Raw genomic sequence first — 49,549 nt, forward strand, 5'->3', positions numbered from 1 at the left:
CTTTGGGTCTTAATGTCGGCGGCGGCCGTCAATTTGGGCAACTGCGAGTCGGATTGACAGAGGATTTCAACCCCCAAAAGGGAAGTTCCTCCGACCGCAATGTATTTTATGCTGGAGCCGATCTGGCTGTCTACCTATCTGCACTCACAGGATACGGTTTAAAATATCATTACCGCAGCATGCTGGGTGGAGATATCCGACAAAACTATATCGGCCCTATGATCTCTTTCCGTTTCTGGGATGATAAGCGGAGAAATCACTGGATTTTGCATTGTTCTGTCGGTTATGGAAGGATGGTACACAATAATGCCATGATTAAAATAGGAACAAAAGAACCTGAACCTATTAAACTGACTGCCAATTCGCTTGCGGGTGACATTGCTATGGGTTATAATCTGAAACTTTCCCAAAATTTTTCCACGCAATTCAAATTATCCTTAACGATAGCTTATCCTGATTATGTAAGGATATATGACTATGCCCGAATAAATCCGGGAGGTGCAAATCCGGCTCCTGATATTAGTGGATATTGTCAGAATATGAATAGCGTTAACCTTTCAGTAGGATTCGGATTTCATTAACATTCACGCGTATAATATTTCTTATATGGAATTATGAATATGATTATGTAAAAAAATGGTTATTTCTACTCTTTGTTGTTATTGCATTTGCAGGATGTAAAGAAGATGAATCTATGCAAACAATGAGCAATACGAAGAGGAAAAACCTCCTTAAAAGACTGGGTACTTTTGGCCGAATATTGCGACAAATCGATGTTGCGTTCTACTTATGCTTTCGAGTTGTCAAAATTAATGGATTTACCTTGGACTCCGCGCGGCTATCATGTGGAAGTTTTTCTGAACGGTTCGTACAACGGCATTTATTTTCTCGGCGAACATGTAAAGGTGTCTTCAAACAGAGTCAATATTGCCGTTGATGGCTACCTGATAGAAAACGACAACAACTGGGATAAGGAACCTGTATGGTTTACAACTAATCGGGGATTGCATTTTACGTTCAAACATCCGGATACCGATGGTATGGTTGAAGGCGACGAGAATTACAGTTTCATTCTGAATTATATGAATGAATTTGAAACGGTTTTATATTCCGATTATTTTGACGATCCCAATACCGGATACAGGAAGTATATTGATGTCGAAAGTTTTGCTAAATGGTATCTCTTGCAGGAAACATTGGGTAATGCTGAGCCCAATCCTTATTATGTACTTCAATCGCGAACAGGAAAATTGGAAATGTATCCTGTTTGGGATTTAGAATGGAGTCTGGGGCTAGCTTACATGGAGAACAACAGATGGGTTTTACCACCCGCAACCTCGCCTGTTGCTCATTTATATCACAGGAATACATATTTCAGCAGATTATTGCAGGACCCTTATTTCGTTGATATTGCAAAACAGGAGTGGATTAAAGTAAAAGGTCATTTGCCCACATTGACCAATATCATAAGCGAAAAGACTGAAAATATCAGATATGCACAAAACAAAAATTTTTCACGCTGGCCGATACTTGGTAAATACATCAGCGTGGGGCTTGTTAAGTTCGACACATGGGAAGAAGAAGTTAATTATGCAAAAGAATTTTTAGACGCTCGGGTACAATGGTTGGATTTTGAAATTTCAAATTGGTAGCAAAATCCTATTTAACTTAATTCTACTTTGGTAGCTGTCAATTTCTGTTACAACAGGGTCGTACTGTGGCCGACATGCTCTACCTTATCCCCGAAGGTGCACCACATGTATTCAGCGCCCCTGCCTCCGCGATTGCGGGAGAGCTTCCCGAATTGCCGGATCACAAAGAGTACAATTTCGATGTTTGACCGACAACCCTCCTATATACTGCAACAGTGGGGGACAATTGTATTGTTTTCCCCGGTGGAGCATACTACGCCCCTCCGGATTGGCAGGATCGGTTGTCATTAAGCTATATGATATTGATATTAAAAAATAACCAGCCGAATTTCAAAAAGGCTATAACTATTTACTTATCAACAAAATAATTATATTTCTTAGGGTAAATATCTGCAAGTTTTCGTAAATTTGGGCTATCAATCCTGCAGAAAAATATGTTGGCAGAACAGCAAGACAGATTGCCAATTTTTCAATCGTTATCTGTTACCTGTTCACCTATATGTCTGTTCCGTTGTCGTGTGGAAAAAACCGGCTTACCGGTAAGTATATTCCTTTTTCGGTCTCAGGAAAACAAGCAAAACAACCATAGCTGCCAATACGATAACCGCCAGTTTGCTGAAATCGACGCCTAAATGACCCGCATCCATGGAACTTCCCAGGATACGGGTAATGGCATATCCTCCGAAGACGCCCGCCATGTTCATGATCCCGTATGCCGTTGCCCTGTATTTAGGTGAGATGATCTGACAAAGGATAGGCATATTATTGGCATCGAACATACCGAAACCGATACCGAAAAGCAATGCCGCGCCGATAAGGCTGGCATAGCTATGCCCGAATCCCAGCAGGATCAGCGACGGGATGGTTAACCCCAGCCCGATCACACTGGTATATACCCGTCCCCGGATATTTTTCTGCACCCATCGGTCCGACATCGGTCCGCCGATCATCACCCCGATAAACGATGCAACGGCAATGGAAATAGTGGCAATGGGGCCGGCCTGTGCCATAGGAACACCCAGGTTGGCCGTAAACAACGTCGGCAACCAGTTTTTGGTAGCCCATCCCGGTAAACTCGGTGCCATGAAATAGAACAGCATCACCCAGAAAGAAGCCGTGGCAAATAATACCGCGAATCCCTTCCATACAGGTTCTTTTTTTGTTTTTATGCCGGGCTCCGCTTCCGGAAGAACAATAGCCTCTCCGTGGCCTTTCTTTTCGTGCAGGAAAAAGACCAACAGCACAGCATAGCCGATGCCGATAATTCCGAACCAGTGAAAAACGGTATGCCATGAATAGGTGGCGGCAATGGTCGCCCCGAACCCGCCAAGGGCCTGGCCGGCATATAATCCGGTCATATGGATACCCACGGCAAGCGATCGTGTTTTATCGGTATGGTAATCGGCAATCATGGCCAATCCGGCAGGAATATACAGCGCTTCGCTTACTCCCATGAAAGCACGTAACCAGTATACCTGTTCAAATGTCTGGGCTATACCCATTCCATATGTTACCCCCGACCAGGTAAAAAGACTTCCCACGATCAACCATTTCCGGTTGATCCGGTCGGCAACGGCTCCCGCAAACGGGCTTACCAGCCCATAAATAAGCAGGAAAATACCCATCAACCTTCCGAAATTCTCGGCCACCGCCAATTCCTGTATATCCATCTGCATGGAAGATTGCAGCGTCGAGAGCATTTGCCTATCAAGGTAATTCAGTAACGCCACCATCCATAATAATCCCACTACGATCCAGGGATACCCTTTACTATTTTGAATTTTTCTCATCACGCAACCGATTTTTTAATAGTATAAGTTGTTTCATATCACTTTAGAGATCGGGGACTTGTTCCGCATTTTCCTTCGGAATGAATTTTTTCAAATTTTCAATGATCGTATCATTTTTTCCATCTCCGGCAACATTCCGCCATTCATAAGGATCGTTTGTATGGTCGTACAACTCTTCTGAGCCATCAGCATATTGAATATAATGCCATCTTTCAGTACGAACCGCGTGATTTCCTTTCATGTAGGTCATCAACGCAGGAGGAACGCTTACAGTTTCATCTTTTAACAAAGGTACCAAGCTAAAACCGTCAGCTTGATCCGGAATTTCTAATCCGCAAAGTTCGCACAAAGTCGGGTAGATAGTAGTCATATCCACCGGTTTACTAACAATAGTATGTGGTTTTGTCGCTCCCGGAGCGATGATAATAAACGGTATGTGCGTGGTTTTTTCCCAGAGCATAAATTTTTCAAAATGTTGTTTTTCTCCTAAATGAAAACCGTGATCGGACCACAGAACGATTATCGTATTGTTTCTGTAAGAGCTTTTGTCCAGGGCATCAATAATCTTTCCGACCATTGCATCAGCAAACGAAGCACAAGCCTTATAAGCCTGAACATAGTTCTTATAAGCATCCGCATCTTGTTTTTGCGCTTTTATCATCCCTTCCCAGAACCAGTCGGAAGAGGCCATCAATTTTTTTGCCCCTTCCGGCAAATCATCCAAATCGTTGCCAGGAATTTCAGGCATCGTACTATCTTTCGAAGGATATTTATCGAAAAATTCCTGTGGGGCAAAGAAAGGGGAATGAGGTTTGTAAATTCCAACATTCAGGAAAAAAGGCTGATCGAACTTCTTATGCAGTTCTCGAATGGTATATTCCACGGTCCTGTAATCAGCTGTTTTGGTAATATCTTCAGGCCAGACTCCCCAATCGGTATTCCGGGAACCATACCAGTCTAGACCATTTAGCTTTTTATCCGGGTAAGGTTCGTTGATGTCCATCATCAAGAATTCATGAAAAGAAGCATTATCGTGAAAAGACCAGTCATTGTGGTGATGGAAGACTTTTCCAGATCCGCAAACGAAATATCCATTTTCCTTAAAATAGCGCTGAATGGTTTTTATTTGAGGAAGTGCTCCTCTCCAGTCCGAACTATTCCCGTAAATACCAGTTTTGTGAGGGCGTGTTCCAGTCATTACCGATGCACGGGAAGGATTAGATGCGGGTGAAGAGCAGTAGGCTTTGGAAAAAAAGGCTCCCCGTGCGGCCAGTCTCTCAATGTTCGGGGTTTTTACCGGATTGTTTTTGTCGAAAACCGTTGTCCAGTCATTCATATCGTCAATCGTAATGAAGAGGACATTGGGCTTTTCCATAGATTGACACGAAGCCCGGGAAGAAACGGTACTCAGAGTTAAACAAGCTGTAAAGATCAAATTTGATTTCATTATTATTTTCCAATCAATTCATTTAATGCAATTTGTTGAAAAACCATATCGGCCTGGCTGCTTTCATAAAGGATACCTATGGTATTTTCGTCCACCGACGTAATACAGGAATATCCCCGTCCGCTGTATTCATCGAGCAGTATCCAGTATTCTTCCGGCCAGGTTCGGCCATCATCGAAACTTACCTTTAAGGTAATATGATCGCGCTTGGAAGTTGAATTGGGGTTGACGAAAAGCAGTATACTCTTTTCCGTCCCGCCATCGTTATACACATGCTTATGCAGGCTTGCCATACAGGTAGGTTCTATCAACGCTTTCCGGGAAGTGGAATGTTCCGTCCATGTTTCTCCCAGATCGGTCGTCGTGGCGATGTTCCGTCCGTTTATTTCCTCATTTCCCCGGTTACGGTTGTCCCGCATATTCAGCATAATCGACCTGTCGGATAATTCCACCGCCATGCATTCGGTTGTTCCGCTGGAAGCAAGTTTGGATACGTTCCATGTTTTTCCGCCGTCTTTGCTCCAGGTGATATTGGAGAACGGTTTGCCCATCTCGTCCCGGCCTTGTGTCGGGAATACCAGTGTACCGTCCGACAGGGTGATCCCGTGCCCCGGCGCAGGGGCAAACAACCACCACTCTTTTTTCTTGATAGGGGTGATATTCACCGGTTCGCTCCAGGTCAATCCGTCGTCAGTACTTTTCGTGATCAGGAATTGGGATGTTTCTTTTACACCGAATCCGGGCTGGGAACCTTTCGCCTGCCACTGATGTATCCACCGCGTACTGTCTCCGGTCATCCCTTCCACCCATTTACCGGTTTCACGATCGAGCACTCCGTGCATCCAAAGTCCTGCTATATAGATGTCGCCGTTATTATCATCTACCAGAATACAGGCATCACTTACTCCGTTATATTTCTCCGGCAATCCACCCCATTTATTCATATCCAGTACGATCTGTATCGGCTCCCAGGTACGGCCTTCGTCGAGACTCCGGTTCAACCCGATATCTATATGTCCCTGCAGATCCCGTGCACTTTCATAGCGGGCATCATAGATCGCCAATAAGGTGCCCTTTTTAGAAGTGGCTAGTCCCGGAATACGAGAAGTATGCACTCCGTCCTGCATGTGCCGGCGTACTGCCACGCCGACCCTGAGGCTTTGTATATCCGCGGCAGGAACACGGATCTTCCCGATATCGGTAGAGATACTTTTACATTGCACCTTGATCCTGTGCGTAAGATCGATGTTTTCTTTTAATGTAACGGATACCCAGAATGTAAGCGTATCTTCGGTAACGTTGAAATTATCCCTGAATGTAACGACGGAAGCAGGCGGTTGCGCTTCCCCTATAAGAGTACCGGTAGCGAAATTTCCTTTACTGTCGGATTTCAAAAGTGATATCCGCTCGATATCGTTCAGATCGGTCGTTCCTTCCAGCGAAACAACGATCTTTTGCAACGAATAATCAATCAGCTGTTGCCGGATCATTTCAACTTTCAATACGGGATTGGCATCTTTTCCCGTTAACACCGGGAGAACGGGACTTTCTATCCTTATAGAAATTTCATCTGTATAATTTGCACAAGATAATACCAGCACAAAAAGAAGAACAGGTAATATTTTTTTCGTCGGTTTCATCGCATTGCATTATTTATTGAAGCTGTTCAAAAGAAATAATTGTAAAACCTATTTTTTCATACGGATTCTGCGTACCATATTCATATAATAGTCCGATATTTCCGTCAAAGAGATTTACCAAATCTGAATAGGCTGTTGGTCCCGGATGAACCAAATAGGAGTACGGCCATGTTTTCCCGTTATCTTTGCTCAGTCTAACCGTCATTTTTTCCCTTTTATCGTTCGATGCCGGATTTGAAAAAAGGAGATTATTACTGATCGTTCCGTTTTTATTATAATTCAATGTGCTTCCCTGACAAACAGGTTCAACCAATTCCGGTAAGTATTTCATTTCCGACCAGGTTTCTCCTCCATCGGAACTGATAGCAAATGAACGGGTTTTGCTTTCTTCCCGGTTATAATTTCGCATATTCAGCATCAAATCACCATTTTCCAATTCCACTACACTACTTTCATTTCCTCCAGGCTCATTAACTATACCTCCGAGATTCCAGGTTTCTCCTCTATCGTCAGAATAGATAATATGGGAATGGTATGTTTTTGTACCGGCAACCATGTGATTAGCCGGAACGACAAGGCGTCCTTCATATTGCTTGTTTTGTAACTGAATACCATGACAGGGACCGGTTGCGTACCAAGTCCAATCCGGACGTTTGACTGTCGACGTTATTTCTTTCGGTTGTGACCATGTTTTTCCATCATCGTCCGAATAAAGTACAAAAACTCTACGGGTATCTTTACTGGTCTGATCTATAATTTCTTTTTCATGATCTTCCCCTGAATTCCAACAAGATATCAATAGGATACGCCCGGTAGTTTGATCTATTATGGGGGCCGGATTACCACAAACGTTCTCCCTATCGTCCCATACCGTAATCATTTTACTCCAGGTTTTACCTCCATCTTCGGAACGTTTTAAAACCAGATCTATATCACCTGTATCGGAACAACTGTTTTTGCGGGCTTCGGCAAAGGCCAGCAAAGCACCTGTTTTACCCTGAACAATAGCAGGAATACGAAAACAGGTATATCCATCCTGACTCTTTTGGAAAACATTCGTCACCGTGGGAATATTTCCCTGTGCGTACATACAAATACTTATTTGTATTAGTAAACCAAAACACATTGATATTATTTTCTTCATATGACAACATTTTATCATCATTTCAAAATTCAATACGGCCTCTTTACTTTATATAAAACATTTTTATATCGAGATCTGAGGGTTCATATAACACAACACAATATAGGAAAGGAATACTGGCAGAGTGACGTTTCTCTGCCAGCAATTCATGAATGTCTTTTCCGTTTTGAGTATAAAATTTTCTTGCTGTTATTCATTTCTTTTATTTATCGTAGCCCGGGGTCTGCGTGAGATTGGGATTTCTGTTGATAGACGCCTGAGCTATCGGCCATAACAACACATTTAATTCATTCTCCCGTCCTTTCAGATATGGATTTTTTTCAAAAGCTACACCGAAACGAATATAATCCCACCAAAGCTTTCCTTCTGCGGCAAATTCTTTCAATCGTTCATTTAATATAGCCTCTTCAATTGCAGGAGAAGATAATCCGGAAGCATAAAAATCTTGTATCCCATATGCCCTTTCCGCAATCTTATTCAGAGCAACACGTGCACCGGCTATATCCTGCTTCGCTAATTTTATTTCGGCATCAAACAACAAAGCATCGGCATAACGATAAACAATTACATCCGAATCAAATATCCGGGTTCCATTTGTCCACTCACCGGCAAATTTGTTGATCCACTGAAATGTTGCATTCTTCGGTTCATCGAAATATGTATCAAAACTTACTTTTGTCCTTTGATCCCTCTCATCTTCCGAAAGGATGGCTTTATATTCTTCCGTATAGAAACACCATTGCTGATGACTTCCTACTTTTACAGGATTTTCGATAGCTTCCTCCGAGACATACTGGGAAGGAACAAGATAGTCGGCAGGATAACCACCTGTATATTCATCTTTGATATAACTCCAGGCGAAAATAATCTCTTTCCCCATCTCATTTTCAAAAACAGCAGAGAAATTTTCTTCCAGACCGTAGAAAGAATTACCCAATACAGCGGTAACGGCTATGGCTGCTGCATCCAGGTTAGCCTGTCCTCCGTTTCTTACTTTATACATCCACAGGTTATAATCGGCTTTCAGCATATTGATGGAACCCACAGAAGCAAGATTCCGGTCTGTTGTGTTCGATGGTATCAACGACAATGCTTCTTCTATATCATCGTTTACCTGTTGAAACACTTTGTCTGCCGGATCCCGTACCGGGAAAAGTCCATCCTGTTTATCGGACTCAAAACCTTCCAGCAATACCGGAGCATCTCCCCATATACGACCGATCCAGAAATAACAGAAAGCCCTTACATAATAGGCATTCGCCAATACCCTATTTTTAGCTTCTTCACTGTTAAAAGCAATATCCGGCGTATATTTGAGGATCAGGTTTGCCTGATTGATCGTAGTGTATAGATCTTCCCAGTTTGCATATCCGTGGTTGGTAGGCAGCTGGTTTTGATACACCTGATCTCGGCTGGTTTGTCCGGTTAACCCATCACTCCACAATCCTGTCCGGTATTCTCCCCAATAAATGTAGCCGATACTAAAGCCTGATCTAAAACTGTTATATAAACCATACATGGCCGATTTAGCATCTCCTTCATCCTGCCACATTGAATTCGCAGACACTTCACTTTTTTGTTGAATATCCAGATCGGCATGGCAAGCAGTCAGTACCGCAAAAATCGTCAATAATATTATTGTTTTAAGTCTCATAATTTTAGATTTTTATTATTTGAGGTTTAGAATGTAACTTTTACACCTACCGCATATTTCCGAATAGGAGGATAGTTATAATAACTGGCATTATAGGTAGTAGATGCTCCTACTTCGGGAGATACTCCTTCTACTTGTGTAAAATAATGTAAGTTATTACCCGACAGCGTGATCGCTAAATTCTGAATTCCAAATTTCGTTAGTTTGGTAGGCGGGATGTTGTATTGCAAGCTAACTTCGCGGATACACAGATAATCCCCTTTATAGTTGAATATATTGGATGTGCGGCTGAAGTTAGCATTTCCGTCGTCCGGATCATTTGCCGTAAACCGGGCATATTTCGTATTATCTCCCGGTTGTTTCCAGGTCTCTTTTACTTTATCTATTAAGGTATAATTATTTGCAAACGTATTCATAAAATAGCGCATTTCTGAATTATTGTTGATAGAGTGTCCTAAGGCCCAATCCAGAAAAATATTCAGAGACACATTCTTATACGTGAAGCTATTGTTTAGCCCTCCTGTAGAATGAGGAACAGTATATCCCAGGAAAAACTGATCCTGGCTATCGATATAATCTTTCCCATCTCTGGTCAAACTGCCCGGACGGTTCTTCCATTCATAATCTCCGATCTCTTTCCGCCCGGCAACTCTTTTGCCGTCAGAATGACGATATCCTTTCGCAGAATTATCATACATGGCATTATCGGCCTGTGCTGGTGTCTCTATAATATAATCCACTACATATCCGTAGTACCGGTAAAGCGACTCTCCTTCGGCAGTTCCTCCGAAAGCGGTTCCGTCGGCCAATGTAATACCACCGATACGATTACGGTCACGCCCGTTATCAGGTAGTTTCAATACCTTATTTTTCACAAAGCTCCATGTAACCTTTGAAGACCATTCGAAATCTTTCGTCCGGATATTAGTCGAACCGATCTCTACATCGAATCCATAAAATTTCACTTCTCCGATATTGGTTTGCACATTGGCAAAACCGGTCGTATTAGGGAGTTCTTTACTAAAAAGGAGATTTTCTGTTCTTTTATCAAAATAGTCCGTACTCACCGTCAGCCGGTTATTGAATAATGATAAGTCAAAACCCAAATCCAATTGAGTGGAGGTTTCCCACGTCAGATCTAGATTTGGCATAGTCGAGGGAATAATACCCGCAATGCCGTCGTATTTTGCATTCGTCGAATATCTTCCATATGCATCATATAATCCGATCGCATTATTACCGGTTTGTCCATAACTAACTCTTAATTTCAGATCATCCAGATTCCTGATTCCTTCCATGAAATTCTCATCGGAAATAATCCAACCAGCAGATACGCCCGGGAAAAAGCCCCATTGCTTACCCGGCGCAAAACGGGAAGATGCATCCTCACGAAATGTCGCAGAAAAAAGATATTTCTTTTTAAAATCGTAAGATAAACGCCCAAAGTATCCGATCGTCACATCTTCCGTATAATTGCTGGTGGCATTCTTCTTATTCGGCCCGGCTGTCAGGGTTGGAACCTTATCAGAACTTGCACCGTCTACTTCTGCTGCCAACGCCTGATTAATATCTTTCTGATAAGAATATCCACCCATCACAGAAAAGGAATGATTATCAATTCCTTTATTATAGGTTGTATACACCTCTAACTTATCCCGCCTGAGTTCACCAAACGAAGATTTGGCCGGACGCAAGCCATTAAATTCATTCGCTTTCTGGAAACTATCATTTTTATAATGATGATTGTAGGTCGATAATTGAGCCTCCGCCTTAAGGCCGTCTATGATTCGATAAGTCAGTTTACCAAATGCCGACAGACGTTTGTCTTCCTGGCTCTGGTCATTATAATAGGCATACCATAGCGGATTAGGAGAGGTTGCATTGTATCCTTTCGTGGGGGTCCCGTCTTCATTATATTTCTTTTGTGTAGGAGGAGTTGCCAAACCCCGTGAGATAACATTCATTTGGTTTTCATATTCCTGCGATTCTGTACGGGAATAATCAAATCCTCCCATAAACGACAAGAATTTATTAATATTCACATCAATATTGCTCCGCAGATTTAAACGTGAATAATTGGTTGCAATTGCCACACCGGCATCATCCGTATATCCCAGACTTACATTATACCGGACACCTTCATTTCCTCCGTCAAGCCCCACATAATAATTCTGCCACAGGGCTTGTTTATAAATCTCATCCTGAAAATTGTTATTCTGAAAGATCAGGGTCTTCGTCGGATCCAACGGATCCGGCATGGACTGATAACCAGCCGGCACAGATTCTCCCTCGCCCAGATAACGGGTTGAATAAATTGAAGAAGCCGTATTACCGGAACTGGCGGAATACCCGTCCATCCAATTAAACCGTGCATTCGGGCCTACTGCAACGGCCGGACGCACAATACTCAAATAATCGGCTGCATTCATGAATTTATATAAAGTTTCTGCTTCCTGTAAGGCCACATTGGCTTCAAAAGTAATGTTAGGCGCCTTATTTATAGACCCTTTTTTCGTTGTTATCAATACCACACCGTTTGAAGCTCTGGATCCGTAGATAGCTGTTGAAGCAGCATCCTTTAATACTTCTATAGATTCGATATCATTCGGATTAATTCCGCTGAAGGCTCTTTCTACTCCATCTACCAGAATAAGAGGCTCATTGCTTTTATTTATAGAGGATCCTCCCCGGATGCGGATGGTCGCATCGGCACCGGGAGTATTATTGTTGGAATATATCCGGGCACCCGCTATTTTTCCTTTCAATCCTTCACCCACAGTGCTGATCGGAATATTCTGCAACGCTTCCCCTCCTACTTTTGTAATAGCGGAAGTTACCGTACGCCGGGATTGGGTTCCATACCCCACAACAACGACTTCATCCAGCCCTACGGTCGAGACATTCAGCACCACGTTGAGACGTTCCTGATTCGTTATCCTTATCTCCTGAGGTTGAAATCCTACATAAGAAAATTCCAAAGTTGCTCCCTGAGGCACTTTTATTTCAAAATTACCCTCTATATCCGTGACTGTTCCGTGAGTAGTGCCTTTCACTACTACAGAAACACCCGGCAACGTTTCTCCTTCATTATCATGGACTACCCCGGTAACGGTTATTTCCTGTGCCATAAGGAAAGACAATGAAGTAAACAAGAAAATAAAAAAGGCTAAAAATCGACAATTTTTTCCCATCTTTGTAATGATTTTAAGATATCTGTGTTTTAAAATTATTGTAGAAAGGGGTACTATTTGCAGGATGTACCTCTTTCTCTATTTTCCCCAAAAACCGATTGCCTCCAGGTCTTTTCTGAGAGAATCGTATTCTTCTTTTTCAAACGGAGCAATGGGTAAACGACATTCTCCGCATGCGATCCCGATCAAATTCATAATAGCTTTTCCGCCTCTTACACCTCCCCCGTGTTGAATGATTACTTTTACAATTTCAATGGATTGCATCTGAAACGCCCGGGCTGCCTCAAGATCGCCTTCCTCCATCGCTTTCATGATATTCAAATACACCGAAGGCAGGTAATTGTACGTGCTTCCTACACCTGCTACCACGCCCAATGCCAACCCGCAAATAAGCACTTCATCGTACCCGTGCAATACTTCGAATGCCCCGCCATCAAGATGGATACAGTCCCCCATTTCCATCAGGTTGTTATGAGTGAATTTCACACCGGCCAGATTGGGAATCTCTTGTCTCCCCTCTTGCAGAAATTGGGCAACAGGTAAGCTAACCCCTGTCATCGAAGGCATGTTGTAATAATAGAAGGGCAGCTCGGAAGCGGCGGCTGCAACCGGTTTGAAAAAATCGACCAGGTCGCGTACCGACGCCGGCTTGAAAAAACCGGGAGCAATGGATCCGATTCCCCAGGCTCCTGCCTCCGCTGCATGGCGGGCAAGTTCCACCGACTCCCGTTGGCTATTGCTGCCCACGTGGGCAATTACCCTAACGTCTCCCTTGGAAGCCCTTATCCAATGTTCAAGGATCTGTTTTCTCTCCCCCGCGGTCAATGATGTAAATTCGCCGGTGGTTCCACACACGAACACTCCCGATATACCCGAATCGACAATATGCCGCGCGTATTGATCTATAACCGAATAATTAATATCGCCATTCGAATGCATGGGAGTAAAGGTTGCGGCAACCAACCCTTTTAGTCTCTGATAATTTTTCATTTTGATTTATTGATAATTAGTGTTTTATTAAGCGCTATCGCGAGATAGGCGGTGAGTTATTTCTCTAATGGTACAATCTGTCCTTCATATACGGAGGCTATTCTCATTCCGGGCTTTATTTCCCCGCTTGTAATGTAGAACCTGTTTTCACGCTTCGCGATATTGGTCGTGACCGGAACGGCAAAAGGCAAGATTTCCTCGTGAATGAACATGTGTAATACCCGATCATACACCCGGAGGATATTTTCAAATCCCGGGTGTTCGCAGGATCCGGGAAGTATTTTTGTTACACCTCCGAAAAAAATAATATCCTCTTTCCAAACAAGTGCCGTCCCTGCCATTACCGGAAATGTTCCTTGCAGCCGCGTCCATTCATTACGGCAAGGATCGTATCTATGCCCGTCCGTGAGTATCTCCAGATAACCGGACGAATTATAATTCCTTCCGCTGAACAGGTAAAAACCCCCGCCTTCTCCATTACCACCGGCAACACTCACTGCATAGCCCCGGGCACCGCCATCCCACGAAGGCAGTCTAATCCATCCTTTATCTTTATGATTCAGGTCCAGCATGAAAAAATGATTCGTCGCGTTTTCTTCGATCATTTTCTCCTGGCCCCCCGCAATATATATTCTGTTATTCAGCAACGCGCCCGTGGCATTCGCTAACGGCACAGGAAGTGATGGCCAATCGTGAGAAATCTTGAATGTCCCTCTCTCCTTGTAAATAAGAAACACGTCATCAAAACATTGTTGGGCATCGCATCCTCCTATACATAATACCCCTTCGGGCAATTGCACGGAAACGCCATAAGCAACAGCCCCCGGTAAGAAGTCGTTGATTATTCCCCATTGAAAATCCGGGCTCCCTGTATTCGCGTAATAGAGGCTCCGCTCCCAGTTCTTCCGTCCCCCTTCCCAGGGCATTTTTTGGGGAAAGTTAGCTCCGCCTGTAATGATTAGTTCATCACCTGCGAACCCGGAAAAAGCACCCGCAACACCGATATTTTTTTCAGTATGAGGGAACGCCGGAAGGGAATTCGCCGTATTCCACGCTATCTGCCATTTTAACCGCGGCGGCAATGACGTCTTACCGGTTGTATTTATAATGGATACACTGCTCATGGCAACCAGGAAAAATATTATTTTTTTATCGCCCATTTTTTTTGATCAATAGCATCATTTTTTTGTCGAATGAAAATCTTATAGACCTCGAAGTGCTGTGCAAGGGCTTTTCTATATCCTTCCTCATCATGGTTCTTCAAGTATTTCAATAAATCCTGATGAGTCACGATACGCCCTTCCTCGTTCAGTCGAATGTTTATCGGCGCTAAATACTCTTTAAATTTGTCCTTCACGAAGGTCATAACAGGATGAACAATGCTCTGGAATTCGGCAATTGTTTTATTCCCGGTTATCTGGTATAGTTTCGTGTGGAAAGTAAATTCACTGAAAGGAGCATATTCGTTGTTCTCGTACATGATACCCACCTTCACTATTTCCTCGAGGTCTTCTATATCCTCTGGTGTAATGTTTCTGAAAATATCATTGACAATTCCCAATTCCAAGGCGATTCTGAAACCCAAAATATCAAACAACGCGTCCTCGCTTAAAATACGAGGATCCACTACCCGCTTCATCCCTCCCAGGATAGACGGCTCCGAAAGAATCATCCCCCGCCGGGTGCGGGTTTCAATCATCCCCATCATTTTTAGCCGGCTCAATGCTTCCCGCAACACGCTCCTGGCTACCCCCAAGGCAGCGGACAGTTCCATCTCGTTCGGGATGTGATCTCCCTGTTGGAGATCTTTTTCTTTGAAATAGTTCAAGAGCTTCTCTTCTACCTGATCCACCAACGTAACCGAATTATTCTGGATTTTCAATTTTTCCATGTCCACGCTCTTTTATTTTATGGTATGTATTAATTATATGATTTGTCTGACAAATATACAGCGAATATTTTTTAATAAACAAAAAATAATTTGCATTTTAACTATTAAAGGCTATATTTTAACTTTAATTTGTGTATTTGGCTTTTCCAGGGATAATTCTTTAACTTTTGTGGTTAATGGGGAAGTCTGTCAGGGATTTCTCTCCCGCTCATCTCTTTCATGTATGATTGAATCATCAACCCTTCTTCACAAAACAGCTCCTGATTTACATTCAAGTCTGATTAAAAACCTATTTCTTCAGATATATTCTCTTGCTATATCAAATCTCTTAGTCCTTATATCATTTTGCCTGATTTATAAAATGGAAATAATGTTTTATTTTTGTAGAATAGAGTTGAAGGGCCGGAAAAATCATTAAAAACTGATCCTATCATCAACGTTTTCATTAAACTGAATGAGCAGAAGCAAGCCTGGTTGAACTATTCACGGGCGAGAACTATTCCAATAAGCGAGTACAGAGGCAAAACTTGTTTTGACTATGTTGAGCATAGAAATAGTGCAGCAATAATTGAAAACAATCAAATATATTGAACCGTCTAAAACAACAATATGGCTTTATCAGAGTGTCTAAGCATAACCTTACACAAGTTGCAGAAACCGGGAATAACAATTCTCTTATCCGTGTTCATGATCTGCACGCACAATGCCTGTGGTATCACCCGATCGGATAGATTAAAGATCGTAAAAACCACCTGCGGGTATCAACATAACCCGCTGTTGGTTGCCACAGCAACGCCTCATTTCGCATGGCAGATTCAATTGGGTAAAAAGAATCAGGCAACGCTCCAATCGGCCTACACCATTGAGATCTATACCCGTGTAAACGGGGAAGAGGTGAAGGTATGGAATTCAGGGAAAGTACAGTCTATCCAAAGTCAACGTGTTGAATATAACGGCACTGAAGCGCTTCTGGCAGAAAAAGAGTACCTATGGAGAGTGAGGATCTGGGACAGCAACGATACCCCCTCGCCATGGAGCGAACTCAACAGCTTCAGAATCTCGCCCGCAGACCTTAACACCGAGGCCAAATGGATCGGGGCGATCGACAAAAAAGATGCCAACATCCCTGAGGGAAGAATTTACCACGGGTTGGCTATCTCTTCGAAAGAAGGGAAGAGGTGGCAGCAAACCCACCCGCTCTCCAAAAGAAGCATCTACCTGAGAAAAGATTTTTCCATTGATAAGAAAATCGAGGATGCGATCATCTATGTCAGTGGTTTGGGGCACTACCAACTGACACTGAACGGGGAGAAGCTGGGAGATGCTCAGTTCGACCCGATGTGGAGCGATTACGACAAAACGATCTATTACAATGCGTACAACGTGACCGACCAGTTGGAAAACAATAACGCGATCGGCGTCCTGCTCGGGAATGGTTTTTTTAATCAACAGGGAGGGCGGTACGTGAAAATGCAGGTGAGTTTCGGCCCTCCCACCCTCCTGTTTAAAATGGCTATCACCTACGAAGATGGCACCTATGAGGAAATCTTCTCGGACGAGAGCTGGAAGTATTCCCCCAGCCCGCTTGTTTTCAACGACATGTACGGAGGGGAAGATTACGATGCACGGCTGGAACAGGAGGGGTGGGACAGGTACGGATTCGACGACTCCGCCTGGCAACCGGTAGTAGTACAGACGGCCCCCAATGGACAATTGAAACCCCAAACGACCGCTTCCGTCAAAATCATGGAGACCTACCCTGCCCAATCCGCAAGAAAAGTAGGCGACGCGTACGTGTTCGACATGGGACAGAATTTATCAGGGTATCCCCTTATAAAAATAAGGGGAAAAGCTGGCGATAAAATCCGGTTGACGGTGGGAGAAAATATCCACGAAGACGGGTCGGTGAACCAATCTCAATCGGGATCACCCTATTATTACGAGTATATCCTGAAGGGAGGAACCGAAGAGGTGTGGCACCCCCGGTTCACGTACTACGGTTACCGGTACATCCAGATAGAGGGGGCCAAGCCGGAAAAGGGAGCCGGTCTCCAACCCGGTAACTCCAACAATGACGAAGAGTCGCGACTCATCAGCCATCCTGATGATCCACGGGATATACCTCTGCTAACAGCAATACAATCCTGTTTTGTCTATAATTCCACCCCTCAAACAGGCCGTTTTCATTGTTCGAACGAAATATTCAATAACGCCTACCAGCTCATCATCAACGCGATAAAAAGCAATATGCACGCGGTGTTTACCGATTGTCCCCATCGTGAGAAGCTCGGTTGGCTGGAACAAGTGCACCTCAACGGCCCGGGATTATTCTACAATTTCGATCTTACCACGTTCGCGCCGAAGATCATGCAGGACATTCGCGATGCACAACAACCAAACGGGTTGGTACCCGATATCGCGCCCGAGTACGTGGTTTTCGAAGGGGGATTCAGGGACTCGCCCGAGTGGGGAAGCACGGCCGTGATCCTGCCCTTCATGTATTATCAATTCTACGGCGATAACTCCCTGATCACGAAATACTACGATGTAATGAAAAGATACGTCGATTACCTTTCTTCCACCGCTACCGACCATATCGTGTCGCACGGGCTGGGTGACTGGTGCGACTACCGGGAGGACAAGCCTTATGGGGTATCGCATAACACGCCCGTACCATTATCCGCATCCGCCCACTATTACATGGTAGTCGATTACCTGGCACAAGCCGCGAAGATAGTGGGAAACCCCGAAGATCATGCCCGGTATACCGCGTTAAGGGAGAAGGTGAAGGCCGCATTCAACCGGAAGTTCTTCGATGAACAAACCAATCGGTACGGGAGTGGGAGCCAGGCTTCAAACGCTATGCCATTATTTGCAGGAATTGTGGAGCCCCGGCACAAACAAGCCGTTCTGGATAATTTAATAAAGGATATAAAAGAGAAAGGATACCGGCTCTCCACAGGTGACGTCGGAAACAGATACCTGTTCCAAACGTTGGCCGATAACGGGTTAAATGAGATCATGTACAAAATGCATAATCACAGGGAAGTGCCGGGGTACGGGTTTCAATTGCAATTCGGGGCCACCACCCTCACCGAACTGTGGGATCCGAGAGCAGGTGCCTCATGGAATCATTTCATGATGGGGCAGATCGTGGAGTGGTTCTATAAATCGCTGGCAGGAATAACGACAGATGATCACAGCGGTTTCCGTAACATCGTCATCGCACCGAAGCCGGTCGGAGACCTGAAATTTGTGGAAGCATCCTACGATACATTGTATGGAACGATCTCCGTCAATTGGAGAATCAATGGCGACCAGTTCAAAATGGACCTGTCTGTTCCGCACAATTGCACAGCCAAAGTGTATCTTCCGCAGAAAAATAGTTATCAGACCGTTGGGAGCGGACATCATTCGTTTACCACAACATTGACAATGAATTAATATGATAAGATGAAGGTGTATATGATTTGTGGATGTGATGATGTGTTGATGTGTTGATGTGTTGATTTATTAGCCTCATTCAAGCTGGGTCAATCTTCTTCAATCTGAATCAGTAAATCTACAAATCGATAAATCGTCTTGGTTCTTTATTCTAAAACAGTCTTTTTATTATGGGAAAATTGTACAGATTCATCATCCTACTTATACTCCTCATGTTCAGCTATTTTCTGAAAGGTGAATCATCTTCCTTGCCGGTCGATCTGAAAACCGACCATCTGGAAAATCCCCTCGGCATAGATAACCCTAACCCCAGATTGGCATGGAGGATTGAGGACAACAGGCAGGGAGCACGGCAGTCCGCCTACAGGGTCATTGTCGGTACCGATTCCCTGAAAGTACTTAACGGGGAAGGCGATATATGGGATTCCGGAAGGATGGACTCAGACCGGCAACTCATTACCTATGAGGGAAACAGCCTCGCACCTTTCACAAGATATTACTGGAAGGTGATGATATGGGATGCAGGACAGAATGAAAGCGTCTCCGGTATCCAATCCTTCGAAACCGGAATAATGAAAATCAGCCACTGGCAGGGTGACTGGATCAGTGACGGGAGGGATATCCATTATGCACCCGCTCCCTGGTTCCGTAAAAAATTCCAAACCGGCAAAGAGATCGCATCGGCCCGTGTATATATCGCCGTCGCCGGATTGTATGAACTCTATATCAACGGCGAAAAGATAGGCAACCAGCGCCTCGATCCGATGTACACCCGCTTTGACAGAAGAAATCTTTACGTCACCCACGACGTGACCGCTCAGCTGCAGAAGGGAGAAAATGCCATTGGGGTGATCCTCGGCAACGGTTGGTATAACCATCAGTCAATGGCCGTATGGGATTTTCACCGGGCCCCCTGGCGTAACCGCCCCGCTTTCTGTCTCGACCTGCGAATCACCTATGCCGATGGCACTGTGGAGACCATCCCCACTAACCTGAGCTGGAAAAAATCGGACAGCCCGGTGATCTTTAACAGCATCTACACAGGGGAGCATTACGACGCACGGTTAGAACAAGAGGGATGGAGCGAACCGGGGTTCGATGATTCACAATGGCAGGGAGTGGGATTACGCTCCACCCCCTCGCAAAACATTACTGCGCAACAGTTAAGACCGATCCGGAATGTGTTGACAATCCCTGCTAAATCCCTCAACAAGATAGATGAAAAGACCTATGTGTACGACTTCGGGCAAAATATGTCGGGAGTAACCAGGATAAAGGTCGCCGGTGAAGAAGGCACGGAACTGCGGATAAAGCATGGAGAACGCCTGAATGACAACGGACGGATCGATATGTCCAACATCGATGTGTATTACCGGGGAGACCGGGAAAAAGATCCTTTCCAGACCGATATATTGATATTGAGCGGAAAGGGAGAGGATGAGTTTATGGCTCGCTTCAACTACAAAGGATTCCGTTATGTGGAAGTGACCAGCAGTAAACCGATCAGGCTGGATAAAAATAACCTGACTGCTTATTTTATGCACAGTGATGTTCCACCAATCGGGAAAATTGAAACTTCAAGTGACCTTATCAACAAATTATGGTGGGCAACGAATAATGCCTATCTGTCGAACCTGATGGGTTATCCCACCGATTGCCCGCAACGCGAAAAGAACGGTTGGACCGGTGATGGTCATTTTGCGGTCGAAACGGCATTGTACAATTTCGATGGTATCACCGTATATGAGAAATGGCTGGCCGACCACCGGGACGAGCAACAACCCAATGGAGTATTACCCGACATTATTCCCACAGGAGGATGGGGATATGGTACCCACAACGGATTGGACTGGACCAGTACAATTGCCATTATTCCCTGGGAAATATATAAATTTTACGGCGACGCCAAACTATTGGCAGACTGCTATGATAATATCAAACGGTATGTGGATTACGTGGATCGTACAAGCCCTGAAGGTCTCACCTCCTGGGGACGGGGTGATTGGGTGCCGGTGAAATCACGCTCCAACCTGGAGTTGACTTCCTCCGTCTATTTCTATGTAGATACGAAAATCATGGCTGAAGCTGCGAAACTATTCGGAAAAGGAACGGATCATCAGTATTACTCCGCATTGGCAGAGAAAATCAAAAATGCGATCAACAAGAAATACCTGGATCGCGAAGCCGGCATTTACGCCAGTGGAACCCAAACCGAATTAAGTGTGCCGTTGCAATGGAAAGTGGTACCGGAAGACATGATACCTCAAGTTGCACGAAATCTTGCAAAGAAAGTGGAAGAAGCCGGTTTCCACCTGGATGTGGGGGTATTGGGAGCCAAAGCTATTTTAAATGCATTAAGTGAAAACGGCTATCCCGAGGTGGCCTATAAGGTAGCTGTGCAGGACACTTATCCCTCCTGGGGCTGGTGGATCGTGAACGGGGCCACCACCCTGCTCGAGAACTGGGATCTGGATGCCGGGCGGGATATCTCCGACAATCACATGATGTTCGGTGAGATCGGCGCATGGTTCTTCAAAGGCCTGGGCGGTATCTTTCCCGATGTCGCACAACCCGGATTCAAACATATTATCCTGCGTCCTAATTTCATGAAGGATCTGGAACAGTTCGAAGCTCAATTCAATTCTCCGTACGGATTAATCCTTTCCCGATGGAAATGGGAAAAAGGAAAGATAAATTATCGGGCTGTAGTACCTGCCAACAGCAGTGCCACCTTGTATCTCCCCGATGATGTGGAAGGGAACAAATTATTGGAGCTGGATGCGGGAACGCATCACTTTACATTTACCATAAAATGACTAATGTGCCAATGTGAAGAATGTAAATAATAATTTCATAATTTAATGGTTGGAAGATTTAGTGGTTAAATAATGAATTACAATTTGATGTAATCAAACCCAAAATAAAATAATTTTTCAATTATCTTTATTCTTTGTTCTTTACTCTTTATTCTAAACAAATGAAACGAATAATCTTTTTTCTGACCTTTCTGACTCTTAGCGTTATAACCGTTTTGGGAAACAAACAATCATCGGTGATACCCGTCAATCTCACCTGCGAATACCTGACGAACCCGACCGGTCTGGATGTAGCATATCCACGTTTCAGTTGGATACTGCAGCCAACGGACAAATCCGCTTACGGACAGCGACAAACGGCGTACCGTATTCTCGTGAGTAATTCCATAAAGACACTGGCTAAGAACCAAGGTGACATATGGAATTCGGGCTGGGTGCAGTCGGATGATATGCAACTGGTCGAATACAACGGCAAACCGCTACGATCTGATGAGAAGTATTTCTGGAAAGTAGCCGTAAAGGATGAAAAGGGCATTGAATCGGGTTACAGCAAGGTAGCCGGGTGGAGTACAGGATTGTTCTCACAGGAAGAATGGACAGCGAAGTGGATCGGCACGAACGAAGCATACAATCCGATGCAAGGGCCCAATAAGATGTACGATCCATGGTTCCGGAAAACTTTCAGTTTAAAGGAAAAGCCGTCTAAAGCGACACTGTTTGTCGCATCGGTAGGATATCATGAAGTATATGTCAACGGAAAAAAAATAGACGATCACGTACTTGCACCGGCAGTAACGGATCACACCAAAAGGGCCCGTTACATTGCCTACGATATTGCCACCGCACTCACACCCGGCACAAACGTCATTGCTCTATGGCTGGGAACCTCCTGGTCTATTTTCGGACCTTATGCAACATCCGATAAACCCCGCGCTCCCCTCGTGATCGCCCAGACAGACATCTACGGTAAAAACAACCAAAAACCAGTGAGGATCATTACCGATGAGTCATGGAAAACGCACCCCAGTCCCAATAAGCTGATCGGAAACTGGGGGTTCGGAGTAGGCGGATACGGAGGCGAGATCTGGGATGCCGGCAAAGAGGTGAAAGGGTGGAACCTGGCAACCTTGAATGACCGCGACTGGAAAAATGCCAGCGTGTACACCCCGGCGCTGAACCTATCGGCGCAGAGAGTAGAGACCAATAACCTGATCGATGAGATTCACCCCGTCGCTGTCAAATCCCGCCCTGATGGCACTTATCGGGTAGATTTGGGTGTGAATTTTGCGGGATGGACACATATTCCCGTAGAGGGTAATCCCGGAGATACCGTCTATTTCCTGTTTTCGGAAAGAGAGCAGGATGATATGACGTTCGGGTTAATGAACGCTTACGTGATCGGCGCTTCGGGAAAAGGAACCTTTGAAAACCGGTTCAATTACAGTTCGGGAAGATGGGTCACGATCAAAGGGTTGAAATCGGCTCCGCGAAAAGAGGATATCAAAGGTTGGATGGTGCGCACCGGTTTCCAAGATGCGGCCCGGTTCGAATGTTCCGATCCGTTGCAGAACTGGATCTACAATACCGTGAAGTGGACATTTGAGAATCTGTCGCTTGGCGGATTTATCGTCGACTGTCCGCAACGCGAACGGTTCGGATACGGGGGTGATGCGCATGCCACTTCCGAAACCGGCCTACTCAATTACAAGCTGGGCGCTTTCTATAACAAATGGCTGGAAGACTGGCGTGATGTGCAGGGAACAGAGCCGATGACAGGGAATATGAACAATCCGGAGTGGGCACGCAAACAAGAAGGAAGCGGCAGGAGACTGGGGGGAGGCATACTGCCCCAGACAGCGCCTACCTATCATGGCGGCGGCGGCCCTGCATGGGGCGGAATAGTGGTCACCCTCCCGTGGTTCATGTATCAATACCACGGCGATATGCGGGTTCTCGAAGAAAATTTCGAAATGGTCAAAGGATGGTTGGAGTTCCTGGATACCCACGTGGAGAACGATATGCTCAAACGGTATGGCGCTCAGTGGGATTTTCTGGGCGACTGGCTCTGGCCGGGAGCAACAGCAGAGGGAATGAATAATTATTCCGATGAAAACATTTTTTTCAACAACTGCTACTGGGTATATAACCTGAAAACGGCAGTACAGATCGCAAGGGTAATCGGAAGAACCGAAGAAGCGGATCAATGGGCACGCCAGGCGGAACGGTCGGCAAAAGCTATTCATGCGAAATATTACCACCCGGATGATCATAACTACTCCGACAGCTCGATGCGAAGCCTTGCAGCTGCCCTGTACGGCGATATCATGCCGGCAGAACTGCGCCCGAAGGTGATGGAGAGGCTGGCGGATGAAATCCTTGTCAACCGGAATGGACATATAGACGTGGGGATTACCGGAGGAGCGATGCTTTTTAAAGTATTGCGCGAAGAAGGACGAAACGATCTCATCTATTCCATGACATCCCAAACCACTTATCCGGGTTGGGGACTTATGCGCGACAGCGGCGCCACTACCATTTGGGAGATGTGGGAAAAAGATCTTCCGGGGCACTCACTGCTGCACAGTTCCTATCTCTACCCCGGTGCGTGGTATATCGATGGTTTGGCCGGCATCCGGAAAGATGCGGATGTTCCCGGCTTCAGAAAATTTGAGATACGGGTGCCGCAACTCACCGAAACACCAATTTCCGGCGCAAAAGCTTCGTTCGACTCCCCCGCGGGGTTGATCGAATCGTCCTGGAACCGGGAAAACGGCAAGACAGAATTAAACGTAACCATACCGCCCAATTGCATGGCAACAGTCCTGTTTCCCGATGACAACGGAAAAGCCGTACGTGTAATAAACGCTGAACATGTAAAAGAAACAGGCAGGAAAGACGGATATATCCTCTTTGAGATCCCGGCGGGAAGGTATCGATTTAATGATTAGATAATGTGATGATGTGCCAATGTGAATAATGTGAAAAAAGGATAGTGTGCTTCGCACGATAAGGGATAGCGATGATTAAGTTTTTAGTTTTTCACTTTTAGTTTTCATTGTCTTGGCTCTTGTATCTAAATGTCTTTGTTCTTTACTCTTTGTTCTTTGTTCTTTACTCTTTACTCTAAATAAAAACATATGAAACACGCTTATTTTTTAATCGGACTTATACTGGCCACGCTAATGGCCGGATGTCAGGGAGCAGCGGTGAAAGTAGCCTCCCCGAAAGTGGAAATGCAGGAAAACCCGCAGGGATTGGGAACATCAACACCCCGGTTCTCGTGGCAAATTAATTCCGGCAAACCCGATCTACGACAGGAAGCATACCGCATCCAGGTTGCCCGGTCGGAAAAGGATCTGAAAAAAGGAGAGAATCTGTTATGGGATTCGGGAATCGTTACAGGTGGGGAGTCGGTACTTATTCCCTATGAAGGCGAAGCGCTTGCTTCAAAAGGAATATATTACTGGCGGGTAAAAGTAACCACTAACCAGGGAGATACGGGTTGGAGCACAGCCAATCACTGGTCGATGACCTTTCTCGAGGCATCCGACTGGCAAGCCAAATGGATCGGCGAAGATACATTCTCTAACCCCGGCGAGACAGACAAGGGAAATACCCGCCTGGCTGCCCGCTATCTACGGAAACCATTCGACAGTAAACACAAAGTAGAACGCGCCGTACTCTACATTTCAGGATTAGGTGTATACGAAGCTTATATAAACGGAGAACGCGTTTCGGACGATGTCCTCTCCCCCACGGTCTCATGGTATCCCGAAAAAGTATATTACAACGTCTATGATGTTACCTCCCTTATCCGGAAAGACAACAATGTGTTGGGTGTAAAACTGGGCAATGGCCGCTTTTTCGGCATGCGGGAATCATGGAGCCAGGTCTTCGGATCACCTCGCCTGCTGGCGCAATTGGAAATCGAATACAGCGACGGTTCAACCGACATCATTGTCAGCGACGAATCATGGAAAGTCATCTCCAAAGGACCCATCATCGCCAATAACGAATTCGACGGGGAGGAATACGACGCCCGTCTGGAACTTCCCGGGTGGGATAAGAACCATTATGATGACGCCGCATGGAAGCAGGCCGATATAATGACCGCACCCGAAGGAATACTCACCGTACAGCCCAATCCGAACATCCGGGTACAGGATGAACTGACGCCCCTAGCCATCACAAAACTACCCGACGGGAAATTTATACTGGATATGGGACAGAATATGGTGGGATGGATAAAGATCAACCGCTTGAAAGGTAAAAAGGATCAGCCCGTCACCCTCCGGTTTGCGGAAATACTCAATCCTGACGGTACCCTCTATCTGGCAAACCTCCGGAGTGCAAAGGTAACCGATATCTATACGCCTTCAAAAGACGGGGATTTTAGTTGGGAGCCTTCTTTCGTCTTCCATGGCTTCCGTTTCGTGGAGATCTCGGGGTTGGATTACCAACCGGCACCGACCGATTTCACCGGCAGGGTCATCTATGACCAAATGGAAATGACCGGAAAATTCGAAACATCCGACGAAACCATCAATCAGATATTCAAAAACGCCTATTGGGGTATCCGCGGGAACTACAGGGGTATGCCTACCGACTGTCCGCAACGCGACGAGCGCCAGGGTTGGCTGGGCGACCGGGCGACCGGCTGTTTCGGGGAAGCGTTCGTGTTTAACAATGCCCTGCTTTACGGCAAATGGTTGCAGGACATCGAAGATTCCCAAAACCCGGAGGGAAGCATCTCGGTAGTCTCCCCCCGCTACTGGACGATCTACAACGACGACGTGACCTGGCCTGCCGCCTATTTTTACGGGGCAAAGATGCTGTGGCAGCAGTATGGAGATATGGAGCCGATAAAAAGACATTATTCCTCCATGAAACGCTATCTGGAACGCATTCAACAGGTATCGATGCAGGATTACATCCTTACAAAAGACACCTATGGCGACTGGTGCATGCCGCCCGAATCGCAGGAACTTATCCATTCGCAGGATCCTTCCCGGAAAACAGCCGGAGCCGTTTTAAGCACCACCGTGTACTACAGCCTACTGAACCTGATGACCGAATTCGCCCAACTCACCGGTAACACGGGAGATATAGCAGGATATAAAGAGTTGGCATCGAAGATCAGAGAGGCTTACAATACCCGTTTTTTCAATGCCGATTCGGCTCTTTATGACAATAATACCGTTACGGCCAATATCCTTTCGCTTCGCTTAGGGATGGTTCCCGAGGGATATGAACAAAAGGTATTCGATAATATTGTGAAAAAGACCGAGGTAGATTTCAACGGCCATGTAAGTACAGGGGTACTGGGAATACAACACCTTATGCGGGGACTGACAGAACAGGGGAATGTGGATCTGGCCTACAGTATCGTCACCAACCGGACCTATCCCAGTTGGGGATATATGATCGAAAAAGGGGCGACCACCATTTGGGAACTATGGAACGGAGATACGGCCGATCCGGCGATGAACTCCGCCAATCATGTGATGCTGCTGGGAGATCTGCTTATCTGGTTTTACGAGGATCTGGCAGGGATCAGAAACCATCCCGAAAGTGTAGCGTATAAAAAACTGTTGATGGAGCCGAAATTCCCCCAAGGATTGTCGCACGTAAAAGCCACCTATAAATCGGTTTACGGAGAGATAAAAAGTGAATGGCGGAAGGAAAACGAAACATTCAGTTGGGATATCACCCTACCCGGAAATACTTCGGCGATTGTCAGGCTGCCAAAAGAGCTGAACATGTCGGCGCCCGCGGGGGAAGGCGTAAGGAATGTTACGGAAACGGATACCGGAATTGAAATAGAACTAGGCTCCGGGAATTACCACCTGGCCGGCAAATAAAACCGGTTTAGAAATTGAATTGGAAGCCGGAAGTTACTCTTTCCGGCAGACAAATTTGTCATTTCTCATACAAAAACCGCAGAAAACCATCTCCTCGTCAAGGGAGGTGGTTTTTTGTTATTTGGTTCTAAAACAAATTGACCGTAAATTATATTTTTTTAATATTTTCTTTGTTAAAAAAATTGGTTTTTAAAAATATTGTTTGATTATTGCAATTCGTTTCATTTTTGAAACGAGAAAGGATAATTTTTATGGATGATTATCCGGGAATTTTGTTATAAGTCCCTTTTTCGCCGTATAATAGTTGAGATACGGTGTTTGAGTTCTGTTTGGGTCATTCAGTCCACCCAATTTGTCTCCCTTCATCCTATAGTATTGCCTTAATTACAGATTATTTAATCTATTCAAACCACCACAGTAAGGTAAATTTTACAATTACATCAAATTTACAAATCATGAAAGCAAAAAACAACCACCGGACTTTTTTTAGGCTCGTATTATCATGCCTCTGCATCCTTATCTTCTCGTGCGAAGGAGACACGATAGATCCCGATAAGGGCGGAAGGGCTCTTCAGCTACAAGCAGAGATATATGGGTTAAAAACCCGTGTCTCCGACTCCTCCTGGGAAAAAGATGACGCCATTGGCGTTTATATGGTAAAAGCAGGGCAACCGCTCAATTCTTCCGCCCTCCGTCAAAATGTAAAATATGTGACTTCCGGCTCCTCATCTTTCGCACCGGCCAACGAAGCGGAAGAGATTATTCTTCCTTTCGACGAATCCAATGTTGATTTCATCAGCTATTACCCTTATCGGGAAGATATAGGCAACTTCTCCTATCCTATTGATTTGAGTAATCAGTCGGTGCAGGCTGCTATCGACCTTATGTACTCCAACAATGCAAAAAACTTCAATTCGAAAAATCCGAACGTACAAATGCAGTTTTCCCATCAGTTATCCAAAATTGTATTGAATATCGGTCAGGATGAATCGATCAATTTGAACGACCTGTCGGTAATCATTACCCATGCCGCTACCCGAGCCACGTTCGACCTGGGTACAGGCACACTCTCTCCTGCCTCTGAGCGAGGGGATATCCAACTCAGAGTGAATAACGACGGTTCGGTTGCCGAGGCGATCCTGTTGCCGGAAGCCGATTTGTCGGGAATGTATCTGTGGTTTATTATCGGAGAAGAAACTGAAGTGTATAATTTTCCTTTGGTTGATGCCATTGAGATCAATGCTTTCGAGAAAGCGACCAAATATACCTATAACGTCACCCTGTTTACCGAAAAAATAGTCGCCGTTACGGAAAGCAATATCACAGCGTGGATCGATGGGCCGTCAGCAGACGTGCAAGCGGACCGCACCACCGAAACGCCACCCCTCATCGAGGGATCGAAGAAGGATCCTTACACCGTAGCGGAGGCACAAGCCAATCAGGGAAAAACAGGTGTATGGGTAGAAGGATTTATTGTAGGATCATTCAGCAATTCAATCACTAATTTTATACCCGGTGTGGAGGGTGCGGTAGCAAGTAATATCGCTTTAGCGAATATTCCGGGCGAAACCGATACCGACAAAATGATCCCGGTACAATTGCCTTCATCGGGAGCCATCAGAGCCGCATTGAATATACCCGGCAACCCAGATAATATTAATAAGATGGTAATAATCAAAGGTGATCTGGCAAACTATTTTTCCGTCCCCGGCCTAAGAGAACTCGAAGAATACGTTTTGATAGGATCAGAACCCTAAAGATTGAGAAAAATGGTACGATTTATCAATCCGTTTACCGACGTGGGATTTAAAAAGATCTTCGGCCAGGAGATCAGCAAAGAGTTGATTATCGACTTTTTGAACGACCTGCTGGAAGGAGAGAGAAGTATCAGAGATATCCGTTTCCTCGACAAGGAACTTTTGCCGGAATTCGAAGGGGACCGTGGGACTATTTACGATATTTATTGTACCACTGAGAGTGGTGAATACTTCATCGTGGAGATGCAAAATATCCGTCAGGTTCAGTTTGCCGACCGAGCATTGTATTACCTTTCGCAGACGATTGCCCGACAGGGTCAACAGGGAGGAAAGTGGCTGTTTGACCTGAATGCGGTATACGGGGTATTTTTTATGAATTTCCGTTTGCATGACACCCCGAATAAACTGCGCACCGACATTATCCTGTCCGACCGGGAGACGCATGAACAATTCAGCGACAAGCTGCGTTTTATCTTTATAGAACTTCCCTCTTTCGCCAAAGAGGAAAGGGAATGTAAAACAGATTTTGAACGATGGATTTACGTATTGAAGAATATGGAAACACTGGAAAGAATACCATTCAAGGCCCGTAAGGCGGTCTTTGAAAAGCTGGAACAGATAGCCGACATCGCCTCGATGAGCAAAGAGGAGCGCGAGAGATATGACGAGAGTATCAAAGTCTATCGCGACCATCTGGCTACCCTCGCCTATGCCGAGCAGAAAGGCAGGGAAGAAGGCAGAGAAGAAGGTGAAAGGAATAAACAACTGGCAATCGCCCGGAACCTGAAAACTGAAGGAATACCGGTTGGCATTATTTCCAAAGCCACCGGCCTTTCCGTTGAAGAAATCGAAAAACTGTAAAAAAACTACAGTTTCCATTTTAATTTCAAAAAGGGTTTGATGGGAGTATCAAACCCTTTTCGCATCAAATCAAGCCCGCAATCAATATAATCCTAACATTGATCGCTTCTGAAACGAGTATATAATTCGCTCCACACAATGGCATGACCACTATTTAAACTCCTTCCACATAAGAAGTGCCCGGGCAATGGCATTTTCCACCAAAGGCCCCATGATGGCGTATCCCTCTTTGTTGGGATGCACACCGTCTTCCGACAGTTCTTTCGGCAACCCGTCGCGTTCATCGGCCATGGCGGAAAAGAAATCGCAATAGACAGCTCCCCTTGTACCGGCATACTGTTTTATCCGTTTGTTCAGTTCCACAATCTTAGGAGCCGGTTCCAGACCGGGGCGCCAGGGAAACTCATATGCCGGAAGAACGGAGCACAGCACCACCTGTATACCGTGTGCCTGCGCCAGCTCCGTCATAGAGTGGATATTGTCTTCGATCATCTCCAGCGTCGACGGACCTGTATTACCTGCGATATCATTTGTACCGGCCAGGATCACCACTACTTTAGGCCATAATTTGAGTACATCCTGACGAAAACGGAGCAGCATCTGCGGCGTGGTCTGTCCGCTAATACCCCGATTGATATAGGGGCGGCCGTCAAAAAACTCAGGTACCTTTTCTATCCAGCCCTGCGTAATTGAGTTACCCATAAAGACCACCCGGTCGTCACACGTCCTGGCGGCTCCCAACTTTACATTCTCTTCCCTAAAACGGCTCAGGTTCGCCCAATCCTGGGCCTCGGCCAAAAATATACCACCCATCATGAATACCAATGCAAGAAATATTTTTTTCACCTTCATCCTATTTATATTTTTTAATTATAATAAATCTCATTTTCGAATGTCAAAAATAGTTATTAATTGTTGATCCGGAGCAGGATTCATCGACTTATTTGAATGGTATATCGATTTTTAGACCTAAAAAAAACTAAAAACAGTCTCAGGGTTACTTTTTCTCTACTTTAATAGGTACTTTTGAGAGATTTTTTTGCGCACGGATATAGAGCAAAGGATAAGAAAAGATATTGTATTTGAGGTGACGATTTATTAATCTGTTAACGGGTTAATGTACCCATGTGGTAATGCGCGCTACAAAGGTCAACCGGCAAAAAAAAGTAACACAATTATATGAACAGAAAAACAAAAATAATTGTATTTGCCTCCATCGCAGTGGTGATTCTGGGGATGGCATTCTTCCCAAAGATCAAACAACTTTTTACATCCGGTGGGCAGGACGATGCTCCCGCTCAGCGTGGTGCGGCCGGGGAAGCCGGCAGGTCGGCACTCATGGTAAACGCGACCGTACTGAAACCCCAAACATTGAACAATATGTTCCGGATCACAGGGATTTTGCTACCGGACGAGGAGGTTGACCTCACTTTCGAGTCGGCAGGAAAGATAACCGATATCTATTTCGAGGAGGGTTCCTATGTGCAAGAGGGAGCATTATTGGCAAAGGTAAACGATGCTCCGTTACAGGCCGAACTCAAGAAACTCGAAGCCCAGTTGCCGCTGGCAGAAGACAGGCTGTATCGGCAACAGACGCTCCTTGAGAAAGATGCCATCAGTCAGGAAACATATCAATCGGTCGCTACCCAGCTAGAAACACTGAAAGCCGATATAGATCTGGTGAAAGCACGTATCCGGCAGACTGAACTGAGAGCCCCTTTCAACGGAATGATCGGGTTAAGACAAGTGAGCGAAGGAGCCTACGCTTCATCATCGGTAGTGGTAACCAATCTCACCAAAATCTCCCCCCTGAAAGTCGAATTCTCTCTTACCCAGAATTTTGTAAATATGATCCAACCGGGAACGGAAATTTCTTTCACGGTGGAAAATGACCTGACAGTATACAATGCTACGGTTTACGCCATAGAATCCCGGTTAGATGTACAAACGCTCAACCTCTTTGCGCGCGCCCGCTATCCCAATACCGACGGGAGAATTAAACCGGGTCAGTCCGCCAGCGTCCGGATCAATCTGGATCAGATCGACAATGCTATCGTCATCCCGAGTATTTCCAGCATCAAGGAGATGGGTCGTGATATTGCCTATCTGTATAACAACGGCAGGGCAAGGGAGGTGGAGATTATTACAGGTATGCGTACATCCGCGTCGGTTGAAGTGATCGACGGTCTGAATATCGGCGACACGCTTCTGACCACCGGTGTAATGCAGTTACGAAACGGCATGCCGGTGCAGATCGGCCAGATGGTTGAAAACAGAGCAGATTAACGAGATGAACTTATCGGAATTAAGTATAAAACGGCCTGTTCTGGCCACGGTGATGGTGCTGATCATCATCATCTTCGGCCTGATCGGCTACACCAGTCTTCCCGTCCGGGAATACCCCAACGTGGACAATCCCATCATTACCGTACAGGTATCCTATCCGGGCGCCAATGCGGAGGTGATCGAGAACCAGATCACGGAACCGCTGGAACAGAATATCAACGGTATTCCGGGAATCCGTTCGCTCATGAGCCAGAGTAGCCAGGGCAGTTCACGGATCACCGTGGAGTTTGAGTTGAGCGTGGATATGGAGACTGCCGCAAACGACGTGAGGGATAAAGTCTCTATCGCGCAAAGATACCTGCCCCGCGATGTCGATCCACCCACGGTATCAAAAGCCGATGCCGACTCCGATCCCATCATGCAAATCACCATACAGAGCCCTGTCCGATCAATGCTGGAACTCTCGGAAATCGCCGATCTCACTGTAAAAGAACGGCTGCAAACTATTTCCAACGTAAGCGCCGTGGAAATCTGGGGTGAATACCGGTACGCCATGCGTCTGTGGCTCGATCCCCTCAGGATGGCCGCATACAATATCACACCCATAGATATTAAAAATGCACTGGACAGGGAAAACATAGAACTTCCCGCCGGGAGCATTGAGGGCGACCATATAGCACAATCCATACGTACTATGGGATTGATGCAGACGCCGGAAGATTTCAACAATCTGATCCTGGTGGAGAATGACTTCCGTATTGTGCGCTTCCGCGATGTGGGATATGCCGAGCTGGATGCGGCCAACCGCCAGAATATCCTCAAAAGGAACGGAGTGCCTATGGTAAGCTGCGTGATCATCCCGCAACCGGGCGCCAACCATATCAGTATTGCCGACGAGGTAAGGGTCCGTATGGAACAAATGCGCAAAGACCTTCCCGAAGATGTGACCATTGACGTGGCATTCGATAACACCAAATTTATAAGGGCCTCTATCAGTGAGGTAGAGAGTCCCGTGGTCATCGCCTTCATTCTGGTCGTAGCCATCATCTTTATTTTCTTAAGGAACTGGCGCGTAACGCTGATCCCCGCATTGGTGATCCCTATCTCGCTCATCGGCATCTTTTTTGTGATGTACCTGGCGGGATTCTCCATCAACGTATTATCGATGTTGGCAGTGGTACTGGCGGTAGGGCTTGTAGTGGATGACGCCATCGTGGTGACTGAGAACATCTTTCAGAAAGTAGAGAGTGGAATGGATCCGGAGGAAGCATCCATCATGGGATCCAAGGAGATATTCTTTGCCGTGATCTCCACCACCATTACGCTGGTGGCGATATTTTTCCCGATTGTTTTTCTGGAAGGGATGACGGGCCGATTATTCCGCGAATTCAGTATTGTGATTTCCGGTGCGGTGCTTATCTCCTCTTTTGCCGCCTTATCTTTTGTGCCGATGCTTTCATCCAAAATGCTCACCAGGAGACGGGAAAAGAGTAAACTTTACAAAAAGACCGACAAGTTCTTCGATGGCATGAACCGGTTTTATGACAGATCGTTACATTCATTCCTGCGTCGCAAATGGCTGGTCCTGCCTGTCATCATCGTTTCCGGACTGTTTATCGTCCTTTTCTGGAATATGATCCCCGCGGAGATGGCTCCTTTAGAAGACCGCTCCGTAGTGATGGTCAGAAGCTCCGCTCCGGAAGGGGCTACCTACGAATTTATCAGGGACTATACCGACCGTATCTCAGACATAGCCGATTCTGTCGCCCCCGAAAAGGAATCGAACATCACCATGACCCGCGGCAGTTTCGGTATGGTACGCTTAGTTTTGCCCGATATGAATCAACGTGAACGCAGCCAGATGGAAATAGCCGATGCCCTTACCCTTGCCGTAAGGGATGAGACCGCCGCCCGCGCTTTCGTGCAGCAACAATCCACCTTCGGCGGCCGCCGTGCCGGCATGCCCATACGGTATGTATTACAGGCACCCAATATTGAAAAATTGCAGGAGTTTATTCCTCCTTTTATGGAGAGGATGAACGCAAGTCCCTACTTCCAGATGAGTGACGTAGACCTGAAGTTTACCAAACCGGAGACACGGATAATCATCGACCGCGACAAAGCGGCCATGTTAGGGGTAAGTACCCGTGACATCGGCCAAACCCTGCAATATGCGCTCAGCGGCCAGCGGATGGGTTATTTTTATATGAACGGTAAACAGTATGAGATCCTGGGTGAGATCAACCGTCAGCAACGCAACACGCCGGTCGACCTGAAAACCATATACATCAAAAACTCCGCCGGCCAGATGATCCAGATGGACAATCTGGTAAAGCTTGAAGAGTCGGTCGCCCCACCCCAACTCTACCGCTACAACCGCTTCAATTCCGCTACCATCTCGGCAGGGATAGCACCGGGTTATTCACTGGGAGAAGGGTTGGAAGAAATGGACCGGATCGCTGCCGATGTGCTGGACGACACCTTCAGGACCGCCCTGGAAGGCGAATCCAGAAATTTCCGGGAGAGTTCCTCCAGCCTGCTTTTTGCTTTTGCACTGGCCATCGTGTTGATCTTCCTCGTGATGGCTGCGCAGTTCGAAAGTTTCAAAGACCCGTTCGTCATCATGTTCACGGTTCCCCTGGCGCTGTTCGGCGCACTGCTGTTCATGTGGATGTTGGGGATCACGATGAACATCTACAGCCAGATCGGTATCATTATGCTGATCGGCCTGGTGACCAAGAATGGGATCCTGATCGTGGAGTTTGCCAATCAACGGCAGAACGCAGGCATCGATAAGTTCAGCGCTATCCTTCAAGCCTCTATCCAGCGGCTGCGCCCTATCCTGATGACCAGTATCTCCACCATCCTCGGATCCCTGCCCCTTATGTTCGCCTCCGGTGAAGGAGCCAACGGGCGGATCGCCATGGGTACGGCCGTAGTGGGTGGATTACTCATCTCTACCCTGCTCACCCTCTACCTCATCCCGGCCATGTATATCTATCTCTCTACCGACAGGGAAGTAAAAGAGATGAAAAGGGTGAAAAAGAAAGAGCAAGGAGCTGGGGAACAAGAGTAGTTCGTTGATGTGATGATTTGCTGATGCGATAATGAATGTATATCAATGTGCCAATGTGAATAATATGTCAATGAGACTAATGTGATGTAATATTCAATCTCAGAAATAATTGGTAATTAATAATTTGTAATTGATAATTCACAATATGATGATAAAAAGTGTGCCGGTATTGCTCTTTCTTCTGCTTTCTACGGTTGCATCATCCGCACAGCCTGTGATGGATCTGCTGGAATGTCTGAGAAAAGGACTCGAGAACAACTACGATCTGCGCATCGTACGCAACGAAGAGTTGATCTCGGACAATAATGTCACATTAGGGAATGCCGGATTCCTGCCGGAAGTCAGCCTGAACTCCGGTTATGACCTACGCAACAGTAATTCCGACCAGTACCCGGCGGAAGGAGAAAGTGTCATAGAGAGTCGTAATTCCAATACACAGACGCTGGATGCCGGGTTGAACCTCAACTGGACACTTTTCGAAGGGTTCCGGGTGCAGACCAACTATCAACGGCTAAAGGAACTGCAGACCGTCGGAGAATTGAATACGCGGCTGGCTATGGAAGAATTCATTGCCAACCTTACGGCGGAGTATTACAACTATGTACAACAGCAGATACGGCTGGGAAATCTCCAATACGCGGTATCGCTTTCCAAAGAACGGTTGCGCATCGTGGAAGCGCGTTATCAGGTGGGTTCCCTTTCAAGGCTCGACCTGCAACAGGCGAAGGTCGATTTCAATGCGGACAGCTCACTGCTCATCCAGCAGTACGAGATACTCAACAGTTCCCGGATACGGTTGAATGAGATGATGGGGGGCAATGTGGAGCAAGACTTCCTGGCGAAGGACACTACCATTCTTTTCGATACCGCCCTGTCGAAAGAAGAATTGTTCAACCAGACGATGCAGCACAACACGGTTCTTTTGCTGACCGGGAAGAACAAAACGCTGAGCGAACTGGATCTGAAAAGCCTGAGAAGCCGCAATTATCCTTACCTGCGGTTGAATGCAGGTTATGGTTTTACGCACTATAACTATAATACGGGAACACTCGACAGGCAACGTACCTGGGGACCGAACGCGGGACTCACGCTCGGCTATACCCTCTTCGAGGGGTTCAATCGCAGAAGGGAGCAGAAAAACGCGGAGATCACCATTCAAAACCGGCAATTGGAGATTGAAAGGAATAAACTGGCGCTGGAAAGTGACTTCGCCAATATGTGGATGGCCTATCAGAATAACATAGAGCTGACCAATCTGGAACTCGAAAGCCTCGAAAATGCAGAGCTGAATTACGAGATCGCCATGGAGAGATACAAGATCGGAGACCTGTCGGGACTGGAATTACGGGAAGCGCAAAACAGCCTGCTCGAAGCGGAACAGCGGCTTCTCACCGCACAGTACAATACCAAACTCTACGAAATATCTCTGTTACAGATCAGCGGTAAAGTCGGGGAATATTTGGAGTAAGATGTTGGGATTTGGGATCCCGGATGTGGGATGTGGGATGTGGGAATTGGTGATAAAGGATAAAGGATAAAGGATAGAAGATAAGGGAGATAAAAACGAAAATTTATTGAGGTAGTTCCGCTAAAATACCATACGAAACCAATAAACCGACCACTTCGGAATAGTTAGCCTGTCCCGAACTCACCTTATTTGTCTTCAGGTACGCATCATACATTTTATCCTGCATCTCCGACAGAGATTCGTCTCTCGCCGCGAGCCAATGCTCCCGGTTTCGTTGCAGATCCGCAATGATCTCCGTCCGGATAGACAAAGCCAGCGATTCATATTCCTCCGGCAGAAACCGGCGTATATCGTTCAATACATACCGGAGCGTAGATGCGTACGCACTGTACCGGATCCTTTCGTCGCTACTGCGGGCACAAACAACAAAAGCATACAGGTTCGCTTCCGATTCGGGTGCAATACCGAACTGATGCGCCATTTCATGCGCCAGGGTGAACGGATAGGTAAAATTCAGGCTGTAGTTATTCACATGGATCTCATTGAAAAACGGTCCGAAATACCCGGAAACACCCATTTTCGAATATACCGTTTCGAACATCATCGGTTTTACCCTCCTTTTTCCATTGGGATAAGATACCTTTAACGACTGATGCAACGCCTGATACGATAATTCAACTTTACGCCGGACATCGTTCTTCGCCATATCCGTGCAATCGGCATAATAACGGTTCGCATGATCAATGAACCGGACAGCAAAATCCCTGAAAATTTCCGGATCGAATGTCATCTCCGCCACGTCGCTCCGCTCGTAGAAATCTTCCCGGAAATAAGCGATTCCCCAGCTAAAATAGAACCAGGCCACAATGACGGTCACGAACCGGATCAGCGAAAAAAGGAACTTTGAAAAAGTGATCTTACGTATGATGGCGAACAGGATCAACTTTACCAACAGCAGCACCGCCAGGATCAGGAATATATCGTATAATGAAAAGGGGAAGAGGGTCGAGACAGAAGAGAGTATGGCACCCACAACAGGGTAAATCACGCTTATATACCATTCGGAAAGCGTCGCGCTAAGGCTAAATACAAAGATCATCGCAAATAATGCGCCTGCAATTATCAGCAAAAGCATGAATTGTCGCTTTTGCACTCTATCACCATGTTTTGACATCATGTTATCAAAAATACTGCTTTTTCTAAAATCCCATGTATCATGCCGGATATATTTTGGTTCAAAACTCAATAATAGTCCGGTAGATTTTTACTTAATACAGATAAATCAAGAAATTAAAAAACACATCCAAGAAGGCATATTTTTTATTGATAATCAAACAATTATAATCGATATCCTGAAAGAATACCTAACAGTTGAGCTCTATAAACCTGGAATTAAATTCTCCGTAGACCTTGCACAAATTATCTAGCTTTTCCGGTAGACGTAACAACCGGCTTCCGACGGGTGATCCTGCACATAAGTTTCCGGATGCTCCTTTCTCAGTATCCACACCACCATAAAATCCCCCGCCGCAGCGCCGGTAAAAATAACCCCCAATAACAGCAGCAGTCCACTTCCGTTGAAAAGGGATATAACAGCCGGGACAATCCCCAGCAGCAGCGCCGGCATCAATGCCCCAAGGAAGTAATGTTTTATCTTTAGCGGTTCTTTGCAGTGGCAATAAGGCGTAAGCATCTGCCACATCACCCCGAAGCGGATGCTTTTAAGCCCGTTTTTGGCAAATAACCCGAAAAAAAGCCCGTGGATCAGTTCATGAATGATAATACCGACCACAAATAACAATATGAATAAAAGGCTTTGCTGCATTGAGAGTGAGAGATCTGGTTTCCAAATAAAGTAAAAAGGAACGCCGAACAGTACCGCCGCAGCGCCGGTGATCGCCAGAGCCACACCGCTTGCGGTATACATATTGATCGTCCTCAGCTCTTTTTCGTAATTGTCAAAACTTTTCATTGTCAAAAAGATAAATTTAAACTTCTTACTTTATCGTAAGCATGCTTCTCAATTTCCCGCTGTATATCCGACAATTGGTCCGACCTCATATAAGTTCTGCCGTCCTCTATCACGGTGAGTGTACCGGCAATTTTGACCAGTTGATCCAGATCGTGAGAAGAGATAAGAATTAAAGTATCCTGCTTTTTTAATTCCGATAATAGTTCCGACAAATAGGCTGATGACAAAACATCCAGTCCGTTGAATGGTTCATCCAGCAACAGCACGTCATTTTGTTGTAACAAGAGCGCCAAAAGGTGTAGTTTTTTGAGCATACCCGTTGAATACTCATCGGCAAACTTATGCAAAGGCAATTCAAAGAGCCGGTTCAACCGATCCGTTTTCTCTTTGTCCTCTTTGCAGTTCTTTGCCGAAAGGCAAAAACGAATGAATTCGTAGCCGGTAATGCGTGGAAAAATATAGGGATTAGCCGTCAACAGTCCGATCGTTTTGATATTCTTCCGCTCAATATTTCCATTGTAAGGAATATATCCCGCAACGCAATTCAAAAGAGTACTCTTTCCTGCCCCATTATTACCTATAACGCCATTTATAGCGCCTGAACGATAGCGCAGGTTTACATTCTCCAAAACCGTGGTTTTACCATACGATTTACTTAGTAATTCAACGATTAGTTCTTTCATTCGATTAAAAATTAGACGCAAGAGCCAAGAATCAAGACGCAAGACATTTCAATCCTACTTGTGTGTGAATCTGTATTTCATGAGTGTTCCTTTCGATCATTCTTCACCAATTCCTTTCATTTTTTGTCCGTCCGCAGCATACAAACAACTTATAAACGTTTTTCATAGACGGAAATAATTGCGCGAATATTTTTTATAAAGAGAAAATACAATATTACCGTATAAACCGGCACTATGATAATGCCGTAAAGCGTAATACTCAAGGCTCCCTGTAGCAATAGTCCAAAGAAAAAGATAACTGTCGCCAACGGAGCGGAAGGATAGAATGCGTACTTCGTCCAAAGCAATTGTACATTTATCAGTAAAACGGCCGGGAAGAACAATAACGTAACCATCCGTTCGGCCGGAAAAAGGAAGAACAGCGCTGCCACCAATGGAAACAGGTACAGGGCAGTGTTATAAAGAGTTTCTAAAAGTGTTCTCGTAATAAAATGTTTTGTGTTTATGTACATCTGTACAAAATCGGCTTCTTCGGTTTCCATTATAGTAGCCAAAAATCCGATAAACGTCCCCCCGCCCAGAACGACTATCCCTAAATTGTAGTTGTCATGTATATAGGCAATTACGATAAACAGGGCAATTAAAATCCAAATCACAGGCAATATATATCGCTGTTGAGCATGCCACAAATAACTGCTTTTCATAAAAAAGGGAGACGGCAAAACGGGTCTGAGCTTTACACTACGTCGTGCGGACAGATCAAGCGCCGAATATAAGAAAGCAACAATGACAGCCGTCATCCATAAATATCCGTTTACCAATACAAACGGAAGAGAAAGGAAAAAAGAATCTATAAAAACCGACAAAGGGTACAGATCCCGATATTGCCTCAGAAAAAGCCGCTTATCTGCCCTGTAATTTATCCGGCTGCAAAGGAAAAACTGTATAACAATTGCCCCGGCGATCGATTGCCACGTTACGGGGATATCAATTTTCAATAAAACATACCCCAACAGCAGCGCCATAGCCGATAAGAGGAAAGCATAAGGAAACGGCACCTGTATAAGGAACCGTTTACACACTGTCCACTTTAATTGTAATATGAGTAGCAACTGTTTTAGCAACATTGGCCTCATTGAGACTGCATTGTTTCACACTCTTTATAGCAAAGATAAAACTTAACTTCTGAATTATATACTATGAACAAAAAACTTTTTACCTTTGCAAAGTATATAAGGGAATGGAACTTCCCTGTTATAAACCGCTAATATAAATAGCTGATAGTTCCTACTTGATTAATCAATAAAAATAAAGATTATGAGTAGGAATTTTGTATTTGTAGACTTCCCGGTTGGCGGTAAGACTCCCGGAAATAAAGGAATAATATCTGCTCATGTAGTAACTACATGGGCTATACCTGTTTGTATATATTTATTTTAAAATAATTGACTTATGAAGATTACAAAAGTAGAAGCGATCGAAGTGCTCGATTCAAGAGGAAATCCAACAATAGAAGTAGATTTAACATTAGAAGGCGGGGCACATGCCTGTGCCATGGTTCCCAGCGGTGCATCGACAGGGGAACGGGAAGCAACCGAACTTCGCGATAGAGACAAAAACCGTTATGGAGGTAAAGGCGTTCTCAAAGCGGTAGAAAATGTAAACGGACTTATTGCTAAAGAAATTACCGGCAGATGCTTTATCAGCCAGCGGGAAATTGATTTCTTAATGATTGATCTGGACGGTACGCCAAACAAGTCCAAACTTGGCGCAAACGCAATACTTGCCGTGTCGATGGCTTATGCCCGTGCAAAAGCGATGAGTATGGGACTGCCGTTGTACCAATATCTTGGCGGGAGCAATGCCTATGTACTGCCCGTACCCTGCATGAATGTGATCAACGGAGGAAAACATGCCGATAACAATGTGGATTTTCAGGAATTTATGATCGCTCCGCATAATGCGCCGACTTTCAGGGAGGCTATACGTATGGGCGAAGAAGTATTTCACTCTCTGAAATCTGTCCTTAATGGAAAAGGTTATAGTACGGGAGTGGGCGATGAAGGCGGCTTTGCCCCTAATCTAAAGTCAAATGAGGAAGCCGTGGAAGTTATTCTTGAAGCTATTGTCAAAGCAGGCTATAAACCCGAAACGGATATAAATATCTGCCTCGATCCGGCCACCAGCGAATTATGGGATAATGGCAAATATAAGCTGTTTAAAAGCACGGGGGAAATTCTGTCGAGCGATGAAATGATAAAATTATGGGAAAACTGGATAAAACAATACCCTATTGTTTTGCTTGAAGACGGACTGGCTGAAAATGACTGGACAGGATGGCAGGCTCTCACCAAAGAATTAGGCGGTAAAATAGAACTTGTGGGAGATGACCTGTTCTGTACTAACAAAAAAATATTACAGGAAGGTATTGATAAAGGCGCGGCAAATTCCATACTTATCAAACTGAACCAGATCGGAACGGTAACAGAGACCTTGGAAACAATGGAATTGGCCCGTAATAACGGGTATAACTGTTTCGTTTCACACCGTAGCGGGGAAACGGTCGATACATTTATTGCCGACCTGACAGTCGGATTAAATGCAGGTCACCTCAAAACAGGTAGCGGATGTCGCGGCGAACGTATCGAAAAATTCAATCAGTTTCTGCGCATCGAGCATCAACTGAAAGGAAACTCTGTTTTCGCAGGCAAGAAAACATTTAAGCATGTTCGTTGATGTATGGTCAAACAATTGGCGTTGATAACCTTAGGAAGAGATAGCCCGGAAGTTTTTCATCTAAAACAATATACTACAATGGCATACAAAAAAATTTTAATTGCCAATAATTTTTATCACAATTATGCCGAAGATACTATATTCCTGCGTGCGGAAAGAAGAGAAGACGGTACACGAACTTTCAGAATCAAAGAAGCTATGCCTCTTAGTCCCAGTTATGGAGCAGACATTTATAAAAGAATTTTTTATTGATGAAAGAACATATGTCAGGATTATTTGATTTCTTGTCCTTTAGATGGTAAAGATATAAATGTTTTTTACAAACAACAGTATACAGTCATTTTTGTTGTCTGGAAACAACAGTTCACACTATCATAAATTCACCTTACATCCGCCTTTTATACTAAAATTGTTATTCAAAAAGAAACTTTCGGGCATATAACCTTAGTCTTGTAATCGTAACCGATAAAGAGCGAAAAGTTGTTCCTTTCGATATATTTAGCGGGTAGGGATTGATATTCAAACATCTGGCCGATATGGAAGCCGGCGAAAGATGAATTTGTCCTGAATCGGAAATCTGTCGGTTGCCTCCATGCTTCCAACGATGTGGTTACATATGCATTTCCGAACAAATTCAAATCGTACAGCTTATACCCGATACCCAAAGAAGTTTTTTCAAAGTTTCGATATTGTTTTAGGGAAACACCATGCAGTTGGTTGTAATTGTGCATTACCCAGATATTCTGCCCGAACAGTTCGCCGAACGGCGTTCGCAGGTAATTAAGGCTGAATGTAAAACTATTCTTTGCACCCAGCCTGAATTTCGGAATTCCGTACATTTGAGGCGATAGCAGATTGATCCATGACCAACCGGAAGATCGTTTCAGGTAGTTCCGCTCTTCATCCGTAAGGTCATTATTTTGAACGTGACGTTGATACTCCACGTCCGGATTGAACAGGTATTTTACCCAACTACGGTTATGGTCGATAATGAGCGGTTGTTGTTCCTCCGGCTTGTTTATCTGTTTCACATCTTTTTTGAAAGGGTTATAAATATTCGTTCCCCGATGTCCCAATAATTCCATTGCATACAACTGCAAATAATTGAACCAATTGTTTTTATTGGATAAATCTATTTTTGCCAATTCTTCTTCAATCATATTCGATTTCACATAGTGACTTTCATTCCTGACTGTATGTAACCGTATAAAATCCCCATAGTTCTCATTTTTAAAATCCGATAAAACCTGATTATCGATATTATAAAAATACGGGGTATTGTATTTGTTGATCATGAAAGGATTTACCTTTGCATCGATTCCGTTCCTGTTGAGCAGTAACCACTCCGACATTACCTCTTCAACGGGGATAGATATAAACGTAGAGTAAAGATAAATACCCAGTTGTTGCTGTAATGCGCTGCCCAGATTTCTCTGTAAAAGAGACGCCATATAACGGTTCACCGAGTTTGAGTTATAGTGGAGTGTTGAAAATCTTCCGTCAAACCGGATGATATAATAAGTGAAAGATTGGGTGTATACAACCGTTTGATATATGCCGCATATTGCGCGCTATTTCTGATGATAGCACTGTCTTTTTGTTTTACCGCGTATCTTTCCAAATCCTGCAAGATGGTGGAATCAGGAAGAATAGTATTATGCTCTTGCCAAAAAAGAGAATCTTCCGTTTGGGTAGCATATGTTTCCAGAATATCCTCACTATCCACCGGCGTCCCGGCTATATTATCCATAGAAAATGAGTGGGCGATATTTGTAATAACGATATCGCCTTCTGCCGGAAAAACCCTGTTCAGACGTTTATTCAAGTGAACCAAATTTCCGCTCATTAAATAGTATTTACCTTCAATCTTCCTGTATTGTGCCAATCTCGTATTGCCACGTTCGTAATGGATATCAAAACGGACAAAAGCCAAATCTTCCGCATCTATATAAATCTCACCTTCGTTGCCTTTCACTCTATTCTTCCGGGTAAAGGACAAAACATATACTGGCCTGTTGTCGAAAGTCGTGCCCGACCTATAGCTGACAATATAATTACGAAAAAATCCCGCATCGAAAATTTTGTCTATCCTTTTAACGATATCAAAATCAGCAATTCCCTTCAAAACTAATGGAGTCGAAGCAAATCTAAAATTCCTGTTCTTTACCAGATAATATTTATCGGAAAAGGAGGGTCGATATGATTTTATTATATTAAAAGCTGTTTCTTCCAGGTAGAACAATGTATCTTTTTCCGAAACTTTGGCGCAATAATAAACTCCTGATAAAAAAGGTTCTAACGGATAATTTTCCGGTATTTTTTCAATGGCTTTCTTCAGTAAGTCCGCGGCAGACAGATTACTTATCACCACTTCGTTGAGTTGAATGAAGGCTTCAGTTGAATATCAATGAATCCGGAAGATTTTGTTTATATTCACGGATTGTGTCTCGTAACCGATAAAAGACACTCTCAAATTCTCTTCGTTTCCCGAAAAGTTCAAAGAAAAAAGGCCATCGTTATTGGTTATGGTTCCGGTTTTTGATATCGGTAAAAAGAGACTGATATTAGAAAACGGATGGCCATTTTCATCTGTTATCCTCCCCTTTATATTATATGTTTGCTGTGGAAAAGAGAGAAAGGCAAAATTAAAAAGGAGGATGAAAATTAATTTTATCTTAACCGGAAGTCTTTTTATCATTATTATCCGATCTTTGTCATGCTTGATACTAGACAGTGTGTTCTTTTAAAATAGTCAAGAAGAATATTCCTCTCAGCTACTAAATGCTTTGCTGATGAAACAGGATATATCTTTTTCGATTTATCACTATTCTCGATGTAAATAGTCGATAATATCCCTGCAAATCTTTACCCTAATCACATTTTTCCTGTGTAAAGTGTGAATAATTACATATTATCCGCACGTAATGGCAAATATAGGATTTATACATGAGAACGGCAATCTATTCCGGACCTTTTAGCCGTTTTTTGTACCAAACCGCCTTTCCACCTTTCTACCTTCAAACCGTAATGCATTCTTTGCCCAGAGGGTTTGTGTGACGCCCCGCACAAAAAGATAAAGGATAAACGACAGCCAGAGGCCGTTATTCCCCCACAGCGGGGTCATGAGAAAATAGCATGCGAAAAAGACGGCGGACGAAAGGATCATCGCGTTCCGCATCTCGGCGGACGCCGTCGCACCGATAAAGATGCCGTCCCACAGGAAAGCGGCAAAGCCGACAACGGGAATCAGCACCGTCCAGAACATAAAATCTTTGGTGTGCTCAATAATATCGAGATCATTGGTCATGATATGCAGTATCGGATCGGGAAACAGCATATAAATTATTACGGCAGCAAGACTCACTATTAATCCCCAGAAAAAGATCCTGCGGATCATCCATTGCAGGTACTCCCGGTTCTTTGCTCCATAAAAACGGCCGGTCAGCGCTTCTCCCGCATAGGCAAAGCCATCCATAAAGTAGGAGAAGAGCATAAAAAACTGCATCAGTAATGCGTTCACCGCCAGAATAGTCTCTCCCATGCCCGAAGAGGCAAAGGTGAAGAAAGTGGTCACTAAGGTTAACAAGAAAGTACGAACAAAAATATCACTGTTCACCCTGAAGTATTGCCGTATGGCTTGTCTGTCCCAAATAGTCTCTTTACGGATATATTTCCGCAGGCGACGATAATATTTCCACCAGAAGCCCGCGGCTACCATCAGCGAGATAACTTGTGACAATGTTGTTCCCAAAGCAATCCCTTCGATCTTCATCCCAAAGCCGAACACAAAAAGTACGCTCAGGATAATATTCAGCAGATTGTTCAGTATGGCGACGATCATGGGAATCCTCGCGTTCTGCATGCCGATAAACCATCCCTTGAAAGCATACATACCCAGTACCGCCGGCGCTCCCCACACCACGATACGGAAATAGGTCATCACATGTTCTATAGATTCGGGACCGGACTGTATCAGGCTGGCAGCCAATATCCCAAGGGGATACTGCAAAAGGATGATCAGCATCCCTGCCCCCAGGCCGATGGCCAGCGAACGGATAAAAGCATTCATCACTTCCGGGAAATTCCTGGCTCCCAACGCCTGGGAAGCAAAACCGCTGGAACTCATCCGGAGAAACCCGAAGTTCCAGTAGATCATATTGAAAATATTGGCGCCAAGCGCGATGGCGCCGATATATACTGCGGACCCAAGCCGTCCGGCAATGGCAATATCGATCATCCCCAGCAGAGGGACGGTGATATTGGTGATGATATTGGGAAGGGCAAGCCTGAAGATCTTTTTATCCATTGGCGCAAAAATACGTCAAAAAGACAATATCCCGAAAGTTTATCGGTTACTTTCTTTGTGCCCGTCATCGATCCGGTAATTATCCCATCTTTCATCATGCCCTTTCATTCATACTCCTGTATCTTTTTGGAGTTACTCCCGTTCGTTTTTTGAAATATTGCGTAAAGAACGAAGGGTTGGCAAAATTCAGTTCATCCGATATTTGCAGCACGGTCATATCTGTCGAGGTGAGCAAAATACGTGCATTGATCATGATGTGTTGGTCAATGCATTCTTTGGCTGTCAACCCGCTGGTCTCTCTGCACACCGCCGATAAATACCGGGAGGTGATGCATAGTTGTCCGGCGTAAAATTCAATATCCTTTTGTTCCCTATAGTATTTTGTTATCAATTGTATAAATTCAAAATACAATGTTTGTTTCCGGGAATAAGGCTGTTGGTGCAACGGCTCTTTTTTTCTGTAGATGCCGATCACCTCATAAATAATCGCATATCCCAGGTTTCTCGAAATTTCCTCCCTGCAGGGATGATCTTCCCTGGAATCGTGTTCTTTCAGGAATTCACACATTTTGATCAGGTCCTTCTGTTCTTTCTCTTTCAAAGAAATACAGGGATTATCTTTTATAAACAGGTAGATCGGAGTTCTGGAAGGAATGGGGATCTCGGAATTGATCAAAAAATCGGGAGTGCATGCCAGGGTATATCCTTTAAAATCCGTACTTTTTCTTCTTATATATAGAATGTCGTTGGGAAGGATCACACATATATCTCCTTTTTGCATATGGTAACCCTGAGCACCGATAACAATTTCCCCCTCCCCTTCCAGGCAAATGCACAAACCTGCCGCATCCACAACACGGGGAAACTGTTCCACCCCGAGCATATCGTTCTCACTTCCTTTCAGTAGGAAACTACCAAAAAGGACGTCTTCTTCCTCAAAGGAAAGACGTTCAAATGTATGCTGTTTTGATTGGCTATAGAGCATGATACTTTTAATTATATTCCAAAAATAAACATTATTTACACAAAAAACACTCAAATTACATCGATATTTCCGTATTTGAACATTTTTGTAGAAAGAATCGACATCTTTATACAAAACCTAACCCATACCTTTGCCGGCAAAAAAGAAAAATGATTTAAGAATTTGATGATTCAATAATCAGAAACTGAAAAGAAGTAAGATAGTAAAAAACTAAAAATATCAATTTGGGATATGGGATATGGATGTTGGATTTGAAATTTTGAATTTTGAATTTTGAATTTTGAATCTTAAATCTTGAATTTCGAATCTTGAATCTTAAAATTTTAAATAATATGAAGAAGATTGTATGTATGTCTTTATGCGGATTGCTCCTGATCACCACCGGATGCAAGCAGCAAAAAGAACAAAAAGAGGTTATCAAAACGGTAAAAGTCGATACGGCCGTAACTTACGGAGAGAAGAGAGCGGTCTCCTTTCCCGGTAAGGTAAAGGCGGCATCGGAGATAGACCTGGCTTTCCGCATCAGCGGGCCGATCACACAAATCAATGTGACGGAAGGACAATTTGTGCGTAAAGACCAGGTATTGGCCGAGATGGACTCCCGCGATTATGCCGTACAACTTTCAGCTACGGAAGCTGAATATAAACAGGTAAAGGCCGAAGCGGAGCGCATTATCCGGCTGTATGAAAAACAAAGCATATCGGAAAACGATTATGATAAAGCCGTGTCGGGTTTGAAACAGATCACGGCCAAGTACAACGCTCATCAAAATGCCTTGTCCGATACAAAACTGAGAGCGCCCTTCGACGGTTATATCCAAAAGCGCTATTTTAACAGGAATGAAACGATCAGCGCCGGGATGCCCGTCTTTTCAATGATCAGCGCTGAAACACCGGAAGTGGAGATCAATATTCCCGCCGGTGAATTCATTCAACGCGATCAATTCGATTCCTATAGCTGTTATTTTGAACTCTATCCCGGCCGCACTTTCCCGCTGGAACTGATCTCCATCAACCGGAAAGCGAACCTGAACCAGTTGTATGCTGTTCGTCTCCGGTTCAAAGAGGAACCTCATTCCTCAATGCCTTCCCCCGGCATGTCGACTATGGTCACGATTCAATTCAAGCCGGAGCACACGACCATGGTTTCCATTCTTCTTACAGCCATATTCGAGATAGATAACACACCAACAGTATGGGTATATGATGAAGAGCAGCAAAAAATCAATGCCCGTAAGATCCGCATAGCAGAGATATTGACCGACGGCACCCTGATCGTTTCCGAAGGATTGAACGCAGGCGAGCAGGTGGTTTCGGCGGGAGTCCATAGTGTGTCGGACGGCGAAAAAGTGAAATTGTTGCCCCGGGCTACTACAACCAATGTGGGAGGTTTATTATGAATGATGCAGGAAATTGGGCATTGGGTAACCGGAAACTGGTCTATTTTCTCATAGTCGTACTGGTAGCCGGCGGAATATCTGCATACTATAATATGAGTAAGCTGGAAGATCCGGAGTTAAAGGTCAAACAGGCGACCGTCATTACGCTTTACCCGGGTGCTTCGGCGCATCAGGTGGAGTTGGAAGTGACTGATATATTAGAGAAGAGCATCCGTTCGATGAAAGGTATCGGGGAGGTGACCAGCCGTTCGATGAGTGATATGTCAATGGTCACAGTCGAGCTGTCGACCCTGGTCCAGAACAATGAAGTGGAACAGTACTGGGATCTCCTTCGCCGCAAGGTAACCGATGTGCAGGGCAGCCTGCCCGAGGGCGCTTCCCCTTCCATTGTAATGGATGACTTCGGGGATGTGTACGGAATAGTATATGCTCTCTCCTTTGAGGGGTATGACAGCCGATCAATCCGTGAGAACGGCGAACGGCGGTACATTTTCCCCGA

Annotated in this window: 34 protein-coding genes and 1 riboswitch; of the genes, 15 read left to right on the forward strand and 19 right to left on the reverse strand. The window is 44.9% G+C overall.

The window, feature by feature from the left end; all coding sequences use genetic code 11:
- A partial coding sequence (locus Q0502_RS04650; RefSeq protein ID WP_298647747.1) for a hypothetical protein occupies positions 1-581 on the forward strand: 581 nt, incomplete at its 5' end.
- Between the two features lie 129 nt (positions 582-710).
- A complete protein-coding gene (locus tag Q0502_RS04655; RefSeq protein ID WP_298647811.1) occupies positions 711-1,652 on the forward strand; it encodes a CotH kinase family protein in 942 nt (313 codons plus the stop codon).
- 533 nt (positions 1,653-2,185) lie between these two features.
- Here the strand turns inward: Q0502_RS04655 and Q0502_RS04660 are convergent.
- From Q0502_RS04660 to Q0502_RS04700, 9 genes are all read right to left on the reverse strand, one after another.
- Positions 2,186-3,433, reverse strand: a complete 1,248-nt coding sequence (locus Q0502_RS04660) for an MFS transporter (protein WP_298647813.1) — start codon at positions 3,431-3,433, stop codon at positions 2,186-2,188.
- A 52-nt stretch (positions 3,434-3,485) separates the two neighbouring features.
- The gene (locus Q0502_RS04665) at positions 3,486-4,889 is read right to left on the reverse strand and encodes a sulfatase (protein ID WP_298647750.1); all 1,404 of its coding nucleotides are present in this window, start codon (positions 4,887-4,889) and stop codon (positions 3,486-3,488) included.
- Between the two features lie 2 nt (positions 4,890-4,891).
- Positions 4,892-6,529, reverse strand: coding sequence for a sialidase family protein (locus Q0502_RS04670; protein ID WP_298647752.1), 1,638 nt, complete (start codon positions 6,527-6,529; stop codon positions 4,892-4,894).
- A 13-nt stretch (positions 6,530-6,542) separates the two neighbouring features.
- Positions 6,543-7,619: a sialidase family protein gene (locus Q0502_RS04675; RefSeq protein WP_298647755.1), complete on the reverse strand. Its 1,077-nt coding sequence runs from the start codon at positions 7,617-7,619 to the stop codon at positions 6,543-6,545.
- Positions 7,620-7,875: 256 nt separating this feature from the next.
- Positions 7,876-9,327 (reverse strand): RagB/SusD family nutrient uptake outer membrane protein, encoded by a 1,452-nt coding sequence (locus tag Q0502_RS04680; protein WP_298647758.1) that lies wholly within the window; start codon positions 9,325-9,327, stop codon positions 7,876-7,878.
- 26 nt (positions 9,328-9,353) lie between these two features.
- The gene (locus tag Q0502_RS04685; RefSeq protein WP_298647760.1) at positions 9,354-12,455 is read right to left on the reverse strand and encodes a TonB-dependent receptor; all 3,102 of its coding nucleotides are present in this window, start codon (positions 12,453-12,455) and stop codon (positions 9,354-9,356) included.
- Positions 12,456-12,596: 141 nt separating this feature from the next.
- The gene (locus tag Q0502_RS04690; protein WP_298647763.1) at positions 12,597-13,508 is read right to left on the reverse strand and encodes a dihydrodipicolinate synthase family protein; all 912 of its coding nucleotides are present in this window, start codon (positions 13,506-13,508) and stop codon (positions 12,597-12,599) included.
- Positions 13,509-13,564: 56 nt separating this feature from the next.
- Entirely contained in the window at positions 13,565-14,668 is a 1,104-nt protein-coding gene (locus Q0502_RS04695) for a kelch repeat-containing protein (RefSeq protein ID WP_298647765.1), read from the reverse strand.
- The gene (locus Q0502_RS04700; RefSeq protein ID WP_298647769.1) at positions 14,650-15,399 is read right to left on the reverse strand and encodes a GntR family transcriptional regulator; all 750 of its coding nucleotides are present in this window, start codon (positions 15,397-15,399) and stop codon (positions 14,650-14,652) included. Before Q0502_RS04700 ends, Q0502_RS04695 begins: the two co-directional genes overlap by 19 nt.
- Positions 15,400-16,008: 609 nt before the next feature.
- Between Q0502_RS04700 and Q0502_RS04705 the strand changes: the two genes are divergently transcribed.
- The 6 genes from Q0502_RS04705 (at position 16,009) to Q0502_RS04730 (ending at position 30,138) form a co-directional block, all read left to right on the forward strand.
- Positions 16,009-18,843 (forward strand): glycoside hydrolase family 78 protein, encoded by a 2,835-nt coding sequence (locus tag Q0502_RS04705; protein ID WP_298647772.1) that lies wholly within the window; start codon positions 16,009-16,011, stop codon positions 18,841-18,843.
- A 212-nt stretch (positions 18,844-19,055) separates the two neighbouring features.
- Complete coding sequence (locus Q0502_RS04710; RefSeq protein ID WP_298647815.1) at positions 19,056-21,659, forward strand: glycoside hydrolase family 78 protein; 2,604 nt, start codon at positions 19,056-19,058, stop codon at positions 21,657-21,659.
- 161 nt (positions 21,660-21,820) lie between these two features.
- A complete protein-coding gene (locus tag Q0502_RS04715) occupies positions 21,821-24,607 on the forward strand; it encodes a family 78 glycoside hydrolase catalytic domain (RefSeq protein ID WP_298647775.1) in 2,787 nt (928 codons plus the stop codon).
- A 189-nt stretch (positions 24,608-24,796) separates the two neighbouring features.
- Positions 24,797-27,520 carry an alpha-L-rhamnosidase gene (locus Q0502_RS04720; RefSeq protein WP_298647778.1) on the forward strand — a complete coding sequence of 908 codons (2,724 nt, stop codon included), beginning with the start codon at positions 24,797-24,799 and terminating at the stop codon, positions 27,518-27,520.
- A 455-nt stretch (positions 27,521-27,975) separates the two neighbouring features.
- Positions 27,976-29,277 (forward strand): fimbrillin family protein, encoded by a 1,302-nt coding sequence (locus Q0502_RS04725; RefSeq protein WP_298647781.1) that lies wholly within the window; start codon positions 27,976-27,978, stop codon positions 29,275-29,277.
- Positions 29,278-29,289: 12 nt separating this feature from the next.
- Positions 29,290-30,138: an Rpn family recombination-promoting nuclease/putative transposase gene (locus tag Q0502_RS04730; protein ID WP_298647783.1), complete on the forward strand. Its 849-nt coding sequence runs from the start codon at positions 29,290-29,292 to the stop codon at positions 30,136-30,138.
- A gap of 150 nt (positions 30,139-30,288) precedes the next feature.
- On the opposite strand, the gene Q0502_RS04735 is transcribed toward Q0502_RS04730, so the two are convergent.
- Positions 30,289-30,990, reverse strand: coding sequence for an SGNH/GDSL hydrolase family protein (locus tag Q0502_RS04735; protein ID WP_298647785.1), 702 nt, complete (start codon positions 30,988-30,990; stop codon positions 30,289-30,291).
- A gap of 327 nt (positions 30,991-31,317) precedes the next feature.
- Between Q0502_RS04735 and Q0502_RS04740 the strand changes: the two genes are divergently transcribed.
- From Q0502_RS04740 to Q0502_RS04750, 3 genes are all read left to right on the forward strand, one after another.
- On the forward strand, positions 31,318-32,424 hold the full coding sequence (locus tag Q0502_RS04740) for an efflux RND transporter periplasmic adaptor subunit (protein ID WP_298647787.1): 1,107 nt from the start codon (positions 31,318-31,320) through the stop codon (positions 32,422-32,424).
- A gap of 4 nt (positions 32,425-32,428) precedes the next feature.
- Positions 32,429-35,500, forward strand: a complete 3,072-nt coding sequence (locus Q0502_RS04745) for an efflux RND transporter permease subunit (RefSeq protein ID WP_298647788.1) — start codon at positions 32,429-32,431, stop codon at positions 35,498-35,500.
- 148 nt (positions 35,501-35,648) lie between these two features.
- Positions 35,649-36,968 carry a TolC family protein gene (locus Q0502_RS04750; RefSeq protein ID WP_298647818.1) on the forward strand — a complete coding sequence of 440 codons (1,320 nt, stop codon included), beginning with the start codon at positions 35,649-35,651 and terminating at the stop codon, positions 36,966-36,968.
- Between the two features lie 103 nt (positions 36,969-37,071).
- Here Q0502_RS04750 and Q0502_RS04755 read toward each other — a convergent pair whose 3' ends face one another.
- The 4 genes from Q0502_RS04755 to Q0502_RS04770 form a co-directional block, all read right to left on the reverse strand.
- The gene (locus Q0502_RS04755) at positions 37,072-38,121 is read right to left on the reverse strand and encodes a DUF3810 domain-containing protein (RefSeq protein WP_298647790.1); all 1,050 of its coding nucleotides are present in this window, start codon (positions 38,119-38,121) and stop codon (positions 37,072-37,074) included.
- 270 nt (positions 38,122-38,391) lie between these two features.
- Entirely contained in the window at positions 38,392-38,940 is a 549-nt protein-coding gene (locus tag Q0502_RS04760) for a DUF3267 domain-containing protein (RefSeq protein ID WP_298647791.1), read from the reverse strand.
- Positions 38,941-38,942: 2 nt separating this feature from the next.
- Complete coding sequence (locus Q0502_RS04765; protein WP_298647793.1) at positions 38,943-39,623, reverse strand: ABC transporter ATP-binding protein; 681 nt, start codon at positions 39,621-39,623, stop codon at positions 38,943-38,945.
- Between the two features lie 149 nt (positions 39,624-39,772).
- The gene (locus Q0502_RS04770; RefSeq protein WP_298647794.1) at positions 39,773-40,705 is read right to left on the reverse strand and encodes a hypothetical protein; all 933 of its coding nucleotides are present in this window, start codon (positions 40,703-40,705) and stop codon (positions 39,773-39,775) included.
- A 145-nt stretch (positions 40,706-40,850) separates the two neighbouring features.
- Positions 40,851-40,920, forward strand: a riboswitch (Fluoride riboswitch).
- Positions 40,921-41,075: 155 nt separating this feature from the next.
- Between Q0502_RS04770 and eno the strand changes: the two genes are divergently transcribed.
- Both eno and Q0502_RS04780 read left to right on the forward strand, forming a co-directional pair.
- The gene (gene eno / locus Q0502_RS04775; RefSeq protein ID WP_298647796.1) at positions 41,076-42,359 is read left to right on the forward strand and encodes a phosphopyruvate hydratase; all 1,284 of its coding nucleotides are present in this window, start codon (positions 41,076-41,078) and stop codon (positions 42,357-42,359) included.
- Between the two features lie 3 nt (positions 42,360-42,362).
- Positions 42,363-42,611, forward strand: coding sequence for a hypothetical protein (locus tag Q0502_RS04780; RefSeq protein ID WP_298647798.1), 249 nt, complete (start codon positions 42,363-42,365; stop codon positions 42,609-42,611).
- A gap of 164 nt (positions 42,612-42,775) precedes the next feature.
- On the opposite strand, the gene Q0502_RS04785 is transcribed toward Q0502_RS04780, so the two are convergent.
- From Q0502_RS04785 to Q0502_RS04800, 5 genes are all read right to left on the reverse strand, one after another.
- The gene (locus Q0502_RS04785; protein WP_298647799.1) at positions 42,776-43,810 is read right to left on the reverse strand and encodes a hypothetical protein; all 1,035 of its coding nucleotides are present in this window, start codon (positions 43,808-43,810) and stop codon (positions 42,776-42,778) included.
- A gap of 8 nt (positions 43,811-43,818) precedes the next feature.
- On the reverse strand, positions 43,819-44,730 hold the full coding sequence (locus tag Q0502_RS04790; protein WP_298647801.1) for a hypothetical protein: 912 nt from the start codon (positions 44,728-44,730) through the stop codon (positions 43,819-43,821).
- Positions 44,731-44,763: 33 nt separating this feature from the next.
- A complete protein-coding gene (locus Q0502_RS18960) occupies positions 44,764-45,057 on the reverse strand; it encodes a carboxypeptidase-like regulatory domain-containing protein (protein WP_366521761.1) in 294 nt (97 codons plus the stop codon).
- Positions 45,058-45,333: 276 nt separating this feature from the next.
- Complete coding sequence (locus tag Q0502_RS04795; protein WP_298647802.1) at positions 45,334-46,665, reverse strand: MATE family efflux transporter; 1,332 nt, start codon at positions 46,663-46,665, stop codon at positions 45,334-45,336.
- A gap of 94 nt (positions 46,666-46,759) precedes the next feature.
- Positions 46,760-47,650 (reverse strand): helix-turn-helix transcriptional regulator, encoded by an 891-nt coding sequence (locus Q0502_RS04800; protein ID WP_298647805.1) that lies wholly within the window; start codon positions 47,648-47,650, stop codon positions 46,760-46,762.
- A gap of 332 nt (positions 47,651-47,982) precedes the next feature.
- On the opposite strand from Q0502_RS04800, the gene Q0502_RS04805 reads away from it, so the two are divergent.
- Positions 47,983-49,050 (forward strand): efflux RND transporter periplasmic adaptor subunit, encoded by a 1,068-nt coding sequence (locus tag Q0502_RS04805; protein ID WP_298647806.1) that lies wholly within the window; start codon positions 47,983-47,985, stop codon positions 49,048-49,050.
- On the forward strand, positions 49,047-49,549 hold a 503-nt coding region (locus tag Q0502_RS04810), incomplete at its 3' end, for an efflux RND transporter permease subunit (RefSeq protein WP_298647809.1). The genes Q0502_RS04805 and Q0502_RS04810, both read left to right, overlap by 4 nt.

The sequence above is a fragment of the uncultured Proteiniphilum sp. genome (assembly GCF_937873925.1).
Classification (GTDB): Bacteria; Bacteroidota; Bacteroidia; order Bacteroidales; family Dysgonomonadaceae; genus Proteiniphilum.

Excerpts from the sequence above, each read along its gene's own strand:
- Q0502_RS04740 (WP_298647787.1), top strand. The coding sequence starts at position 31,318 with ATGAACAGAAAAACAAAAATAATTGTATTTGCCTCCATCGCAGTGGTG.
- Q0502_RS04665 (WP_298647750.1), bottom strand. The coding sequence starts at position 4,889 with ATGAAATCAAATTTGATCTTTACAGCTTGTTTAACTCTGAGTACCGTT.
- Q0502_RS04765 (WP_298647793.1), bottom strand. The coding sequence starts at position 39,623 with ATGAAAGAACTAATCGTTGAATTACTAAGTAAATCGTATGGTAAAACC.
- Q0502_RS04675 (WP_298647755.1), bottom strand. The coding sequence starts at position 7,619 with ATGTACGCACAGGGAAATATTCCCACGGTGACGAATGTTTTCCAAAAG.
- Q0502_RS04695 (WP_298647765.1), bottom strand. The coding sequence starts at position 14,668 with ATGGGCGATAAAAAAATAATATTTTTCCTGGTTGCCATGAGCAGTGTA.
- Q0502_RS04700 (WP_298647769.1), bottom strand. The coding sequence starts at position 15,399 with ATGGAAAAATTGAAAATCCAGAATAATTCGGTTACGTTGGTGGATCAG.
- Q0502_RS04800 (WP_298647805.1), bottom strand. The coding sequence starts at position 47,650 with ATGCTCTATAGCCAATCAAAACAGCATACATTTGAACGTCTTTCCTTT.
- Q0502_RS04760 (WP_298647791.1), bottom strand. The coding sequence starts at position 38,940 with ATGAAAAGTTTTGACAATTACGAAAAAGAGCTGAGGACGATCAATATG.
- Q0502_RS04670 (WP_298647752.1), bottom strand. The coding sequence starts at position 6,529 with ATGAAACCGACGAAAAAAATATTACCTGTTCTTCTTTTTGTGCTGGTA.
- Q0502_RS04735 (WP_298647785.1), bottom strand. The coding sequence starts at position 30,990 with ATGAAGGTGAAAAAAATATTTCTTGCATTGGTATTCATGATGGGTGGT.
- Q0502_RS04750 (WP_298647818.1), top strand. The coding sequence starts at position 35,649 with ATGATAAAAAGTGTGCCGGTATTGCTCTTTCTTCTGCTTTCTACGGTT.
- Q0502_RS18960 (WP_366521761.1), bottom strand. The coding sequence starts at position 45,057 with ATGATAAAAAGACTTCCGGTTAAGATAAAATTAATTTTCATCCTCCTT.
- eno (WP_298647796.1), top strand. The coding sequence starts at position 41,076 with ATGAAGATTACAAAAGTAGAAGCGATCGAAGTGCTCGATTCAAGAGGA.
- Q0502_RS04795 (WP_298647802.1), bottom strand. The coding sequence starts at position 46,665 with ATGGATAAAAAGATCTTCAGGCTTGCCCTTCCCAATATCATCACCAAT.
- Q0502_RS04725 (WP_298647781.1), top strand. The coding sequence starts at position 27,976 with ATGAAAGCAAAAAACAACCACCGGACTTTTTTTAGGCTCGTATTATCA.
- Q0502_RS04705 (WP_298647772.1), top strand. The coding sequence starts at position 16,009 with ATGGCTTTATCAGAGTGTCTAAGCATAACCTTACACAAGTTGCAGAAA.
- Q0502_RS04680 (WP_298647758.1), bottom strand. The coding sequence starts at position 9,327 with ATGAGACTTAAAACAATAATATTATTGACGATTTTTGCGGTACTGACT.
- Q0502_RS04730 (WP_298647783.1), top strand. The coding sequence starts at position 29,290 with ATGGTACGATTTATCAATCCGTTTACCGACGTGGGATTTAAAAAGATC.
- Q0502_RS04745 (WP_298647788.1), top strand. The coding sequence starts at position 32,429 with ATGAACTTATCGGAATTAAGTATAAAACGGCCTGTTCTGGCCACGGTG.
- Q0502_RS04780 (WP_298647798.1), top strand. The coding sequence starts at position 42,363 with ATGGTCAAACAATTGGCGTTGATAACCTTAGGAAGAGATAGCCCGGAA.
- Q0502_RS04785 (WP_298647799.1), bottom strand. The coding sequence starts at position 43,810 with ATGGCGTCTCTTTTACAGAGAAATCTGGGCAGCGCATTACAGCAACAA.
- Q0502_RS04715 (WP_298647775.1), top strand. The coding sequence starts at position 21,821 with ATGAAACGAATAATCTTTTTTCTGACCTTTCTGACTCTTAGCGTTATA.
- Q0502_RS04710 (WP_298647815.1), top strand. The coding sequence starts at position 19,056 with ATGTTCAGCTATTTTCTGAAAGGTGAATCATCTTCCTTGCCGGTCGAT.
- Q0502_RS04690 (WP_298647763.1), bottom strand. The coding sequence starts at position 13,508 with ATGAAAAATTATCAGAGACTAAAAGGGTTGGTTGCCGCAACCTTTACT.
- Q0502_RS04720 (WP_298647778.1), top strand. The coding sequence starts at position 24,797 with ATGAAACACGCTTATTTTTTAATCGGACTTATACTGGCCACGCTAATG.
- Q0502_RS04685 (WP_298647760.1), bottom strand. The coding sequence starts at position 12,455 with ATGGCACAGGAAATAACCGTTACCGGGGTAGTCCATGATAATGAAGGA.
- Q0502_RS04805 (WP_298647806.1), top strand. The coding sequence starts at position 47,983 with ATGAAGAAGATTGTATGTATGTCTTTATGCGGATTGCTCCTGATCACC.